The organism is Marinobacter sp. P4B1, assembly GCF_001447135.1.
Classification (GTDB): Bacteria; Pseudomonadota; Gammaproteobacteria; order Pseudomonadales; family Oleiphilaceae; genus Marinobacter; species Marinobacter vinifirmus.
The window spans coordinates 170177-227847 of sequence record NZ_LLXM01000005.1 but is presented as its reverse complement, the minus strand read 5'-3'; the positions used below and the strand labels follow the sequence as shown (position 1 = coordinate 227847).

The window sequence follows — 57671 nt, the reverse complement described above, 5'->3', positions numbered from 1 at the left end:
GGCTGGGCTATTTCGATGGCGAATTCCTGACCCGCCGGCTGGAAGTGGATCCCGCCAAAAACGCCGCTGACATCACCCTGGAGTACCAATCCGGCGAACGCTACCGGCTGGGCAAGGTCACCTTTCTGGAAGGCCACGAGTTCGAACAGAACCTGCTGGAGCAGTTTGTTACTTTCGAGTCCGGTATTCCGTTCCATGCCGATGAAGTGGCAAAACTCAGTAACGACTTGTCCAACAGTGGCTATTTCTCCGGGGTGGATGTAGATGCCGCGCCGTCAAAGGCAGAGGACCGGGTAATCCCTGTCGATATCGCCCTGACGCCCCGGCCGCCGCGCTCCGTGGCCGCCGGTGTTGGCTTTTCGACAGACGTCGGCCCCCGGTTCCGGGGTAACTGGCGGGAACACTACATTAATCCCATGGGGCACCGCCGGGGCGCCGACACCGAACTGTCCGAGTTACGCCAGAGCGTGAGCGGCTGGTACGAGCTGCCGCTGGACCCGCCCATGACGGATGCCATCCGCCTGACCTCCGGTTATCAGCGCGAGCATATTGAAGATGTGGAGTCTGAACGGCTCACCTTTGGCCAGCAGTGGAGCCACCAGCTGGACAACGGCTGGATGCAGATATTGTCCATGCGCTGGGAAGGGGAGCGCTTCAATATTGGTGAGGAAGAGCAGGGTAACTCCAGCCTGTTATTGCCGGGTGTCAGTTATTCCAAGCTGCACGCCAACTCGCCGCTCGACCCGTCCCGGGGGTATCGCCTTCAGTTCGACGTGACCGGGGCCCATCGGGCGGTGATTTCGGATGCCGATATCCTGCATGTGAACTTCCTGGCCAAGGGGCTCTATACCCTGGCCGGCAAGCACCGCTTTCTCGCCCGCTTCAATTTCGGTGGCGTGGCCACCAACAGCTTCCGGGATGTTCCGCCTTCGTTGCGCTTCTTCGCCGGTGGCGACCAGAGCGTTCGCGGCTACGGCTATGAAACCCTGGCACCCAAAGACTCGGATGATGTCGTTATCGGTGGCCGTTACATGGTGGTGGGAAGCGCCGAATACCAGTATGAGTTTGTCCGCAACTGGCGTGTGGCGGCCTTTATTGATGAGGGTAACGCCGTGGATGATGTCTTTGATCCCCTGGCCACCGGCGTGGGTATGGGCATTCGCTGGGTGAGCCCGGTGGGCCCTTTGCGCCTGGATGTGGCCAAGGGTATGGATGACCAGTTCGGCGGCGGCTGGCGGATTCACTTCTCCATGGGGCCGGAACTGTGACCGAAACGAATCAGACACCTCCGCAGCCGGAGCATGGCGTAGCGCCAGCCAGACCGCCCCGACACAAACGCTGGTGGTTCTGGCCGCTGGTGATTGTGTTGCTGGTGTTGCTGTTGCCCTTGGTGCTGGTGGCTATTGTTTTGCTGGCGCTGCTGACCGATACCGGCACAGCCTGGACCATCGACCAGATTCCCGGGCTGCAAACCGAGGCGGACCAGGGTTCCCTGCTGGGCCAGTGGCAGGCGGAACGGCTGGAATGGCGCGGCTATGGCGTGGAAGTACTGTTGCTGGCGCCGGAAGTGGACTGGTCTCCCAGCTGCCTGTTCGAAAAGACCCTGTGCCTGGATACCCTGAAAGCCGAACAGATCGATGTCACGGTTCAGCCCTCTGATACCGCGGAAGACACAGAACGGGGTGACATCAGCCTGCCCGCTATCAACCTGCCGGTGGCGTTGGTGGTGGGTGATGTACAACTGGGGCCGTTTAAGCTGAACGGCAGCCCCATCTGGGACAAGGTGGAGCTGCGCAGTGAAGCATCCGGCGCCAGCCTTACCGTAAACCACGCCCTGTACCAGCTGGGCGAGATCCGGGTGACTGCCAGTGGCCGCGCTGAAATGCGCCGGGATTGGCCGGTGGATCTCGATGTTACGGCACAGTTGCCACCCCCGAGCGGAGACAGCTGGACGATCGCGGCCAACCTGGCCGGCAGCGTGCGGGATCTTCGGGTATCCGGAACCAGCAGCGGCTACCTGAATGCACAATTGAACGGCACCGTGCAGCCGCTGGCAGCGCAGTTGCCGGCGGCGCTCACCATTGAGTCAGAGAGCTTCCTGGCCTACGACACCCTGCCGGAAACCCTGACCCTGGAAAACTGGGTGGTGTCGCTGGACGGTTCCCTTGCCAACGGCTTCCGTACCCGTACCAGTGCCAACCTTCCCGGTACAACCGGCACCATCGAAACCGTCATCAGGGGCCTGGTCACAACCGGTGGTGTCGACAACCTGGTCCTGACCATGACCGGGCCGGCGGCCAGTGCGCCCTCTGGCGAACAGCCCGACGCTCCGGGCACCCTGGAAGTTCAGGGCAGCGCGAGCTGGTCTGGTGGCCTGCAGGCAGAGGCCGACCTGGTCCTTGACCGTTTCCCCTGGTTCGGACTGATTCCCGGGCTGGAGCCGCCACCGGTTGCCGTGAACCGGCTGGAAGGGAATGTTGAGTACAACGATGGCAACTACAACGCCGATTTACAGGCGGCGGTGAGCGGTCCGCAAGGCGATGCGGAGCTTACCGCAGCCCTGACCGGGGACCTGGAAGCGGTTCGCATCACACAGCTGGATATGACCACCGGGGCAGGTTCCCTGACCGGCGATGCCGAACTGGCCTTCGCGGATCAGCTGGCCTGGCAGGCCCGGCTGCTGCTGGATCAGTTCAACCCTGGCTACTGGGTGCCGGTGCTGGAAGCCAGCCTCAACGGTGAGGTCAATTCCGAGGGCCGGCTGGTGCCGGACAGCCTGCCGGTAATGACCGCCGACTGGGACCTGAAAGGTCGCTGGCAGCAGGAGCCGGCCACCGCCCGGGGTAAACTTAGCAGCGACGGCACCGACTGGCGCGTGCAGGATCTGCTGGTGGCGATAGCGGAGAACCGGATAGAAGGCGAGGGGCGCTACGGTGAGAGCCTGGGCGCGGGCCTGACTGTGAACCTGCCGCAGCCGGACCGTCTGCTGCCCGGCCTGGCCGGTCGCTTCTCGGCCAGGGTGGACCTGGCGGGCTCGGCGCAGGATCCCACGGGCAAAGTGACGCTTGATGCCAGTGAATTCGAATGGCAGGACCTGCTGCGCATTGAAAACATGGAGCTGGATGCCAGCCTTGCCAGTGGCGGTGTGCTGGATGCCAGCCTGAACGCAGAAGCGTTGCGTGTAGCTGGGCAGGAACTGGCTGCGGTGACTGCAGACCTTGATGGTACCCGGGCGGATCACCAGCTGGCGTTGACTGTGCAGCACCCGGAAGCCTCGGTGGCGCTGACGTTCGCCGGCGCCCTGGGTGAAGCCTGGAACAGCTGGCAGGGCGCCTTGGCCCGGGGCGAAATCGATGTGCCCGGCCCGGAGCAAACCTGGCGGCTGGAAGCGCCGGCAAGCCTGGATTACACGGCTGACGGCGAAGTGTTGTTTGGCGCCCACTGCTGGCGCTGGCAGGCCAGCTCGGTGTGTGCTGAAGACCAGCAGCTGCTGCCGGATACCCGGATCGCCTATCAGATTCGCCAGTTCCCCATGCAGGCGCTGGCGCCGTTGTTCCCGGAAACCTTCCGCTGGCAGGCGTCCCTGAACGCAGACATTGACCTGGCACTCACCGAACAGGGCCCGGATGGCCTGATCAGTCTTGATGCTGGCGGCGGGGCCTTCGAATTCCTGATCCTGGATGAATGGGAAACCCTGCAGCATGAATCCCTGACCCTGGAAGCCCGGCTGAAGCCTGAATCCGCAGAACTGGCCATGGCGCTCCGGGGCCCCGAACTGGGCAGCTTTGACCTGGAACTGGCGGTGGACCCGAATACCGAAAGCCGGCCCATCGATGGCCGCTTCAACCTGAAAGATCTGAACCTGGCTTTCCTGTCGGCCTTTGCCGGCATTGAAGAGGTGGCCGGCGAGGTCAATGGTCAGGGGAGTTTGTCTGGGCCGCTGTTCCGGCCCCAGGTGCAAGGAGAACTGGCGCTCACCGACGGCCGGGTGTTCGACCCGGGCCTGCCGCTGCCCATGGAAGATATCGTGCTGGTTCTGGAATTTCTGGGCAGCCGGGCCGACATCAGCGGCCGTTGGAAGAGTAACGATCGCAGCAGTGGCGAGCTGGGCGGTTACCTGGACTGGCAGGATGAACCTGAAGTCCAGCTGAATATCAGCGGCGAGCGGCTGCCGGTTTCGGTCGAGCCCTATGCCCGGGTAGAAGTGGGCCCGGATCTGACCATTGCTTTCCGCGCCGGTGAGCTGGCGGTGTCAGGCCGGGTGGATGTGCCCCGGGGTGATATCGAAATCAAGGGCCTGCCGCCATCGGCGGTTTCGGTATCCGAGGACGAAGTCATTGTCGGTGTCGAACAGGAAGAGCCCGCCATTCGCACCATGCTGATGGATATCACCGTCGTGGTGGGCGAAGACGAAGTATCCTTCAATGCCTTTGATGTGACCGGCAACCTGGAGGGCACCCTTCGCATTGGCAACAACATGGATACCCGCGGCACCCTGCAGTTGGTGGACGGTCGCTACGAAGCCTTCGGGCAAGACCTGGACCTGCGCCGGGCTCGGATAATCTTTGTGGGGTCACTGGCCGAGCCATACCTGGATGTGGAAGCCGTGCGCACCGTCGATACCGTTGTGGCGGGTATTCGCCTGAGCGGGCCGGTGAACGCGCCGACCACAGAAGTGTTCTCGGAGCCGTCCATGCCCCAGAGTGATGCACTGTCTTACATTATTCTTGGCCGGGCACCCCAGAGTCAGGGCGATGAAGGCCAGATGAGCCGGGCGGCGATTTCGCTGGGGCTGAACCAGGCCAGCGGTATAACCCAGAGTATCGGAGACGAGTTGGGTATTCGTAACCTGACCCTGGAAGCGGAAGGCTCTGGCGACCAGTCTGCCGTAGTGGCCAGTGGTTACATTACCGACGAGCTCAGCCTGCGCTACGGGGTGGGTATTTTCGAGCCAATCACGACCGTGGCGCTGCGCTATGACCTGGGCAAGTATTTCTATCTGGAAGCGGCCAGCGGGCTGGCGGCCTCCCTCGATATCTTCTATACCCGCAATTTCTGACCCGGTTCAGTCCAGTTCGAAGGTGGCGCTCACGCTGGACTGAATCTCACGGGGGCCCACGCTCGAGACGGTATCCCGGGCGGACTTGGCTTCTGCCATCATCATCGGAACGGGCCGGTGCCCACCATTGATGTTGATAGACACCACCTCGCCGCAGGTTTTGTCCAGCTGCTCCGCCACGAACTGGCAGCGGTTTCGGGCGTCCTCGATGGCCCGGGCCAGCGCCTGCTGCTCAAGCCCCTGCTCGTCGGAATGGAAAAACTGGTGGCTGCCAAGGTTGTACTGGAGGCCCAGTTTATTGGCCTGCTCCAGCAGCGGGTTCAGCAGTTCCAGGTCATTGATCGAGAAGCTCACGGTCTGGCTGGCGACGGAGACCCGTTCCGGCTCCTTGCCTTTCTCCTGAACCGGCAGGGTGCGTGTATACAGGTTTACATCCGCGTCGGAGTAGTCCTGCAACTGGTCTCGCCAGTTTTTGATGGCGCTACGCCACTTGTCCATGGTGTCGGCTACCTGGGCGGAAGCCTTTTGCGGTTGCCTGTGTTCCGCAGAAACGGAGAACTGCAGGCGGGCGCTGTCCGGGTTGTAACGCACCACGCCTTCACCGGTCAGGCTGGCTTCGCCGGCATTGGCAGTCAGGGGCACGGCCGCAGTCGCTAACAGGGCGGCGGTCAGTGCCAGGGGGTGTTTCAACGATACCATCATCAAACTCCTTATTGATCAAAGGCCGAATATCGGCTTTCCAGTCTTTCCAGTTTTCTGCCCCGGGCGGCGTGCACAAAGTGGCTGAAAATGTGCCGGTGCCCGGTGTGGTAAAGCAGGTATTCCGGATGCCATTGCACGCCCATCAGCCACTGGGCTCCGGTGTTTTCAATGGCCTGTACGAACCGGTCGTTATCCAGCGCCGTTACCCGCAGGTTCCGGCCCAGCCGTTTGATGGCCTGGCTGTGAATTCGGTTGGCGCCAATCACCGTGGCAGGCATCAACCGGCCCAGCCGGCTGTCTTTCACCAGTTGTACGGTTTGCAGGGGCAGCAACAGAGGCCGGTGGCGGGTATGTTCCCGCAGCGGAGTTACGTTCTGGCACAGGGTGCCGCCGTGGAACACATTGATAAACTGTGCGCCCCGGCAAATGCCCAGCACCGGAATATTGATGGCTTCGGCCTGAACCAGCAGCCGGTGATCGGTGGAATCCCGCTTGCGATCGTACCGGGCCGTTACCTGGGGCTGTTGCCCGTAAAGCTCCGGGTGTACGTGGGTGCCGCCGGACAGCACCAGCCCGTCCAGCAGGGACACATCGGTATGACTGCCGGGGCGAATGTAATGGGTGTTGGCACCGTGCAGGCGCAGGGCCAGGTTGATCAGCCGGTGCGCCAGGCTTCTTCGCACCGGGCCACTGATGCCGATAGTCAGCCCCGGTTTCTCCGGCAGCTCTTCTGCCATCGGCATGTCGTTGCCCTGATAATCAGACATAACCGTGTTGTTTCAGCCAGTTGTCCGTGGTCTCACGCCAGGAGTGGGTGAGGTTGTGGAAGCTGAACTTCTGGGCCTCCCGGAACCGGCTGCGTAGATCGGCCAGGTCTTCCGGATGTGCGGCCAGCTGCTCCAGTACCACCCAGTCATTCCACACCGTGGAGAAATGCCAGCGCGGGTTGTCGATGTCGCAGTCCGGCAGACGATAATGCAGGGTAGGGCGGCTCTTGATCCTGGGGTCCTTCACGTAGCCTGCCAGCAGTTCCTTGTCGAGATGGGCGAACAGCGGCAGCAGGTCCAGGGCCTTGTTGCGGGTGGGGTTGTAGTGCAGGTAATCCCGCATCAGGGTTTCCAAATCCGGGCGATAGTCATCCGCCATCAGCTTCTCGGTATACCGGCTGCTCCAGGGTTCGATATAGGTGGTGAACTTACGGCTGATATCCAGCTGGTGCCGGGCTTTAAGCCAGTCGTAAAGGGCAGCAAAGGCTTGCAGGTAGGCTATCAGGGTAGCGGGTTCCAGGTCCGGCAATTCCGGGTTCAGCTGAAGGCCAAAGGCAAAGTAGATGGCTTCACGGCTACCTTCGGCGCCCAGTTCCCGTAGCTCATCCATCAGGGTTTCGATCAGCTCCAGTTTCGAGAACGCCAGTGGCGGGCCGACAATCTCAAGCGGAACGACCTTCTCGGCAGCAAAGTCGATCACATCCATGGCATGGCTGCCAAGCTCCCGGATGGATTGCGGCAGGCGTTCGTCGTCCAGGTCCAGCTCCTTGATGGGATCGGAGTCCAGTTCGATGGTAAAGCGGCCATGTTCGGTGTCCAGTGCGGTCACGTAGCGTGAGGTCAGCTCCGGCGATCCGCCGAGCAAGCGGGCCGCATGCTGCACCAGTTGTTCGTAACCGAGCCCCGAAAGCTCGATTTCGACCCCTGCGCGGCGTTCTTCACCTTCGTGGTTTTTCAGTCTTTCCGGCATCTTGCAACGATTGGCTGCGTTCATGGAGTGTTTGCATCCCCTTGCTTCGTTTCAGGTCACCTTAACACAGGCTTGCGCCGTGTCCCGTTACCCAAAGGAAAGAAACTGCACAGGGACTTTACACTGGATAAAACACTGTATATAGTCAAATCACTGTATAAAAAACCAGGACGAACAACCCCGGAGAAAAAGCATGAAGCTGACCGCCCGACAGTCCCAGGTGCTGGATATTATCCGGCGATATCTGGATGAAACCGGTTATCCGCCCACTCGCGCAGAAATCGCTGCCGAGCTGGGTTTCCGCTCGGCCAATGCGGCGGAAGAGCATCTCAGGGCGCTGGCTCGCAAAGGTGCGATCGAGATGGTGCCGGGCGCCAGCCGCGGTATTCGCCTGCCGGAGGCTGAGCCGGATCTGGGGTTGCCGGTCATTGGTCAGGTAGCAGCGGGTAGCCCGATCCTGGCGCAGGAGCATGTGGAAGACCACTGCACCCTCAAGCCCGACTTCTTCTCGCCCTCTGCAGATTACCTGCTGCGGGTTCGGGGTATGAGTATGAAGGATATCGGCATCCTGGATGGCGACCTGCTGGCGGTGCATCGCACCCAGGATGTTCACAATGGCCAGGTAGTCGTGGCCAGGGTGGGCGAGGAAGTTACCGTTAAACGCTACCGCCGTGAAGGCTCAAGGGTCTGGCTGATTGCGGAGAACGAAGAGTTTGCTCCTATCGAAGTGGATCTGAGTGAGCAGGAATTGTTTATCGAAGGTCTTGGTGTGGGTGTAATCCGGCGCTCCGATCTTCACTGAACAGGCAGGTGAGTTATGGAACAGTTGAGCTTCAATCAGAACATGGCGTTTCATCCGGCCGCAGTGGCACCGGCGCAAGCGATCTCTGCGGGCCAGCGCCCGGCAAGCATGCGCCGGCCTGCAGGTGGTTCGGCAGCGGGTCATTCGGGCCTGGGCGGCAATGTGACGGAGATTATCCTGCCGGAAGGACAGGTAGAGAACTTTCAGCTGTTATTGCCCATGCTCACCCAGCTGAACCAGGAAAAGCGCTGGCTGGCGTGGATTGATCCGCCCCAGGCGCTGGTGGCCAAGTGGCAGAAGATGCACGGCATTGTGGCGAACGAGATCCTGGTGCTGCGTTCAACCGCGGAATACCCGGCCCAGCAGCTGGCAGAGCGCGCCCTGGGCGCAGGTACCTGTCATGCGGTAGTGCTCTGGACCAACAAGCTGGGGCGCGCCGCCTTCGATTCACTGCAAAAGGCTTCTGCGAAAGGCAACAGTCACGGGGTGATTTTGCGCCAGCGCTGAGGGCTGGCGCAGTATCGGTCAATGCAGGGTATAGCTGGGCTGGGGGTCGATCGCGTCGCCGTCTTCTTCATCCCAGTCCATGTCATGGCCCATGTCGTAGTCGATATTGCCGGCGGCTTCAATGCCTGCAGCAATCATGGCCTTGGCCACGTTCATATCCCGGTTCTCCATCATTTCCCGGGCTTCTTCGGAAAAAGAAATGCGCACCAGTGGGGCGGCATCATCGTCTATCCGGCGCAACGCGTAGTCGCCGTCAGAGAGTTGTACAATTTCAAAAAACGATGGTGACATTCGTTAAACCTTTGTCGTCATTCGGGTTGTTTCGGTGCAGTCGTGGTCAGGGCTGTTACCACTCGCCGTGCCGCTCTTCGAGTTCCCTTGCAAAAATGGCCATGGCTGCCCTGGTCTGTTCCAGTGCCTGCAGGGAGCGGTCCGGGCCTTCTTCTGCGGCTACCGCAATAATGTTGTCGGCAGAGACCGTCTTTTTCTGCGCCGGTGGTTGGCCCAGGGCCTTGTCCAGCTGAACCAGGTGGTTCCACCAGCTGTCCCGCTGCTGCGCGAGGCTGTCGAGAGTTTCGACTTCCGCCACGTCGTAGTCGAACAGTGCCTTTAACTCGGCCAGGCTGTGCGGCGTTTCCGTCTTTTTCTGGTGCAGCCTTGCGACCATCGTCAGCAGTACGTCGCGGGCTCGCAGCAGGACTTCTGCCACTGCCTGGGACCGGGCTTCTCCGATCACGGCTGCCGGCAGTCCGGTGCTGGCAGCATTGCTGGTTGTTGGCTGGTCAAATTCCCGGATCAGTACCTGGGCCAGGTACAGTTTTTGTGAAACCAGTGAATACCACGTTGAAGCCATGCAATACCTGCCCACATGCAGTGCCGGATGATCAGTTGCCCGCCTGAAGACCACACCCTTCTATATCCATCAGGCCAAGCGGCTAATAGTATCATTTTTGTCCACCCATTTCCTCCCCTTTGATGGTTGCTGTTGATACAGGTGCCTGTTCACAAGAAACTACAAACCTTCACTTGAAACGGGCGTTTGAAACTGGCAAAAAGGCCCCAATTCGGGCGAAGGTCGATCGCCCGACCATTCAGAATGGAGGTTGAGGGATGCGAAACCAGTTGGTTGCGGCGGTTACCGCAGCAGTAATGGGGTTGTCCGGATCCGTTGTGGCAAAGGTTTCACCTGCCGAAGCAGAGCGGTTGAACAATGAGCTCACACCGGTCGGTGCCGAACGCGCCGGTAATGCCGAAGGCACTATTCCGGCCTGGAACGGTGGCCTGGCAACACCACCGGCAAACTGGCGAGAGGGAACCAAGGAGATTGATCCGTTCCCGGAAGACAAGCCGCTTTATACCGTTACTCGCGATAACATGGACCAGTACCGTGATGTGCTGTCGGATGGCCATATCCGGATGCTGGAACAGTACGGGCCGGAATTCTTTATGCCGGTTTACCAGACGCGCCGGACTGCAGCCTTCCCCGGGCATGTCTACGAAAAGTCTTTCGAGAATGCCTTGAGCGCAGAGCTGCTGGATAACGGCAACGGCGTGCGCAATACCATCATGACCAGTCCGTTTCCCATTCCCCAGAGCGGGCTTGAGGCGATCTGGAACCACATTCTCCGTTATCGGGGTGAAGAGGTCTCGTTCCGCAGTGCTTCCGCCACGCCCCAGCGGGATGGCGCCTACAACGAAGTGGTTAACCAGTACGATTACTACTTTGCCTACAGCCGGATTGGCGCCGAACTGGCAGATATCGACAACAAGATCTTCTACCTGAAAACCGAGACCATCGCGCCCAGCACCCTGGCCGGCACCATCACACTGGTGCACGAAACTTTGGACCAGGTCCGTTCACCGAGGCTGGCATGGCGGTATGATTCCGGTTCACGGCGTTTGCGCCGGTCACCGAACCTGGCCTACGAGACAGATCTGCCCAACTCCTCGTCGCTGCGTTCCGTTGACCAGAAAGACATGTACAACGGTGCCCCCAACCAGTACGACTGGGAGCTGAAAGGCAAGCGGGAACTGCTTGTGCCGTACAATGCGTACAAGCTACATGACGACAACATTCGCCCCTCGGATGTGATTCGCCCGAACCACATCAACCAGGAGCTGACCCGCTACGAGTTGCACCGGGTCTGGGTAGTGGAAGCCAAGCGCCGCGTTGGTATTGGCCATATCTACGATCGCAGGGTGTTCTACATTGATGAAGATAGCTGGCAAATCATGGCCTCTGAAGAGTACAACGAAGAGGGTGAGCTGTGGCGCGTGTCGGAAGCCCACAACATCAGCTACTACAGTGTGCCGGTGCTCTGGACCACCATGGAAATGACCTACGACCTCAAAGCGCAGCGTTATTACATTGATGGCCTGGATAACGGTTACCCGGCCTACGATTTCGATCCGGGCTTCCGGGGTAATGAATTTACCGCCTCGGCGGCACGGCGGGCAGCACGACGCTGATACCTGACAGAGATACCGGTTAATGCCCAACAACAATAAAGTACTGGTAGTGAGTGAAGATCCCGGCCTGCGCCGGGATCTTGTTACTATCCTGGAATTTCTGGGTGAAGGCCCGGTGGCTGCTGACGACCTGTCAGTGGCAGCGCAATTTCGAGACGGGGAGGATCAGCCGGAGGGTTTCTCCGTGGCCGTGGTGGCAGGTGATGGCCAGGCCGTGCAGGATAGCCTTCAGGAGCTTGCCCGCATCTCCCCGGCTTTGCCGGTGTTGCTGGCCGGCGGGCCCGAGGCCGCCGACCTGCCCAGGGATCTCGCCAGTCGCATTATCGCCCGCCTTGAATGGCCCCTGAATTACGCCAAGTTTGTCGATTCCCTGCACCGGGCCCAGGTGTACCGTTCCCAGTTTGACCAGGGCAATGGCCGCGGGCACCAGCGGGGTGTCCAGCTGTTTCGCAGCCTGGTGGGCACCAGCCGTCGCATACAGCAGGTGCGGGATCTGATGGAGCAGGTCGCCGACCGGGACGTCAGCGTGCTGATCACCGGAGAGTCCGGAACCGGCAAGGAGGTGGTTGCCCGCAACCTGCACTACCATTCCGACCGTCGCGACCAGCCCTTCGTGCCGGTAAACTGCAGCGCCATACCGGCGGAGCTGCTTGAAGGCGAGCTGTTTGGCTATGAACAGGGAGCCTTTCCCGGTGCCATCACCGAGCGGGCCGGACGCTGTGAACTGGCCAACGGCGGAACCTTGTTCCTGGATGATGTCAGCGAGCTGCCCCTGAACACCCAGGTGAAGGTGCTTAGGCTGGTGCAGGATGGCAACTTCGAACGCATCGGCAGTAATCGCTCCCGGCCCACCAACGTGCGGATTATTGCGGCGGCAGACAAGAATCTCGAACAGCCGATCGAAGCCGGCCGCTTCCGTGAAGACCTGTACTACCGGTTGAATGTTTTTCCCATCGATATGCCCGCCCTGCGTGATCGGGTCGAAGATATTCCCCTGCTGATCAACGAACTGATCTCCCGTATGGAAAAGGAAAAACGCGGCTCCCTGCGGCTGAACTCGGCTGCCATCATGAGCCTGTGCCGCCATGACTGGCCGGGCAACGTGCGGGAGCTGGCCAACCTGGTGGAGCGGCTGGCCATTATGTACCCCTACGGCGTGATTGGTGTTCAGGAGCTGCCCCGGAAGTTCCGCTACCTGGATGACCACGACGAACACCGGGCGCCGGAAGATCAGGGCTTGCCGTCTGCCATTCCCGGCCTGGTGGGGCTGGACGGGCCGGTACTGCTGCCGGTTAACGGCATTGACCTCAAGGACTACCTGGCCAATCTCGAGAAGCAACTGATCGAGCAGGCCCTCAATGAAACCGGGGGCGTGGTGGCACGGGCTGCAGAGAAACTGCGTATCCGCCGTACCACACTGGTAGAGAAGGTGCGCAAGTACGGCCTGCGGGAAGAAACCCCGTCCTCCTGACGCCAAAGCGCTCCGTGTTTACCTGCGGGGCTTTGATTTCGGCGGCCTTTCTGAGAAAGTATCGGGATATGCGCACGACAGGGAGTTGACCGATGAACGACAAACCGCATCTTGATGAAGAGGCGCTGGCTGAACTGAAGGATGTCATGGAAGAAGAGTTTGATGTCCTGATCCAGACCTATCTGGCCGACTCCAGGAGCCGCATCGAAAGCCTTGAGCAGGCGCTGTCAGAGAATAATCCGGACGTTTTTGCCAAGACCGCCCACAGTTTCAAGGGCAGCAGCATCAATATTGGTGCGCCCCGGCTTGGGCAGGTGTGCTTTGAAGCGGAGAAGCTGGGTAAGGCCGGAGCACTGGAACAGGCTCCGGCCGTACTGGAGCAGATTTACACGGAGTTCCGGGAGGTGCAGCAGCGCCTCGAGAACTTCGGTTAATCGTTTTTGCTTTCGTAGATCTTGCGGCCCCAGGCTTCTTTCTCGCCTGGCAGGACCAGGTTCAGGATAATCGCCACCACGGCACACAGGGCGATCCCTTCCAGCTGCCCAAGCACCATGTTGCCAATGCCGAATACCAGGGTAACACCCACAATCACCAGGTTACGGGACTGAGACAGGTCCACCTGGTGGCGGATCAGGGTGTTCAGGCCCACCACGGCGATCGACCCGAACAGCAGGCACAGAATGCCGCCCATGACCGGCACAGGAATCGTCTGCAGCGCGGCGCCGAACTTGCCCACAAAGGCCAGGACAATGGCGACAACGGCCGCCCACCACATCACTTTCGGATTGAAGTTGCGGGTCAGCATGACTGCGCCGGTGACTTCCGAGTAGGTGGTGTTAGGCGGCCCGCCCAGCATAGACGCAGCACTGGTGGCCAGGCCGTCGCCCAGCAGGGTGCGGTGCAGGCCGGGCTTTTCCAGGTAGTTCTTGCGGGTGACGTTGCCGATCGCCAGTACATCGCCAATGTGCTCAATGGCCGGGGCAATGGCCACCGGAATCATGAACAGGATGGCGCCCCAGCTGAACGCGGGTGCGACGAAATTCGGCACCGAGAACCAGGCCGCCTGCTCGATGGCGGTGGTGTCGACAATGCCGGCAAACCAGGACAGCACATAGCCCACAATTACGCCGAACATGATCGGCACCAGCCGGAAGATGCCCTTGGCCCAGACTGACATCACAATGGTCACGGTCAGGGAAATCATCGCAATCCAGATGGCCGTGTTGTAGGGCACCAGCTCTGCGGCACCGTCACCGGTGCGGCCAGAGGCCATATGCACGGCCAGCGGGGCCAGGCCCAGGCCGATGGTCATGATCACCGGGGCGATCACCACCGGCGGCAGCAGGCGGGTGACAAACCCGGTGCCGCGCAGGCGAACCGCGCCGGACAGGATGATGTACAGGATACCTGCCGCCATCAGGCCGCCGAGGGTTTCTTCCAGCCCGAACCGGCCCTTGGCGGCAATGATCGGGGCGATAAACGCAAAGGAAGATGCCAGGAAGATCGGGATCTGGCCTCCGGTCACCACGTGGAAGATCAGGGTGCCGATACCCGCCGTGAACAGGGCCACGTTCGGATCCAGCCCGGTAATCAGCGGCATCAGCACCAGGGCGCCGAAGGCCACCAGCAGCATCTGGGAGCCGGCCAGAGCCTGCTTCCAGACCGGGTCGTTGCTATGGTCCTGCATACTCAGACGTCCTTCTGCTTGGTGCCGAAGATCTTGTCGCCGGCATCGCCCAGGCCCGGCAGGATGTAGCCTTTCTCGTTCAGGCGTTCGTCAACCGAAGCGGTGTAGATGGAAACGTCCGGGTGTTTCTCCAGGACTTTTTCCACGCCTTCCGGGGCGGCTACCAGCACCAGGGCACGGATTTCGGTGCTGCCAGCCTTCTTGAGCAGGTCGATGGTGGAAATCATCGAGCCACCGGTAGCCAGCATCGGATCGATGATCAGGGCCATGCGCTGGTCCAGCTCGCCCACCAGTTTTTCCAGGTAGGTTTCCGCTTCCAGGGTGGTTTCGTTACGGATCTGGCCAACCACGCTTACCCTTGCGACCGGAATCAGGCTCAGCACGCCGTCCAGCATGCCCAGGCCTGCCCGCAGAATCGGCACGATGGTAATTTTCTTGCCGTGAATCTGCTCAACGGTGACCGGGCCTGCCCAGCCATCAATGGTCTTCTCCTGCAGGCTGAAATCCTTGGTTGCCTCGTAGGTCAACAGGGCGCCAACTTCCTGGGCCAGTTCACGAAAATTCTTGGTGCTGATGTCTGCCCGGCGCATCAGGCCAAGTTTGTGCTGGATCAGGGGATGCTTTACTTCGTGGATTGGCATTTGTGGTCACCTGTGTGTTCGGATAATCTGGCGTGGATTTGCTTGAAATAAATGGCGCAAGGATACCGTATCTTTAGCTCCGAGTCAGGCACTCAGAGGGCCATGAACAGGCCGCGCAGCAAGTTTTTCAGAGAACCATAACAATCATGAATAAACCCCGTCCGGTTCAGGTAATTGCCGTGTCCAGCGGCAAGGGTGGAGTAGGGAAAAGCAACATAGCCGTTAACCTTGGCATCGCACTGGCCGAACGGGGCCGACGTGTGCTGGTGCTCGACGCCGGCCTGGGGTTGGGTAACCTGGATGTGCTGCTGGGGCTTACGGTCCACCATAACCTTCAGCACGTGCTGGACGGCCAGTGCTCCCTGGAAGACATTCTGGTAGACGGCCCCGGTGGTATCCGGGTGGCACCGTCTGCGTCCGGCAGCCTGGCCATGACCCGCCTGACTGCGGCCCAGCACGCCGGGCTCATCCACGCCTTCAGTGATCTGGGCGACCAGACCGACGTATTGATCATCGATACCTCAGCCGGCGTATCCGACTCGGTATTGGCGTTTTTGCGGGCTGCCCAGGAGATTCTGCTGGTATTGTGCGACGAGCCGACTTCTATTGCCGATGCCTACGCCCTGATCCGCATGATGCACCGCGATTACGGCACCAGCCGTTTCCGGGTGCTGGCCAACCAGGTGCGCAACGATAGGGAAGGCACCCAACTGTTTGAAAAACTGACCAGAGTCACCGGTCGTTTCCTGGATGCGGGGCTACACTACAGTGGAGCCATTCCCAGTGACGACGCCGTGCGCAAGGCCGTGCAACGGCAAAAGGCGTTTATGGAAGCCTACCCCAAGGCAAGGGCGTCCCTCGCCATGCGGGCACTGGCAGAAAAAGTGGAAAGCTGGCCTTTACCCTCTGCTCCCGGGGGGCATCTTGAATTCTTTGTGGAGCGTCTGGTTGGAGCCGTTGAATGAAACAACTGTATTCCCGTGCCCATGAGGCCCTGCTGGCGGTATCCCGCCAGGATTTTGTTTCCGGTGCGGATCTCGCGCCATCCATTACCGGCCATTCCATTCCCCGGGAAGAAACCGTCCGCCATCTGCTGGGGCTGATGCCGGAAATCGACAGCCACCAGGTGGTTATGCACGTGGGTGGGGGTTCCGGCTATCTGACGGCCGTGCTGGCGCGGCTGGCCCGCCGGGTGATCTACGTCGACAAGAACCCGGTGCTGGCGGAAAAGGCCCGGGAACGGTTCTTCCAGTGCAGCCTGCATAATGTGGACGTTATGCAGGTGTCTGCCGATGCCGGTATCGAGGTCGATGAACTCTGCGACATGGTGCTGTGCACAACGTTTATCAAAGATCCGGCACTCCTGTTGCCCTGCGTGAAGCGGGATGGCCATATCCTTTGCCTGGAGGGGCGCGCCGGCCCGGTGCCCAGCCTGGCGATGTTCCGAAACACGGGTGGCCAGCTGGAGCGGGTTCGCACCCTTGGCTGGGTCGACTTCAACCGGAACTCAGAGCAGATCCTGATCGACCTGGGGCTGGTGAGCGATGCAGTGCTGTCCCAGGCCCGAATCGAAGCCGCTGCCGGCAACGACCGGGTCCTGGATGTGGTGCGCCGCAAACTGAACCTGGAAGAGATCGGCCTGTACCGGTCTGTGGCCCAGCAGCGGGGCATGAAATTCACCGACGGTGACGAGGTGCTCAACAGCCTGAACGTGGAATTGTTCCGGCGCTTCTCCCGCACCTTCCTGGATTTGTCGCGGCTGATTCCGGTGTCGGAAGAGGACAGCACGCTGACTGTTGTCACTGATGATCCGGACGCCCGTACCGACCAGCTCGAACGGTTGACCCCAAAGCACCGCATTGTCTGCATGCTGGTTACCCCCACGGATTTCCGGCGTATCTGGTCGGCCCTGGACCTGACGGTCAAAGGCAGCCGCTTTGTGGCAGAGCAGGGTGCGAATGCCGGGGAAAAACCGTCGGAATCCGGGGCCAGCAAGGATTTGTTGGGCAAGGATAACTCCAGGAGCATCAGCCCGTACCTGGTGTCGGTCTACGAGGCCATCCTGCTGGATGCCGTCAGCGAGAAGGCCAGTGACATCCACATCGAGCAGTACGAGAACCGGGTGCGCATCCGCCTGCGGGTAGATGGCGACCTGCACGACTTGCCCCAGTATCAGCTCTCGGCCCGGGAAATCCGGGGCGTTATCAACGTTATCAAGCTGCGGGCGGAGCTGAACATCGCCGAGCACCGGCTGCCCCAGGGCGGCCGTTCCCGGCTGCAACTGGGTAATACGTCCTACGACCTGCGGATCCAGACCCAGCCCTCGCTGCACGGCGAGAACGCCGTTATCCGCCTGCTGCCACAAACCGGTCGGGCCATGACCATTGCCGAGCTGGGTATGTCGCCGGCGATCGGCGCCCGCTATGAGCGCTTGCTGGATAACCCCGCGGGCCTGGTGCTGGTGGTGGGGCCGACCGGCTCCGGTAAGTCCACCACGCTTTATGCCGGTTTGCAGACGCTGGCGGACGATGGCCGGCGCAAGGTGATTACGGTGGAAGATCCTATCGAGTACTCCATCGACAACATCCAGCAAACCCGGGTGCGTACCGAAATCGGTTTCAGTTTTGCGGACGCCATGCGGGCTTTCGTCCGGGAAGACCCGGATGTGATCCTGGTGGGTGAAATCCGGGACCAGGAAACCGCCCTGGAAGCCATCCGGGCCTCCCAGACCGGCCACGTGGTGCTTTCAACCCTGCACTGTAACGATGCGGTGGATTCCCTGCAGCGTCTGTACGACCTGGGCATTCATCCCAACTCCATTGCCGGCGAATTGCTGGCAGTGATTGCCCAGCGACTGGCCAAGCGTATCTGCAAGCATTGTCGCAAACCGGCCGAGGCGGATCCGGCGATTCTGGCCGAGGTCTTCCCGAACGGGGCACCTGCAGATTTCCGCTGTTTCGAAGGGGAGGGCTGCGACAAGTGCAACGGACGGGGCACCCATGGCCGGGTGGCCATCGTTGAGTACATGGAAGTGGATTCGGACATCCGGAACGCCATTTCCAGCCAGCCGCCGATCGGTGAGTTGCGTTGGCGGGCGCTGGATGCCGGACTGATTACCATGCGCGATAGTGCACTGGACCATGTGATTGAAGGCTTGATCCCGCTGTCTGAATTGCCGCGTATCCTGCCCAGGGAGCGCATGGCACCGGAAGTCCGTGGTGGTCGAAGGAGTAACGGATGAACAACACCAAAACAACGGTAAAAGCGGCCCAGCGGGAGCCAGCGGAAGTCACCTACCGGGAAGAGCTCGACAAGCTGGTCGCTATGGATCAGGGGCCGGTGCCGCCGGGCTGGAAGATGTCGCCCCGGGCGGTGGAGAAGTTCCTGGTGGGCGACGAAAAACTCGGTATCGAGCGCAAGTTCGTGGCAGACCGGGCCATGGTCACCCGTATTATCATTTCCCTGTGTACCAACCGGGGCTGTCTGTTGGTAGGTGAGCCAGGTACCGCTAAGTCCTGGTTGTCAGAGCTGCTGTGTGCTGCCATCTCGGGCAATTCGACCCTCACGTTACAAGGCGGCGCCATCAGCCAGGTCAGCCAGTTGTTGTACAGCTGGAACGACGCACTGTTGCACAGCGAAGGCCCTACGCGCCGGGCCCTGGTGCCCACGCCCCTGTTGCGGGGCATGATGGAAGGCCGGCTGGTGCGGTTCGAGGAAATCGCCCGCTGCCCCCAGGCCCTGCAGGATGCCATGCTGTCTGTGCTGTCAGACCGGGTAGTGGTTATTCCCGAGCTGGGCGAAGACGGGGTGATTCTCGCCCAGGAAGGTTTCAACCTGGTGGCCACCTCCAACAGCGTGGATGAAGGGGTGCACCAGATGAGTGCCGCCCTCAAGCGCCGGATGGACTTCGAGGAAATTCGCCCGATCCGCCTGCTGGCCGATGAAATGGACGTGGTGCTGCGGGAAGTGCACAAGGCCAACCAGCGCGCCGGCATAGACGTAGCGCTGGATGAAAAGGTGGTGGAAGTCCTGGTAACCCTGTTCCATGAGCTCCGTAACGGCCAGACCCTGGACGGCCGGAGCACCGACCGGCTGGCCGGTGCGGCGCTGTCGACGGCCGAGGCGGTTTCCGTGGCCCATGCGGCGAGCCTCAATGCCTGGTATTACGGTGGTGGTACCATGACCATCGAACACCTGATGCATCACATCATCGGTTCGGCCCTGAAAGACCAGCCGGATGACCGCCGGCGCCTGAAGCATTACTTCGAAACTGCGGTCGCCTCGCGCAAGGGTGATCACTGGCAGCAGGTTTGGGCACTGCGCACCCTGATTCAATAAGTTAGGGTGCCGGAGTGCGTCGGTATTTGACGTCACGCATGGGTAATCCGGTGTCGCATTCGTTATAATGCGCACTCATTCACCGGATGCCCGCGCGGCGTCCTTCGCTCTGCAGACGGGGCCCCGATGTCCGAGCCGTTATTACAGGCTGTAAATCTCGAATGTGAGCGCGACGAGCGCCTGTTGTTCCAGAATCTCAGTTTCTCGGTAATGCCGGGTACCGTTACCCGTATTGAAGGCCCCAACGGCACCGGCAAAACCACCCTGCTCAGAATCCTTGCCGGTTTGAACGACGCCTGGTCAGGTGAATTGCTCTGGTGTGGCGAACCCCGGGCCTGGCACCGTGAATCCTTCCTGCGCAACATGCTGTACCTTGGGCACCGCCCCGGCATCAAACCCCTGCTCACTCCCATGGAAAACCTTCGGGCCCTGATGGCTGGCCGCCGCACCGTCAGCGACGACATATTGTCGCAGGCACTGGCGGGAACAGGACTGGCGGGCTTCGAGAATGTACCCTGTCGCAACCTGTCCGCCGGCCAGCAGCGCCGGGTGGCACTGGCGCGCCTGTTGATTGCAGACGAACCCTTGTGGCTGCTGGATGAAGTGTTCACGGCGATTGATGCGGATGGCGTCAAAGCCATTGAAGAATTATTGCAGCAGCGGGCTGCAGAAGGCGGTGCGGTGCTGGTGACGACCCACCACGACCTGCAGTTGCCCGGAATGAAGCGCATTACACTGGGGGGAGGGCAGAGTGATGAATGCTGAATCCCGGCCGGCGTTGAAACCGGTAGAGAGTGCCATCGGCCCGGTGCAGGCCATGGCGGCAGTCTTCATGCGGGATGTCCGGGTCGCCTTCCGGCAGCGCCAGGATCTGCTCAACCCGCTGCTGTTCTTTATTATGGTGGTAACCCTCTTTCCGTTAGGGGTTAGCCCTGAAGTGGCATTTCTCAAGCAGTCCGGTGCCGGTATTCTCTGGGTAGCGGCCCTGTTGTCGGTGCTGCTGTCGCTGGACCACCTGTTCCGGCACGACTTTGATGATGGCACCCTGGAGCAATTGATATTACAGCCACAGCCCCTGTTTCTGCTGATCCTGGCCAAGACACTGGCCCACTGGATACTCACCGGCCTGCCGCTGGTATTGCTTACGCCAGTGTTGGGAATAATGGTGCACCTGGACGGGAACTCTGTGGCAATTCTGTGTCTAACGCTGCTGATCGGTACCCCGGTACTGAGCCTGATTGGTGCCATCGGCGCGGCGTTGACACTGGGGTTACGATCTGCCGGTGTGCTCTTGTCACTGCTGATCATTCCACTGTACATTCCCGTGCTTATTTTCGGTACCGGGACCGTGGCGGCAGCAGCCGAGGGCGCGCCCGTGGCCGGTTATCTCGCATTGATGGGGGCATTCCTGGTACTGGCGCTGACCCTGGCGCCATTTGCAGCCGCCGCCGCGCTGCGAATCAGCATGTCTAACAGTTAAAAAAAGACGGTGACCAACTGATGTGGCAATGGTTTCACAAATTGGGTTCCCCCAAGTGGTTTTACGGCATCGCTAACCGCTTCATGCCCTGGCTGCTGGCGGGCGGGCTGATCGTGCTGCTGGCCGGCCTGGTGTGGGGTCTGGCGTTTGCGCCGAAGGATTACCTGCAGGGCAACAGCTACCGGATCATCTTTATCCATGTGCCGGCAGCGTTCCTGGCCCAGTCAATCTACATAATGATGGCGGTGGCTGCCGTGGTCACCCTGGTCTGGCGCATGAAACTGGCGGACGTGTTTGTCAAAGCCATCGCGCCGGTGGGGCTGGTGCTCACCTTCCTGTCGCTGTTTACCGGAGCCGTATGGGGTAAGCCCACCTGGGGCACCTGGTGGGTGTGGGACGCTCGCCTGACCTCCATGCTCATTCTCCTGTTCCTGTACGGTGGCGCCATCGCACTGGACCGTGCCATCAACGACGAGAAATCTGCCGCCCGGGCCGTGGCGGTGCTGGTACTGGTGGGGGTAGTAAATATCCCTATCATCAAATATTCGGTGGACTGGTGGAATACACTGCATCAGCCGGCCACCTTCAAGTTGACTGAAAAGCCCTCCATGCCGATGGAAATGTGGGTGCCGTTGCTGCTTTCAGTGCTTGGCCTGTACCTGTTGTTTGGCTGGCTGGCCTGTCTGCGAATGAAAACCGAGATCCTGTTGCGGGAGCAGCGTACGCGCTGGGTCAGAGAACTTGTTCTGGCGGGAAGGAAATAACCAATGGCATTCGATTCGTTCTCCGCATTTATTGCCATGGAAGGGCACGGCCCCTATGTGTGGGCGTGCTACGCCGTATTTGTTGTGTTGCTGGGCGGGCTGATGATCTGGTCTGCACGCCGCAACCGTGCCGTATACGATTCCTGCAGGCGCAGGCTAGAACAGCAGCAGGGAAGCAAAGACAGCGCCCGCCCGAAAGCGGCGGCCACTTTCACCCGAGTTGAAGTTTCCCAGGACTGAACAGCAGGTAACCCATGCATCCGATCCGCAAAAAAAGACTGACCATTCTTGCCTTCCTGGTTGCCGGCATTGCGCTGGCGGTGGGCCTGACGACCTATGCACTGCGCCAGAACATCAACCTGTTCTACGACCCGACAGAAATCTCTGCCGGCAATGCCCCGGTTGATGTACGCATCCGTGCCGGCGGCATGGTGGAAGAAGGCAGCGTGATACGTGATACCGAAAGCCTGAAGGTGAACTTCCGGGTGACGGATTATGCCGCGTCTGTGCCGGTGCAGTACGTAGGCATCCTGCCGGACCTGTTCGCAGAAGGGCAGGGCGTGGTGGCCATGGGTCGACTGAACGAAGAAGGCCTGTTTGTGGCAGACCAGGTTCTGGCCAAGCACGATGAAAACTATATGCCGCCGGAAGTAGCCGATGCCCTGGAGAAATCATCCAAGGGCCTGAACAAGGCGAACGCAGAGAAAGCTGCAGAAAGCGCGGCTTACTGAGCCCCGAATCATGACTGACCTTGGAGATTTCTGATGTATCCGGAACTCGGACAGCTTGCACTGATACTCGCGCTGTTGCTCTCGGTGCTTCTTGCCGTCGTCCCGTTGGCCGGTGCGCTCACCGGGCGTGACAGTCTGCAGGCGTTTGCCCGGCCCCTGGCGTCGGGCATGTTTGTGTTTACCGGCCTGGCCTTTGCCATCCTGACCCACGCCTTCCTGGTAGACGATTTCTCCGTGGCCTACGTGGCCAACAACAGCAACAGCATGCTGCCCTGGTATTACAAGTTCAGTGCGGTGTGGGGTGGCCACGAAGGCTCACTGCTGTTGTGGATCCTGATGCTCACCGGCTGGACCCTGGCCGTGGCCATCTTCAGCCGCAAGCTTCCGTCGACCATGGTGTCCCAGGTGCTGGCGGTTATGGGCATGGTCTGTGTCGGCTTCTTCCTGTTTATCATCGTTACCTCCAACCCGTTTGACCGCTTGCTGCCGAACGTACCGGCGGACGGCCAGGACCTGAACCCGCTGCTGCAGGACATCGGCCTGATCATGCACCCACCCATGTTGTACATGGGCTATGTGGGCTTCTCGGTGGCCTTTGCCTTTGCTATTGCCGCCCTGATCAACGGTCGCCTGGATGCGGCCTGGGCCCGCTGGTCCCGGCCCTGGACAACCGTTGCCTGGTCGTTCCTGACCATCGGTATTGCCCTGGGCAGCTGGTGGGCCTACTACGAACTTGGCTGGGGCGGCTGGTGGTTCTGGGACCCGGTTGAAAACGCCTCCCTGCTGCCGTGGCTGTCCGGTACAGCCCTGATGCACTCGCTGGCGGTGACGGAAAAGCGTGGCGTGTTCAAGAGCTGGACGGTACTGCTGGCCATCGTCACCTTCGCACTGAGCCTGCTGGGCACCTTCCTGGTGCGTTCCGGTGTTCTCACCTCGGTACATGCCTTCGCTTCTGACCCGGAGCGGGGCAGCTTCCTGCTGATGCTGCTGGGTATTACGGTAGTGGGCAGCCTGCTGCTCTACGCGTTCAGGGCACCCGTGGTGCACGTGCGTTCCCGTTACGGTTCCCTGTCCCGTGAGATCTTCCTGCTGCTGAACAACGTGTTGCTGGTATCCGCCACGCTGCTGGTGGCCATCGGTACCCTGTATCCGCTGGTTCTGGACTACCTGGATGCCGGCAAGCTGTCCATCGGCGAGCCGTTCTTTAACACCACCTTCAGCCCGCTGGCCGTGGCCACCGGTCTGTTGCTGGGTGCCGGTATCTTCTCCCGCTGGAAGAAAACCGACGGCGGTATGCTGGCCCGTAAACTGTTGTGGCCGCTGGCGATCAGCCTGGTGGCGACGGCTGCGGTGATGGTTAACTATGGCAGCTTTGCGCCCTGGGCCTTTGCCGGTGTGTTCACTGCCATCTGGATTGCCGTGGCGACCCTGTGGGACCTCTGGGACAAGTCTGCTTCCCGCCAGGGCCGATTGCATGGCCTCAAACGCCAGTCCCGCAGTTATTGGGGCATGGTGCTGGGGCACCTTGGTGTGGCTATGGTGATGGCCGGTGCCACTGTGGTGTCCAATTACGGTGTCGAGCGGGATGTCCGCATGACTCCGGGTGACTCCGCCATGGTGGGCGATTACGAAATCGTGTTCACCGACATCGGTGAGCGGCAGGGCGCCAATTTCACCGCCCAGTACGGCAGCTTTAACGTGTTCCTGGATGGCAAGCTGGTTACCGACCTGCACCCGGAAAAGCGTAACTACCCGGTGGGTATGAGCGTGATGACCGAGGCGGATATTGATGCCGGCCTGTTCCGGGATGTATTTGTGGCCATTGGCGAGCGGATTTCCGACGACGCCTGGGCCATCCGCCTGCAGTACAAGCCGCTGGTACGCTGGTTGTGGCTGGGTTCCCTGGTGATGGCCATCGGCGGCTTCCTGGCCATTGCCGACAAGCGTTACCGCATTCGTGTAAAAGCTGAGGAAAAACAGAAAGCCCAGGCTGGCAACACGGCTCCCGGCAAGCCGGCGGAGGCATCGTCATGAGGCGTCTGCTGCTGTTTGTTCCGTTGTTGATTGCGGTCGGTATCGGGGTGTTTCTCTTTGCCGGTATCGGCAAGGATCCCACCAGGCTGGAGTCTGCCCTGATCGGCAAGCCGGTTCCCCAGTTCCAGCTCCAGGACCTGCATGATCCAGAGCACACCCTGGATGCGTCGGTGCTCAAGGGCGAGGTGTCGCTGCTGAACGTCTGGGCAGAGTGGTGCCCGTCCTGCTGGGATGAACACGAATACCTGATGCACTTGTCAAAAGAGCAGGGTGTGCGGATCGTCGGGCTTAACTATAAGGACCAGCGTGAAACTGCGTTCAGCTTCCTGGGCCGGCTGGGCAATCCCTACGACACCATCATCTTCGACCCTCAGGGCACGCTCGGCTTTGACCTCGGCGTGTATGGCGCACCGGAAACCTACGTGATCGACGCCGATGGCGTGGTGCTTTACCGCCACGTGGGTGTGGTGAACGAGCGGGTCTGGCAGGAAGTCCTGCTGCCCGTGTTCAATCAGGCAAAGGGAAATAGCTGATGCGTTTTTATCCGCTACTGTTGGCCATACTGTTTGTGGTTTCACCGCTCCGGGCCGAGGTGATGGAGGTCTACGACTTCGATACCCGGGCTGAAGAGCAGCGTTACCAGAACCTGATTGCCGAGCTGCGCTGCCCCAAGTGCCAGAACCAGAATATCGCCGACTCCAACGCCCCCATCTCCAAGGATATGCGGGACGAGGTGTACCTGATGATGCAGCAAGGCGCTTCCAACGATGAAATCGTCGGCGCCTTGGTGGACCGTTTTGGCGAGTTTGTGCAGTACAAACCGCCGGTCGACAAGCGCACGATTTTCCTCTGGGCGTTCCCGGCCATTGCCGTGATTGGCGGCTTGCTGATTGTGGCTGGCGTGGTAATGCGCTCGCGCAAACAGGGCCAGCAGGAACCGGCGCTCAGCCCCGAAGAAAAAGCCAGGGTCGAACAGATGCTGGCCGATAAGGATCAGCCATCCGAGCGCTGATCCGCGTAACACATCCCCAACTGCGACGAAGACTCCATGACTGAAACATTCTGGATTGCCGCGACGGTATTCATTCTCATCGCCCTGGCATTTGTGTTGTACCCGGTGTTCTTTCACCGCCCCAAGGCGCGGATGGATGCAGACCTCAGAAACCAGAACCTGCTGGCCTACAAGTCCCGCCTGAAAGAGCTGGATGATGAGCACGAAGCCGGCATCCTGGACGCCGAAAGCTACCAGCAACTGAAAGAAGAGCTGGCCGGCGCCATGCTTGATGACGTTCCAGAAAACGAACAGCCCCGCCAGCGGCTGGCAGGCCGGCGCAGCGCCATGGCTGTTGCCTTGCTGGCCGTGCTCCTGCTGCCCGCCGGTGCCTACCTGGGCTACCAGGAATGGGGTGCCATGGACCGGGTAGAGCAGTTCATCACCATGCAGGAAATGGGTGCTTCCGGTAACGATGACCAGACCGCGCGCATGTCCGCACTGGCAGACCAGCTGCGGGACCGCCTCGAGCAGGATCCGGATAACGCCGACGGCTGGGCCATGCTGGGCCAGACCTACATGCGTACCGAACGCTACGAGGATGCGGCCGAAGCCTTCCAGCGCCTGGCCGGGATTACTGAGGAAGAGCCCAGCGCCAGCTCCGTAGCCTGGGGCCTGTCAGCCCAGGCGCTGTACTTCCAGAGCGAAGGGCAGATGACATCGGGTGTGATGGCGGCCATCGAGTCAGCCCGCGCCCTGAACCCGAACGAAGTGAACTCGCTGGGGCTGCTGGGCATTAATGCCTTCAGCCAGCAGAACTACCGTGAAGCTATCGAGTACTGGGAAACCATTGTTGAGGTAACGCCGGACCATCCGCAGATTGCCTCTATTCGCGGTGGCATTGCCGAAGCCTACAATCGCCTGGGTGAAACACCCCCGGCTGCGCAGGCTCCGGAGCCTGCGGCACCGTCTGCCGGTGTGGCCCTGAGAATTTCCCTGGATGATGCGTTCAAGGACAGCGTGCCAGGTGATACCACCCTGTTTGTCTTTGCCCGTGCAAAGGGCACATCAGGTGGGGCGCCGGTGGCTGTCGCCCGCATGACTGCAGGTGTTCTGCCGGTAGATATCCGCCTGGATGACAGCTACGCCATGTCGCCGGAGGCTACCATTTCCTCTGCAGAAAAGGTGGTGATTGTCGCCCGCCTGAGCCGCAGCGGAAGCATCAACCCGCAAGCTGGTGACTGGCAGGGCCAGGTGGAAGCGGAAGTGCTGCCACCGGAGGCCGGTGGCGAGCCGGTTGAACTGGTTATCAGCCAGGAACTTATCGACTGATCGAATGCAGCGGAGGCAGCCCGTAGCGGCTGTCTTCGCTTTGCGCCTTCCGCTTTCTCAACCTCTCCAATGCTTTCCCCAATCCCTGTCGTGCCTCATTCGAAACCGCCTGCTGGTGTTGCGAGAACAGCTGTGCCTGCAGTTGCTTCAGGTGGCCGGCCAGTTCCGGGTCATCACTGAACCTGACTACATCGCTGACCGTCGCAAAGCGCTGTTCCGGGAAACGTAACCTGGCCCAGTGCAGCAGCTGGCCGGTGGTGTCTGCTGAACCGTTTTTAACCGAACGGATCAACTGCTCATAGGCATGTTTTTCGGTGTCGTCTTCCAATGGCTCGGATGAGAGGGCGCCCCCGGACGGTTTTCGGGACAACCACCACAGCACCAGGGTAGCCAGCCAGAGCAATCCCAGTACCAGCGAAAGCCAAAGCCAGAAAGAGCCCGGGTTGTCTGCCGGGGGCTGGTCATCTGCGGTGACCGGAGTAGTGGCGGGCGGAGTCTCCGGGGCGCTGTTATCCGGTACCGGCGCAGCGGCGACCGCGCTGTTGCCGGTGATGGTGTAGCGACGCTCGGGCAAGATCGCCTGCTCCAGTTGGTCGGTCTCTGTGTTCCACCAGGGGATGCGGATGGCGGGCAACACCACATCGCCAGCCTGGACCGGCACCAGTGCGGCTTCCTGCTGCAGGGTGGAGCGAAGGCCGTCGACGGTGGTTTCGGTATTTCTCAGGGGGCTTTCCGGGTAGCTGCGTATGGCCGCCGGGGTTTCCTGCGGCAGTGGCGGCAGGGCTTCTGCCGGTAAGCCATCGGCATGTAGGGTGATTTTCCGGGTCAGGTTGGCTCCGGCGTTCAGTTCCCCTGCTGGCGGCAGGCCGTCTTCAGCCAGTGCCAGGCTGCGGGCCGGCAGCCAGGGCTGGTCTGCCGGGTAGGCATCAGGCACCGGTTTTACCGGTACCTCATAGAGCTGTTGTTGATCCCGCAGGAACTTCAGCTGGCCGTTGGCGTCCCGGGTCTGCCCCTCAAAGCGGATCGGGGCCAGGCTCAGCGGCCCCGGCTGCTGGGGAAAGATGGCATAGCGCCGCTCAACCACCCGGTAACGGACGCCATCCCGGTAACGGGTGAATTCGCGCTGCTTGCCCAGGGATTCGATGATGGCATCGGGGTGCTCCGGCTCCGACAATTCGCCCCGTATCAGGTTGCCCGAGAAAAACAGCTGTATGGTCAGCACCAGCTGTTCCTGCACATACACCTCGGCTTTGTCGGCCGATAGTTCGATAAAACTGTCGCGGGCGCCGGCTTCCTGGTCTGGCGCTGTGCCGGTCACCACGTCAATCTCTACCGGCTCGGAGGTGGCATCCTTGAAGGTCAGCTCCGGGATAGTCAGCTTGCCGGTTCGGGTGGGGGCCAGCTGGTAGGTCCAGGTGATTTCCCCGGTCATATCGCCGTTGACGGTCTGCACACTGTAACGCTGGTTCCGGGCCAGGATTTCGAAATCCGGCTCTACCTTTTCAATGTCGGGGGAAGGCAGGTCAGACAGGTCAAAGTTGAACAGGTTGCTCAGGTTCAGGTCGATTTCCATGGAGCCGCGCACGGTCAGGGTTAATACTTCGCCTTCGTAAAGCTGCGTGCGGTCCGGCTCGACCGACAGCTCACTGGCCTGGGCCGGGTGCAGGGCGGCAAGCTGTATCAGTAACAGAAAAACGGGTAGAAGAATGCGTTTTACCATGATGTATCGCCCTCGTCGGGTTGCGTCTGGCGCTGCTGGTACTGCTGCAGGAACTTGCGCTGCAACAGCCCGCCGGGGTTGTCAGGAATACGCCGGAGCCACTGCTCCTGGCCCTGGTTCAGCGGTTGTTCGGAAATTTCGGCCGGAGCTTCTACAGCCTGCCCGTTGTCGGTCGGCTCCTGGTCTGACGGCTGGCCTTGCCCGGATTGCTGCATGTCTTCGCCAGCCTGTGGCTCGGCGTCTTGGCCGCTCTGTCCGGAATCCTGTGTATCACCGGATTGTTCGGATTCCTGCTGGCTGTCTTGCTGGCCTTGCTGCTGGCTTTCCTGCTTACCCTGACTGCCTTGATCGCCCGGGCTGTCCTGATTGTCCTGGCCGGACTGTGAATCTTCGCCCTGCTGCTGGTTGTTCTCCGACTGCTGGTCACCGGAATCGCCTTGTTGCTGGTCTTGCTCTTGCTGCTGTTGCTGGTCGAGCAGCTGCTGAACCAGGTCACGGTTAAAGCGGGCGTCTTCGAAGTCGGGGTTCTGCGCCAGGGCCTGCTGGTAGGCGTCCAGGGCTTGTTCAAGCTCGCCGGCCCGGGCCAGGGCATTTCCCCGGTTGTAGTGGCCGGTGGCCGTCGGTATTTCGGTAAAGGCCCGGGCAGCCTCTTCGTGGCGGCCGCTGCGGTACAGGGCCGAGCCTTTCCAGTCCGGCTGCTGCAGAACCTCTGCCGCGCGCTCCGCGTCCTGCTCGATCAGTTCCCGCCCGCGCTGGTCGTCCCGCTGCCACAGGCCACCCCAGTCCAGTGCCATGGCCGGGCGGGGTGTCAGGGTCAGAGGTACAAGGCTCAGGGCCAGTACCGCAAAGGCACCCCGGCGCCAGCCCAGCAATAGCAGGGGCAGGGCCAGCCAGAGCAGCCAGTAGCCGTCGTCTTGCCAGCGATTGATGGTCAGTCCGTCATCGGTTTCCGACCAATCCTCTTCCGCTCCCGGTTCCAGCGCAAGGGCACGGATATCCGCGTCGCCAAGGGTCAGTTCGTGGCTGTCACCGCCGTTGTCCCGGGCCAGTCTCTCCATGGCATCGGGGTCGGCCCTGGCGATAACAATCTCGCCGTTACTGCGCAGGAAGCCCCGCTTGGCCAGGGGAATCGGTCCACCTTCCGGCGTGCCCACAACCAGTGTGCTCAGGGCGTAGCCGGTGCCGGCCAGGTGATTACTGATGGCGCTGTGATAACTTCGGGGTACATCATCGGATATCAGCAATATCCGCCCGCGGCCCGGCGCACCCTGCTGCAGCAGATCCACCGCCTGGCTGATGGCAAGGTCTGCCCGGTTACCCTGTGCCGGCATTATGGCCGGGTCCAGAACCCCGAGCATGGCTTCGATGGTGCGGAAGTCTTCGGTCAATGGCGTAACGGTGTGGGCATCACCGGAGTACACCAGCAGGGCGGTCAGGCCGCCGCGCCGTTGCGCCAGGAGGTCCCGAACCTTGCGCTTGGCCAGGGTCAGCCGGTCCGGTTCGGCATCGGTGGCCAGCATGGACAGCGACAGGTCCAGCACAATCACCAGGCTGTCTTCCGGCTGTTTGAGCGGGGTAGGGGCCTGGCGCCAACTCGGGCCAGCCAGGCCGATGGCCAGGGTCAGCAGGGCGATGTTCAGTGGCAGCAGCGGCGAACGGCTGGCACCGCCCGGGGCGCCTTGCCCAGGTTTGTTTAACAGCGGTTTCAGCAGGGGCTGGGGAATATAACGGCTCCAGCCGGCATCGGCCTGGCGCAGCTTGTGCCTTGCCAGGTATAACGCCGGCAGTGCCAGCAACAGTAATAACCAAAGGGGCCTCAGGAAGTGAAAGTCAGCCATGGTGCACCTCCCCGGATTCATTGCGGCGGGCCCGGCTGGCCAGTAACCGCAGTGCTGACAACAGCAGCCACAGGGTAACCGCTGTGCCCGCCGGCCACACGTAGAGTTCGGTAACCGGGCGATAGAACTGGCCTTCCTGCTCAATGGGCTCCAGCTGGTCGATGCTGTCGTAGATCATTTCCAGCTCCGGCAGGCTGCGGGCCCGGAAATGCCGGCCGCCGGTCTGTTCCGCCATGCGGGTGAGCAGGGCTTCGTCCAGGTCCCGGGACGGGTTCACCCGCCGCGAGCCCAGCAGCCCCCGCTGGATCATGGAATCGGCACCGATACCGATGGTGTACAGCCGAACACCTGCGGCGGCGGCAATCTCGGTAGCTTTGTCCGGGCTCACTTCACCGGCGGTGTTGGCGCCGTCGGTCAGCAGGATGGCTACCCGCTGCTCCTGGGGGCGATCCCGCAGGCGTTTCACCGCAAGGCCCACGGCATCGCCAATTGCCGTTGCCCGGCCGGCCATGCCCAGGCCGGCTTCCAGCAGCAGGGTTCTTACGGTTTCCCGGTCAAAGGTCAGGGGTGCCTGCACGTAGGGCTGGGTGCCGAACAGGACCAGCCCCAGGCGGTCACCCTCCCGGCGGTCGATAAACTGGTCCAGCACCCGCTTGACCGCTTGCAGGCGGTTGATGCTGCGGCCCTGAATAACCATGTCGCGCTCATCCATACTGGGCGATATGTCTACCAGCATCATCAGGTCACGGCCGCTAACGGGCATCTGCACTTGCTCGCCCACATGCTGGGGTCGGGCGATGGCGAGCACCAGGCACAGCCAGGCCAGAAGCAGCAGCAACTGGCGCCAGCGCGGTGTCCGGCGCCCCTGGGTACTGACGCCGGGCATGCCCGACAACCAGTGGCCAACCGGGATGACCGGTGCATCTACCGGTTCACCCTTGCCATAACGTTTGCCGGCCAGGAACAGCAGCGGCAACAGGGCCAGTAACAGCAGCCAGGGATAGGCCAGGGAAATCATAGCTGGGCCTCCAGCCAGAACCGGGCAAAGTCGAGTGCCTGGCCCGGGTCCAGGTTGGTGTTCGGGCGCCAGGGTGCTTGCACCAGCGCTTCCGCTACCGGCCTTGAGGCAATGCGTTCGGAAGGCGAGGTTTCCAGCAGGAATTCGGCCCAGCCCTGGCCGGTGAGGGTTTCCGGATGCCGGTCCGGATAGGCCTGCCGGGCTACCCGCTTGAGCAGCTGGTTAAGTTCACTGAACCATTCGTTGCACTGGCGCGGGTTGGCCGCCAGTTGCACCAGTTCCTCGCGGGCCTGGCGTTTCCACAGGTTCTGCTGCCGGCGCCGGCGCAGCAACCAGCACGTGACTGCGGCCAGTACCAGAACGACCACCGCCAGAATCCACCAGCCCGGCGCCGGCGGCCACCAGCCACCGGTTTCCGGCAGGTGAATATCGCGCAGTTGGGCTAACGGATCTTGCGGGTTCATCCGATACGCCCTCCCGGGCCCAAAAGCTGGCGCAGGGCGGCTGCCGGCTCTTCGCTGGTCATGATGGTGGCGGCCTGCACACCGGAGGTGCGAAAACAGTCTTCCAGCAGCCGTTCATGGGTGACAACCTTTTCCTGCCAGGCCTGTTTAAACGCGGGATTGGAAGCATTAAACCAGATCGGCCCTTCCGGCCCTGCCACCGCAAACTGGCCGCTGTCCGGCAGCTGTTTCTCCAGCGGATCCATAATGCGCAGGGCACTCACGGTGTTATGTCGGCCCAGGGCGCCGAGCAGGCTGGTGGTGTTATCGCTGATGTTCATGAAATCGCTGATGATGAAAATCCGGCTGCCGGTATGGGCCACCCGCCGGGCTTCGGCCAGCGCTGTGTCCAGCCCGTGGTCGGGGGCCGAAGGCCTGGGCGGCACGTCCGGCTTGTGTTGGTGGCTGGCCAGGGTATCCAGCAGGCGCAGTACGGATTTCTTGCGCCGGGCCGGGCGCAGCACCTCCAGCGCCTGGTCATTAAATACCAGGCCACCCACCTGGTCGCCGGCCCACAGGGCCAGCCAGGCCAGCAGCGCGGTAACCTGGGCGCAGCGCACCTGTTTGTAGGCACCGGTGCTGGCGAAGAACAGGGTCGGGCCCAGGTCGGCAATCAGCAGCACCGGCCGCTCGCGCTCTTCTTCGTAGAGTTTGGTGTGGGGTGACTGGCGCCGCGCCGTTACCCGCCAGTCAATGCTGCGGATATCGTCTCCGGGTTGGTATTGCCGTACTTCGGCAAAGGTCATGCCGCGACCACGCTGGCGAGACTGGCGCAAGCCGGCCTGGCGCGAACGCACCGGGCGGGCAGACGGCAGCTTCAGGGCCCTGGCGTCGGCTTGCAGCCGAACCAGTTCCGGCAGGGTGATATGGGTTGCTGCGTTGCTCTGCGCCATGGTGTTCAGGCGGTTACCGGTACGCGGTCGATCAGCCTTTGCAGAACCGTGTCTGCGGTCATGCCTTCGGCCTCGGCCTCGAAGGTCAGCAGGATGCGGTGGCGCAGCACGTCAAAGGCCATGGTGCGGATGTCGTCCGGGGTTACGTAGTCCCGGCCATCGAGCCAGGCCAGGGCCCGGGCGCAGCGGTCCAGGGCAATGGTGCCCCGGGGGCTGGCACCGAACGCCGTCCAGCGGGCCAGTTCCGGGTCCAGGCTGGCAGCATCCCGGGTGGCCAGGATCAGGGCCAGCAAATACTGCTCCACCGGCTCCGCCATGTAGATGTCGGATACCGCCTGCCGGGCCTCCATAACCTGTTGCTCTGTAAGACGAATGTCTACCTGTGGTATTCCCTGACGGTAGTCGCTACGGGCAAGGTGCAGAATCTGACGCTCAGCATCGGCATCCGGGTAATCGATCACCACATGCATCAGGAATCGGTCGAGCTGGGCTTCGGGCAGGGGGTAAGTGCCTTCCTGCTCGATGGGGTTCTGGGTGGCCATCACCATGAACAGCTTTGGCAGCGGGAAGGTTTGCATGCCGACACTGATCTGGCGTTCGCCCATGGCTTCAAGTAGGGCAGACTGCACCTTCGCCGGGGCCCGGTTGATTTCATCGGCCAGCACAAGGTTGTGGAAGATGGGGCCGCGCTGGAATTCGAACAGGCCGGTTTCGGCCCGGTAGATCTCGCTGCCGGTAACATCGGACGGCAGAAGGTCCGGGGTGAACTGGATGCGGTGGAAATCCCCTTCCAGGTGATCGGCCAGGGCTTTTACCGCGGTGGTCTTGGCCAGGCCGGGTGCCCCTTCTACCAGAAGGTGGCCATCAGCCAGCAGGGCGATCAGTAGTCTGTCTACCAGCTTGTCCTGACCGATGATGCGTTTTGCCAACTGTGTTCTGAGATTACCGAACGTTTGCTGTAACGACATGGAATTCACTGCTCTCGGTTTTGAAGGTCCGGCGGCGCGGGTGTTTGCGCCCGTAGGTAGTTGCCGCAGTTTTGAGGTCTGGCCGGCAAAAATCAAGAGCTTGACTATGCTTATGTGACGATACCGTGATTACGTTTCTTTCACACAAAACCAGAGGTTGGATATGAATGCGCTGACAATTGCCAGCAAGGATCAGTTTTTCGAGCAACTGGCTGAAGCATTCGCAGACAAGCTTGCGAAAACCGAAGCCAGGAAGGTTGTAGAGTTCGCCAAGCAGCATTACGCCCACAGTCCCCTGGAAGAGCTTGTCAGCCGGCGCTTCTCGGACACCTATGGCGCGGTACTGGCGGCCTGGCAGTTCCTGCAGAAGCGCAGCGCAGAGGAAACCCCGGTTACCGTATTCAATCCGGACCTGGAAAGTGACGGCTGGCAGTCTACCCACTCGGTTATTTTTATCCTGCATCCGAACATTCCGTTTCTGATTGATTCCCTGCGCATGGCCATCAACCGCCGGGAAATCGGTACCCACTCCATCCAGCATTCGATTCTGCAGGTGGAGCGAGACGGTAACGGCAAGCTGAAGAAACTGCATTCGGCCAAGAAGTCGTCTGCGGCCTCCTACGAAGCATTGATCGTTCTGGAAATCGATCGCCACAGCGATCCGGCAGACCTGCGGGGCCTGGAAGAAACCCTGCAATCGGTGCTGCACGAAGTGCGCATTGCCGTGGGCGACTTCCCGATTGTGAAAGACAAGGTTAGTGAAATCCTGGGCGAACTGGATGCCACCACCGCCGGTATTAGCGAAGAAGACAAGGAAGAAGCCCGGGCGTTTCTGGGCTGGCTCACCGAAGACCATTTTACCTTCCTGGGCTATGACGAATACGACTTCGTTAAAGAAAAGCAGGGCATGGCCGTGCGCCGGGTGGAAAACTCCGAGCTGGGCATCTTCCGGGTAAACAACGAACGCCCGGACAAGGTTCGCCTGAACGAACTGCCCCAGCGCACCCGCCATGAGATGACCCGCACCGACGACATCTTCATCTTCGCGAAGTCGGCCCAGCGTTCGCGGGTGCACCGCCCGGCCTACCCGGACTACATCGCGGTGAAGAAGTTCAACAGCAAGGGTGAAGTGGTGGGTGAGCGCCGCTTCCTGGGCCTTTACACCGCACGGGTATACAACGAGCGCCCGGACGAAATTCCATTGCTGCGCCGCAAATTCCAGACCGTCATGAAACGCTCCGGTTTCATGCGCACGGACTACGCCGGCAAGGAACTGGAACAGATTCTCACCCTGTACCCCCGTGACGAACTGTTCCAGATTGAAACCGAAGAACTGCTGCGGGTCGCCAAGAGCATTCTGTACATCCAGGAGCGGCGGCGCATTGAGTTGTTCATGCGGGAAGATGTCTATGGCCAGTTTGTTACCTGCCTGGCGTTCTTCCCCCGGGACATCTACAACACCGAGCTGCGCCTGAAGGTCGAGCAGGTGTTGCTGGAGCGCCTGGAAGCGGAAGACATCGAGTTTGTTACCCACTTCTCCGAATCGCCACTGGCCCGGGTGCAGTTCACCATCCGCGTGCCCCAGGTGGAGAACCGGCAGCTGCCGCTGGCGGAAATCCGCGACCGGGTGATCGAGCTGGCCCAGTCCTGGAGTGAAGGCCTGGCCGAGGCCCTGCACGAAGCCTATGGTGAGGAGCGCGGCAACGAGTTCTACCGGGTATGGGCGGCTGGTTTCCCGGCCAGCTACACCGAGATGTTCTCGCCCCGTCGCGCCGCCATCGACCTGGACCACATTACCAAGGCGGCCAGCGCCGATGACCTGGCCATGAGTTTCTACCGGGCGCTGGAAGAAGACGACAGCACGCTGCACTTCAAGCTGTTCTACCCGGACGAGCCGCTGCCGCTGTCGGATGTGATGCCCATCTTCGACAACCTGGGCTTCCGGGTTATTGGTGAGCATCCGTTTGAAGTGATCGACCGCACCGGCAAAACCGTGTGGATTCACGACTTCACCCTGCAGGCCCATTCCGGTGGCGTGGATATCCACCGTATCCGGCCCATTTTCGAAGAGCTGTTCCGCCGCGTCTGGCACACCGAGGCAGAAAACGACGCCTTCAACCGGTTGCTGTTGTCGTCTTACATGAGCTGGCGCCAGATTGCCCTGCTGCGCACCTACGCCCGCTACATGCGGCAGATCCGGTTCTCTAACAGTCAGACCTTTATTTCCAATACCCTGGTCAACCACGAGAACCTGACCCGGATTCTGCTGGAATACTTTGAAATCCGCTTCAACCCGGATCGCTACAAGAGCCCGGGCAAGAGTGAAGCGGCCCAGAAAAAGCTGGAAATCGAATTTAACGCCGGCCTGGAAGAGGTGGAAAACCTCAGTGAAGACAGGGTGCTGCGGCTGTATCTGGAGCTGATGCAGGCCACCCTGCGTACCAACTACTACCAGCCGGACGCCGAAGGCCAGCCCAAGCCATACATCAGTGTGAAGTTCGACCCCACGCGCATTCCCGACATGCCGCTGCCCATGCCCATGTTCGAGATCTTCGTGTACTCGCCCCGGGTGGAAGGCGTGCACCTGCGTGGTGGCAAGGTGGCCCGTGGTGGCCTGCGCTGGTCTGACCGCTTCGAGGACTACCGCACCGAGATCCTGGGCCTGGTAAAAGCCCAGCAGGTGAAGAACGCGGTGATTGTGCCGGTGGGCGCCAAGGGCGGCTTCGTGGCCAAGCAACTGCCGGATCCGTCTGACCGGGAAGCCTTCCAGGCTGAAGGCATTGCCGCCTACAAAACCTTTATCCGTGGCCTGCTGGACATCACCGACAACCTGGTGGATGCCGGCATACAGCCGCCGGCGCGGGTAATCCGCCACGACGAAGACGACCATTACCTGGTTGTAGCCGCCGACAAGGGCACCGCGACCTTCTCCGACATTGCCAACGGCCTGGCCGCCGAATACGGCTTCTGGATGGGCGATGCCTTCGCTTCCGGTGGCAGCAACGGCTACGACCACAAGAAGATGGGTATCACCGCCCGGGGCGCCTGGGTATCGGTTGAACGCCATTTCCGCGAAATGGGCATTAACCCGGCGGAAGACGAGTTTACCGCTATCGGCATTGGCGACATGGGCGGCGACGTGTTCGGTAACGGCCTGCTGTGTTCCGAGAAAACCCGCCTGGTTGCGGCCTTCAACCACATCCATATCTTTATCGACCCGGAACCGGATGCGGCGAAGAGCTACAAGGAGCGCAAGCGCCTGTTCGAAATGCCCCGTTCAGCCTGGACCGATTACGACACCAAGCTGATCTCCAAGGGCGGGGGTGTGTTCAGCCGGAACGCCAAGTCGATCCCGGTCAGCCCGGAAATGAAAAAACTGCTGGGCATCAATGCCGACCGCATGCCGCCGAACATGCTGATCAGCCACATCCTGAAGTCCGAAGTGGACCTGCTCTGGGTGGGTGGTATCGGCACCTATGTGAAGGGTGCTGAAGAAACCCATGCCGACGTAGGCGACAAGGCTAACGACGGCCTGCGGGTGAACGGTAAAGACCTGCGCTGCAAAGTGGTGGGCGAGGGCGGTAACCTGGGCTTCACCCAGCTGGGCCGTATTGAATACGCCCTGAAAGGCGGCCGGCTGAACACCGACTTCATCGACAACTCCGGTGGGGTGGATTGTTCAGACCACGAAGTGAACATGAAAATCCTGCTCAACCGTGCCGTGGCCATGGGTGATCTCACCGCCAAGCAGCGCAACGTGATGCTGGAAGAGATGACCGACGATGTCTCGGCCCTGGTGCTGAAGAACAACTACCGGCAAACCCAGGCCATCAGCATTGCCAGTGCCGATACCGCGCCAAGGCTGGAAGAATACCGCCGTTTGATGAACACCCTGGAAAGCGAAGGCAAGTTGAACCGGGGGCTGGAATTCCTGCCCGACGACGAGGCCCTGGCCGAGCGCAAGCTGGCCAAGAAAGGCCTGACCCGGCCGGAGCTGTCGGTACTGATTTCCTACGTGAAGGGTGACCTGAAGCAGACCCTGATCGCCAGCACTCTGCCGGATGATCCGCTGCTGGCCGGCGAAATGTACAAGGTATTCCCGAAGGAACTGAACAAGAAGTTCTCGAAGGAGCTGGGCGAGCACCAGTTGCGGCGGGAAATCATCGCTACCCAGATTGCCAACGACATGGTCAACCACATGGGCATTACCTTTGTGGAGCGCCTGAATCAGTCGACCGGTGCCGATGCTGCATCCATTGCCCTGGCCTGGATCATCGCCCGGGATGTGTTCCGGATCGACAACTGGTGGGACCGCATCGAGGCGCTGGACTACCATGTGCCCGCCAAGCTGCAGATGGAGCTGATGCAAGACCTCATGCGCCTGATGCGCCGTGCCGTGCGCTGGCTGCTGCGTAACCGCCGTGCCGAGCTCAATATCCAGAGCCACATGGAGCGGTTTGCCGACAGCGTATGGGCGATTACCTCCAGCCTGCCGGACTACCTGGGCGACCAGGCTCGCAGCAACTGGGAGCAACGCCACGCATACCTGGAAGAATCCGGCTTGCCGAAAGACCTGGCCTCGGTACTGGCCGGCACCGGTTACCTGTACTCGTCGCTGGGCATTATCGAATCCCAGGAGGCCACCGGCCTGCCGCTGAAAACCGTGGCTAACCTGTACTACGACCTGGGCGATCGCCTCGACCTGACCTGGTTTGCCAACTCCATTGCCGCGCTCACGCCCAACTCTCATTGGCAGGCACTGGCAAGGGAAAGCTTCCGGGAAGACCTGGACTGGCAGCAACGCGCCCTGACCACCGGCGTCCTGCGCCTGGCGGGTAAGGCCGGCAAGGTGCCCGAGAGTGTGGCAGCCTGGGAGCAGAAGCACCAGCACATGATCGAGCGCTGGAGTGCCATGCTGGCGGAGCTGAAGAGCGTGCGGGAGCCGGAATACGCCATGTTCTCCGTTGCCCTGCGTGAGCTGCTGGACCTGGCCCAGAGCACCATGCACCAGAATACGGACAGCGACGGCAGTATCTGAGGCTTGCGTTATGCTGTTGATTCCCGTTCAATTCCGCGCGGGAATCAACCGCAAAGGCAGGATTTATGGCGCAGCTACAAACCAACACACACGACGTTCTGCTCCGGAATGCCGAACTGCTGACCGGCAAGGTGGCCCTGCTGGGCGTATCCGAGCCGGCGCTGCTGGCCCATTGCCCGCAACCCGGGCTGGCCATGAGCGAACACGCCGGTGTGTATGAACAGCTGTGCCAGCATGCAAACTGGCAAGCCTGTTTCGGCTATCAGTGCAACGACCAGGACGCCGGGAGTTTCGACACCCTGGTCATCTTCCTGCCCAAGGCCCGGGCGGAACTGGAATTACGCCTGGCCATGGCACGCTACCTGGGCCGCGAAGGCGCCAGCCTGGTTCTGGTGGGCGAAAAGAAAGAAGGCATCGCCGGAGCCGTCAAACAGTTTACCGCCATGGTGGCCGACGCACTGAAAGTCGACAGTGCCCGCCACTGCCAGGTGTGGACCGGCACCAACCACCAACCCCTTTCCCGTTTTGAGCTTACCGACTGGTTGCGCTGGACGCAGGTTTCCTGTGCCGGCGTAAGCCTTGAAGTAGCCGGCCTGCCCGGTGTGTTCAGCGAAGGGGAGCTGGATGCCGGCACCCGGATGTTGCTGGAAACCCTGGAACAAACCCCGCTGAAAGCGGACAAGGTGCTGGACTTTGCCTGTGGCGCCGGCGTGATCGGCAGCTGGCTGCAAGGCTACCGCCGCGAGCAGGGCCTGCCCCAGGGTGTGGTAGACGGTGTGGATGTCCAGGCCCAGGCGGTTGCCTGCGCCCGGGAAACCTACGCCCGGGCCGGCGCGGAAGGCCAGATCTACGCCTCCGATGGCCTGGCCGGCATTCAGGGCCGGTGGCCGGCGGTGGTCACCAATCCGCCGTTTCACAGTGGCGTGAAAACCGATACCTCCATGACCGAACAGTTCCTTCGGGAAGTGGCCGCCCATCTGGCCCCCAGGGGCGAGGTGCGGCTGGTGGCCAACAGCTTCCTGCCCTATGAGTCCATTATCCAGCGCTTTATCGGGCCGGTCGAGAAGCTGGCCCAGGATCGCCGTTTTACCGTTTACAGGGCTTTCAATCGTGCCATCCGCTGAAGTACTGCCGCTGACTGCCGGTAACCTGAAGCTCAGCCGCCCCGGCGCCGAGCCTGGCCTGCGGGCCTGGGATGCGGCGGACGAGTTGCTGCTGGCAGAAGCCGGTAACCGGCTGGCGGACAGCCCCCGCGTGCTCGTGGTAGACGACCAGTTCGGGGCGCTCACGCTTGGGCTGGCCCAGGCCCACGGGCCGGTAACCAGCGTGGCCGACAGTGCAGTCCTGCCGGATGCCCTCGACCATAACACCCGGCTTAATCCCGGCATTGCCAGGCCGGCGCTGCTGCACAGCTGGCTGAACCCGCCGGAGGGGCCGTTTGACCTGGTGGTATTGCGCATTCCCCGCCATGGCGCCTATCTGGGCTGGTTACTGCGCTGGGTAAACTCCGTGCTGGCAGACAACGGCTGTTTGCTGGCTGGCGGCATGATCAAGCATTTGCCGGACCGCAGCGTGGATGTGTTTGCCGAAGCCGTGGTTACCGAAACGGTACTGCCGGCCCGTAAAAAGGCCCGGGTAGTGGTCTGCCGCAAAGGGCAGGCGCAACTGCAGGGCTGGGCTGAAAGCTGGAAAGGTTACCCGCAGGAGGGTCTGCCGGCGCCGGTAGAGGCATTACCGGCTGTCTTTGCCCGGGACAAGCTGGACATCGGCACCCGGGAGCTGCTGCCGCTGGTGGGCCCTGCCGTTGCCGGGCTGAAGCCTGGCGCGCGGGTGCTGGACCTGGCCTGCGGCAATGGCGTGCTGGGCTTGACGGCACTGGCTTGTGGCTCTGATATCACGGTGGATTTCAGCGATGTGTCCAGCCAGGCCATTGCCAGCGTGCAGCATAATCTGGGCGCCTGTGGTTACCGGGCCGGACAGTGCCAGCACAGTGACGGAATCCGGGAAGGAGCCGCGCAGTACGACCTGATTTTGCTGAACCCGCCGTTCCATGAAGGCGGTGTGGTGGGGGATTACATTGCCCTGCGACTGTTCCGGGACGCCGCGAAGCACCTGGTACCGGGCGGGCGAATGCTGATGGTGGGCAACCGCCACCTGGGGTACCACAAGTCCCTCAAGCGCTTCTTTGGCAAGGTAGAGCAGCGGGCGGCAAGCCCGCGCTTTGTGGTGTTCGAAGCGGCGCCCTGAGCGACGCTGTTAACCGCGGTTAATCGGCTGCAGTTAAAGGGTAGGGGCAGGGCGGTCGTAACCCAGCCGGGCCAGGGTATCGACGATGGTCTGGGTCTGGCTGTCGATCTCGATGTTCACTGACTGGCCCTGTTCGGCCGTACCGAAGGTCGTGGCCCGCAGGGTTTCCGGAATCAGGTGAACGTTAAAGCGGTTACCGGTGACCTCGCCAATGGTCAGGCTGGCGCCGTTGATGGCGATATAGCCTTTCGGGAACACATACTTCATCCAGCTCTCCGGCACCTCGAACCACAGGGTGACGTTGTTCTCTGTGCGGATAATCTCGGCCAGAACCGCAGTGGTATGCACGTGGCCGCTGAGCAGGTGGCCGCCAATCTCGTCACCAATGCGGGCTGCCCGTTCAAAGTTTACCGAATCCCCTTCGGCCAGGTTGCCCAGCGTGGTCAGCCTCAGGGTTTCCTGCATGGCATCAAAGTACAGCAGGTCGCCGTCTTGGCGGGTCACCGTCAGGCAGGTGCCGTTTATCGCCACCGAGGCGCCGATGGTTACACCCTGCACCTTGGCTTCCGGAAAGCGCACCACCAGTGTGTTCAGCCCCGGTGCCTTGATGACTTCCGCAATGGTGGCCACCCCCTGAACGATACCTGTAAACATCACGAATCTCCTGAACGGTTGCAGTCATGCCAAGGTATGCTTGACACGGCGGGGTGTCAAACGTATGTTTCAAACAGACGTTTGTTAGAGGCATGGATAACAAAATGGCGCAGTCAGATACCGTAGACCGCATACTTGATGCTGCTGAAGAGCTTTTTGCCGAGCGTGGTTTCTCGGAAACGTCCCTTCGCATGATTACCAGTAAGGCTAAAGTAAATCTGGCCGCTGTCAATTACCACTTTGGTTCAAAGAACGCGCTGATTCACGCGGTTTTCGCGCGTTTTCTGACGCCTTTCTCCGCAACTCTCGAGACTGCGTTCGACGAACTGGAAGCAAAGTGTGACGGCAAACCGGCTACCCTGAACCAGACCCTCTGGGCGCTCACGGAAAGTGCTGTGCGCATGCCCCAGCGTAACGAAAAAGGTATTTCCATTTTCATGCGCCTGCTCGGGCTGGCCTACACCCAGAGCCAGGGCCACCTGCGCAAGTTCCTGGAGCAGGAATACAGCGAGCCGTTCAGTCGTTTCATGCGTCTTCTGAAAGAGGCCACCCCTGAGTTGTCCTCGGTAGACCGCTACTGGCGCATCCAGTTCATGCTGGGAGCCACCGCCTTTACCATGTCCAGCAGCGATGCCCTGATCGACATCCTGGAAAACAAGCTGGGTGTGCACACCACGGTTCAGGAAATTGCCGCGCGCCTGGTGCCGTTCCTGGCGGCCGGCATGACCGCACCGGACAAAATGCTGGTTTCTGCCCCGGCCCGGCCCGCGCCGGTTGCCTGAGTTCCCCCGCCTCGGTTAGGCTTCCCTCTGGTTTCCGGCCGGAGGGAGCTTCCCTTTTGAATACCCCCTTGCCCCCCGGGGCTTATCTGACCATTGATATCGCCAGCCAGGTGCTAACGGTGTGTGCTGCTGATGGCAGCGCGCTGGACCGTTACCCCATATCTACCGCCCTGAACGGACCGGGTGAGCAGGATAGCAGCGGCTGCACCCCCCGGGGCGAGCACTACATCCGCGCGCGCATCGGCGAAGGCCAGCCGCTGAATACGGTCTTTCGGGGCCGTCGGCCCACCGGTGAGATATACTCACCACAACTGGCCGCTGAACACCCTGATCGGGACTGGATACTGACCCGTATACTCTGGCTTTGTGGCCGGGAGTGGGGGCGCAACCGTGGCCCCGGGGTGGATTCCTTCCGGCGCTTTATCTACATTCACGGCACCCCGGATACCGAACCCATGGGCGAGGCCCTGTCCCACGGCTGTGTGCGGATGAGAAACACCGACATCGCCGAACTGTTTGCGCGGGTAAGGGCCGGCACCCGCGTTGTTATTGGATGAACTGACAGACTCAGAGGAACACAATGATTGGTCAAATGCTGGCTTTGATGAATGGCTGGATCGAAAAATTCGGCTTGCTGTCAGACGGGTGGCGTGCGGGCGTCCTGATATTCCTCCTGGTCCTGGGCACGGCCACCGCTGCCTTTATAGTCAGCCGGTTAATTCTGGCCGTCGAGAACAAGTTCAAGTCGACTAAAAACAAATGGGATGATGCCTTCCTGCATGCTGCCCGCCGGCCCATGGTGGCGTTTGTCTGGCTGCAGGGTGTGTACTGGGCAGCCGAGGTGGCCCATCACTTCAGCGACGCGGAAGTCTTCAAGGCCAACGGCACGGTGCTGCAGATCGGCTTTGTCTGGGTGCTGGTCTGGTTCCTGTTCGGCCTGGTGAAGGAAATCGAAAAGGTCCTGACCTCGCCCATCAAAATGCGCAAGCCGATGGATTACACCACGGTGAACGCCATCAGCAAGCTGTTGCGCGCGGTTATTATCATCACCGCGGTGCTGACCGCCCTGCAGACACTGGGTTTCAGTATTTCCGGGGTTCTGGCCTTTGGTGGTGTGGGTGGTATCGCGGTCGGCTTTGCCGCCAAGGACCTGCTGGCCAACTTCTTTGGCGGCTTCATCATTCACCTGGACCGTCCGTTCAAGGTCGGTGACTGGATCCGCTCGCCGGACCGTAATATTGAAGGCACCGTGGAGCACATTGGCTGGCGCCTGACCACCATTCGCACCTTCGACAAGCGGCCCCTGTATGTGCCCAACGCGGTATTCACCACCATCGCGGTGGAAAACCCGTCCCGCATGACCAACCGCCGTATCTCTGAAACCATCGGCATTCGCTATGCCGATGTACACTCCATGCAGAAGATCGTGGAAGAAATCCGCGAGATGCTGAAAAACCACGAAGAAATCGACAGCAACCAGACCCTGATTGTGAACTTCCTGGCGTTCAATGCCTCATCGCTGGATATCATGCTGTACACCTTCACCAAGACCACCGAATGGGTGCGCTTCCATGAGATCAAGGAAGATGTACTGCTGAAGGTCAGCGACGTTATCGAATCCCATGGTGCCGAGATTGCCTTCCCGACCCGCACCTTGCATTTGCCGGACGGTGTCAGGCTCAGTGGCGAGGCCAGGGAACAAGGTGAAGCGCGCAGTGAGGGTGGCAAAGAAGCCGCGGAATCCCGTGGCGAAAGCGAGCAGGGCGGACAACCAGCAGGAGACAAGGCATGACCGCAAGCACCAACCCGGTCGGGATTATCGGCGGTACAGGCCTGACCAGTCTGAGTGACCTCGAAATTGTTGGCGACGAAACCGTCCGCACCCGTTGGGGCGAGGCCTCAGACAAGCTGGTGCATGGCCGGCTGGGTGACCAGGCCGTGGTGTTCCTGGCCCGCCATGGTAACCCGCACCGCATTCCGCCCCACCAGGTGAACTACCGCGCCAACCTGCAGGCACTCTACGACGCCGGGGTGCGAACCGTGGTGGGAGTGAATGCCGTGGGTGGTATCCACAAGGCCATGGGGCCGGCCCATGTGGTGGTGCCAGACCAGGTGATTGATTACACCTGGGGGCGGGCCAGCACCTTTTTTGAGGGCGAGCTGGAGCATGTTACCCACATTGATTTCACCTACCCGTATGACAAGGAAGGCCGGCAGTTGCTGATTGATGCCGCCCGGGGGCTGAAGCTGGATTTCTCGGATTTCGGAGTCTACGCCGCTACCCAGGGGCCAAGGCTGGAAACCGCGGCCGAGATCAGGCGACTCGAGCGGGATGGCTGTGACCTGGTGGGAATGACCGGTATGCCGGAAGCCGTGCTGGCTGCCGAGTTGGGGATGCGTTACGTGTGCCTGGCCCTGGTGGTGAACTGGGCGGCCGGAAAGTCCGACCACATCATTACCATGGAAGAAATCGACCAGGCCATTGACCAGGGCATGGCAGGCGTGAAGACAGTCCTGGAGCGGTCAATGGCCGGCCTGGGCCAGCTTAGCCCTCGATCTTCCTGAAGAACACCAGCACGCCAATGGTGGGGGAATCGATAAAGTGGATTTCCTGACTGCGCATACGGCGGGTTTCGCGAATCCAGGTAATCAGTTCCAGCGGTGCCGGTTCTGCGGCAACCGGGCGGGTAGCCAGCTCAGCAACCTGGTCACCAGCGCTGTATTCGTTTGAGCCCGCTTCATCGGCCTGGGCTTCGGCTTCCGGCACTACCATCACCGGCTCCGGCCGTTCACCTTCCTGCCAGTGGTTCAGGTGTACCTTCACGTGCAGGTAACGCTGGCGGTCGATTTCGATAAGGCCTTCCACGGCGCGCTCGCCGGCCCCGCCAAGCCATTTGCCTACGGCGACCCGCATGGGGCGGCCGTTATAGTTGGGCGGAAACGTCTGATACCAGCCGGCGGTGGCCAGAACCCGGTAGTTGCCGCTGTTTTCCAGGCGGGCGGCAGCCTGGTTCAGGTACAGTTCGTTGCGGGCAGCCAGCCGGACATCGGAAGCCCGGTTGCCGTTGGCGTCTTCCACCCACAGAGAGCGGATACCGCTCAGGGGTGGCTCCACCGGCATGCCGGCCATCTGCTCTTCAAGGGCAGAGGGGTCTACCAGCCGTTCGACAATCACCACTTCTGCGCGGTAAAAATCATCCGGTGTCTGGGCCAGGGCCTTGCCGGCTGGCACCAGTACGAATGCCAGGGCCAGTGCAGCAGTCAAAGCCTGCTTGAAACAGAGATCGCGTGCTTGCAAGTGTGTCACTCCAGCTGATTCGGGTTGGCTCAGGCTTTCTTTGCCGGCGCCGGCTTGCTCTGCTCCGGCCCGAGTTCCATGAGCATGGCTGAGATGGCGTCGAGTTTACCACTGGTTGAATCATCATTCAGCCGGAAGCGGAAGCTGTTGGCCCCTTCCAGTCGGTAGGTGTCCGGTGCGGATTGCACTTTTTTAACCAGTACCAGCGGGTCCACCGGCGTGCTTGCGCCGAACTCCAGGCGCACCCATTCCTTGCCGGCGTCCACTTTTACAATGCCCAGGGCGTCTGCTTTCAGGCGCAGGCGGGTCTGGTTCACCAGGTTCTTTGCCGGTTCCGGTAATAATCCGAACCGGTCAATCATCTCAACCTGAAGTTCTTTTAATTCTTCTTCGTTCTGCACACTGGCGATGCGCTTGTACAGCATCAGCCGGTTGTGCACATCCGGCAGGTAGTCGTCGGGAATCAGCGCCGGAATGCGTAGGTTCATCTCGGTGCCATGGCTCAGGGGCAGCTCCGCATTGGGTGTGCGGCCCTCGCGGATGGCTTTTACCGCTTCGTCCAGCAGCTGCATGTACAGAGTGAAGCCGATGCTTTCAATCTGCCCGCTCTGTTCCTCGCCCAGCAACTCGCCCGCGCCCCGGATCTCCAGGTCGTGGGTGGCCAGCATGAAGCCGGCGCCCAGGTCCTGGGCTTCGGAAATGGCATCCAGCCGTTTTTTCGCGTCGGTGGAAATGCTCTTGGGCGGTGGCGTCAGCAGGTAGGCGTAGGCCTGGTGGTGGGAGCGGCCAACCCGGCCCCGCAGCTGGTGCAGCTGGGCCAGGCCGAATTTATCCGCCCGCTCGATGATAATGGTGTTGGCACTGGGAATGTCGATGCCGGTTTCCACAATGGTGGTACACACCAGCACGTTGAAGCGCTTGTGGTAGAAGTCCGACATGATCTGTTCCAGCTGGCGCTCGCGCATCTGGCCGTGGGCCACACCTACCCGGGCTTCGGGAATCAGCCGGCGCAGGTCTTCGGCGGTTTTCTCGATGGTCGAGACATCGTTGTGCAGGAAGTACACCTGACCACCGCGCAGGATTTCCCGCAGAATGGCTTCTTTTACCATGGATTCGTCGCGCTGGCGCACAAAGGTTTTCACCGACAGCCGGCGGGCCGGCGGGGTGGCAATAATCGACAGGTCCCGCAGATGGCCCATGGCCATGTTCAGGGTCCGGGGGATGGGCGTGGCGGTGAGGGTAAGCATGTCCACCTCGGCCCGCAGGGACTTCAGCTTTTCTTTCTGCTGAACGCCGAACCGGTGTTCCTCGTCGATAATCACCAGCCCCAGGTTCTTGAACTTGATATCGCCCTGCAGCAGCTTGTGGGTGCCGATGACAATGTCGGCCCTGCCTTCTTCAATGGCGGCAATGGCCTTGGTGGTCTGGGCGCCGCTGCGGAAACGGCTGAGCAGCTCCACGGTCACCGGGGTGTCAGAAAACCGGTCCCGGAAAGACTCATAATGTTGCTGCGCCAGCAGGGTAGTGGGTACCAGCACCGCCACCTGCTTGCCGGACCAGGTGGCCAGGAAAGCGGCACGCATGGCGACCTCGGTTTTCCCGAAGCCGACATCGCCACACACCAGGCGATCCATGGGGCGCTCGCCGGTCATGTCTTCGAACACGGATTGAATCGCTACCTGCTGGTCTGGTGTTTCCTCGAACGGAAAGCCGGCGGCAAAGGCCCGGTAGGCTTCTTTCGGGTCTTCGAACTGGAAGCCCTTGCGGGCTTCGCGGCGGGCGTAAACATCAAGCAGCTCGGCGGCGGTATCGCGGATTTTCTCCAGGGCCTTCTGCTTGGCATTGCTCCAGCGGTCGGTGCCCAGCTTGTGCAGGGGGGCGTGTTCTTCGTCGGTGCCGGCGTAGCGGGAAATCAGGTGCAGGCTGGATACCGGCACGTACAGTTTCGAGCCGCCGGCGTATTCGAGCATCAGGAATTCATCGGCCTGGCCGCCGGCGGTAATGGTTTCCAGGCCTTTGTAGCGGCCAACCCCGTGGTCGATATGCACAACCGGCGAGCCGATGCGCAGTTCGGACAGGTCCCGGTAACCGTGGTCGTCTACCTCGGTGGGCTTCTCGCGCCGCCGGCGCTGCAATGCCCGCTCGCCAAACAGGGCAGTTTCGGTAATCAGCGCCAGGTTTTGCTCCGGCAGCACCATGCCCTGTTCCATGGGGGCAATGGTAATGGCCAGGGTGGCGTCGGATTTCTCCAGAAACTCCTGCCAGCCAGTGACGGTGGCCAGTTTCAGTTTGTGGTCACCCAGGTTTTCGATCAGTGCTTCCCGCCGGCCGGAGGATTCGGCACAGATCAGTACCCGGCCGGGAAACTCCTTGATGAACCGTTTCAGTCGTCCGGCGGGGTCCGCCGCCCGTCCGTCCATGGCAACATCCGGCAGGGCTTCGGCGTGGCAGTTGGCGCTGCCGGCACCCTCAACCGGATCCGGGGCGCAGGTTACCCGGGGGTAGGGTTTAAGCTGGCCGAACACCTCGTCTTGCTGCAGGAACAGCTCCGAGGGCAGCAGGATAGGCCGCAAACGGTCATGGCGGCGGTCTTCGTGCCGGGCCCGGGTTTCGGCATCAAACGCCGCAACGGCATCGTTCAGGCCGTCGGCCGTGAACACCAGGGTAGAAGCCGGCAGGTAATCGAACAGGGTGGCGGTTTCGTCAAAAAACAGCGGCAGGTAGTACTCGATGCCCGGCGGGGTAATGCCGTTGCTGACATCCTGGTACACCGGAGCCTCTTTATCGGCATTCGGGAAATGCTCGAACCAGCGGTTGCGGAAGCCGGAGCGGGCATCCTTATGCCATGGGAATTCATGGGCCGGCAGCAGTTCGATCTGCTCGATGCGGTCGATAGAACGCTGGGTTTCCGGATCGAAGGTGCGCAGGGTTTCGATTTCATCATCGAACAGGTCAATCCGGTAGGGCAGGTTGGAGCCCATGGGATAGATGTCCAGGATCGCTCCACGTACCGCGTATTCACCATGCTCGTACACGTTTTCGGCGTGGTGATAGCCGGCGGCTTCCAGTTGCATGCGCCAGCTGTCGATATCCAGGTTCTGGCCGACTTTCAGCAGCAGGGTGTTGCCCTGCAGGTAGCTGGGGGGTGCCAGCCGGTGCATCAGGGTGCGGGCCGGGACCACCAATATGCCGTGCCGGGTAGATGGCAGGCGGTGCAGGGTGCGGATTCGTCGGGAGGTGATGTCCTGGTGTGGCGAGAATAAATCGTAGGGCAGGGTTTCCCAGTCTGGCAGTGACAGCAGTTCCAGCCCGTCTTCGGTGATGGCGGCGCCGTCTTCTTCCGGTGGCAGGTTCAGGAAGAACCGGATGGCCTGTTCCAGCCGGATGGCGTCATCGGTGCTGCGGGTGATCACCAGGGTCAGACCTTTATGGTCCCTCGCGCTTTCGCAGATGGCCAGGGCGTCGCTGCAACCGGCCAGCTGCCCCCACTTTCGGTGGTCTGACGGTTTTTCCGGCGCCACGGGCGCAATAAGGGCGGTGGCAGTAAAGGAGCGGGCGGAACCTTGGGGCATGGGCTGGCAAATCTCCTGGGTTGGCGCATCGGAAGCGAAAGCGGCCGCTATTCTAGCGTTCGGGGGTGACAGTGTCATGGCCGGGCGACGAAGGTCGGGCAGAAACCTATTTGCCGTAGGCGCCGTTAAGTTGGATAATACGCGCCTCAAATTATTCCCTGTGCTAAACGAGGTCCCAACCGTGAGTCACGAGCAGATCAACCAGCACCTGTCCAACTGGACAGAGAGAGAGTCCACCGCGGAAGCCATGATTCCGCTGATCGGCCGCCTGTACCGCAAGAACAACGTTGTTACGTCTGTTTACGGCCGCGCGATCATCAACCAGTCTGTGATCGATATCATCCGTGCCCACCGCTTTGTTCGCCAGGTTGAGCACAGCGAGCTGTCTGTTCACGACACCCTGCCTATCCTGCAGGAAATGGACAAGCTGGAACTGGGCCGTGCCCACGTGGATATCGGCAAGCTGGCCGTTAAATTCAAGGAAGAAGGTGGCGACCTCGCCGAATTCCTGAAGCGCGAAATCGGCCCGGTGGTTGGCCAGTACGCCAGCCAGTCTGAAGAAGACTCCAAGAACGAAACCAAAGACGTTGTCCTGTACGGCTTTGGCCGTATCGGCCGTCTGCTGGCCCGCATCCTGATCGAGAAGGCCGGTGGCGGTAACAACCTGCGCCTGCGTGCCATCGTGGTTCGTCAGGGCGGCGCCGAAAACGACCTGGAAAAGCGTGCCAGCCTGCTGCGCCGTGATTCCGTGCATGGTCCGTTCGACGGCACCATCACCGTAGACGAAGAAAACTCTGCGCTGATCGCCAACGGTAACTTCATCAAGGTGATCTACTCCGATGGCCCGGACAAGGTGGATTACACCGACTACGACATCCACAACGCCATCGTGATCGACAACACCGGTAAGTGGCGCGACGAAGAAGGCCTGGGCCTGCACCTGAAATCCAAGGGTGTCAGCCGCGTCATCCTGACGGCGCCGGGTAAGGGCGACATCAAGAACATCGTTTACGGCATCAACAACGACTGGATCACCGACGAAGACAAGATCCTGTCTGCCGCCTCCTGTACCACCAACGCCATTACCCCGGTACTGAAGGCCATCAACGACGAGTACGGCATTGAAGACGGCCACGTTGAAACCGTTCACTCCTACACCAACGACCAGAACCTGATCGATAACTACCACAAGGGTAGCCGTCGTGGTCGTAGTGCGGCCCTGAACATGGTTATCACCGAAACCGGTGCTGCCAAGGCCGTTGCCAAGGCCCTGCCGGAGCTGAAGGGCAAGCTGAGCGGTAACGCTATCCGCGTGCCGACTCCGAACGTGTCTATGGCGATCCTGAACCTGAACCTGAAGTCAGACGTTGAAGCGGATAAGGTAAACGACTACCTGCGCGACATGGCCCTGCACTCCGAGTTGCAGAAGCAGATCGACTTCGTGAACTCTCCGGAAGTGGTGTCTACCGACTTCGTAGGCTCCCGCCACGCCGGTGTTGTGGATGCCCAGGCCACCATTGCCAACGGCAAGCGCCTGATCCTGTACGTATGGTACGACAACGAGTTCGGTTACAGCGCCCAGGTTATCCGCTGCGTTAACCAGATGGCCGGCGTAACCTACCCGATCTTCCCGAAGCGCACCCGCGACTAAAGTCGTAGGCCGCTTCCTCGAGAAGTGATCGGACCGGCCCCGGTAGCGTAAGTTACCGGGGCTTTCCTGCTTTAAGGGACCGCTAAAACCATTTTGGTTACCGGTGGAAATAGGTTTCCTTAATCTCTATAATTGGCGCGATTTTGGGTATGTCTGGCACCCCGTTTCTCAACCTTTCCTGGGCCGCAGGGGGCCGGGCGTTAATAATCCACAGAAACAGTTTCTGATGATTGGACGAGGCTAATGATCAAGATCAAAAAAGGCCTGGATCTTCCCATCAGCGGCGCTCCCGAACAGACCATTACAGATGGCAAGCCGATTCGCCACGTGGCATTGATCGGTTTTGACTATCACGGCATGAAGCCGACCATGGCTGTGAAAGAGGGAGACCGTGTCAAGCGCGGTACGCTGCTGTTCACGGACAAGAAGACCGAGGGCGTTCGTTATACTTCACCAGCCGCAGGCGTGGTGAAAGAAATCAATCGCGGTGAGCGTCGTGTATTCCAGTCTGTTGTTATCGAAATCGATGGCAACGATGCGGAAACCTATGCCCGTTACAACGATTCGGACCTTGCCGGCCTGGAACGCCAGCAGGTGGTCGACAACCTGGTAGAGTCCGGCCTGTGGACAGCTTTCCGCACGCGGCCCTACAGCAAGGTTCCGGAAATCGATTCCGCACCGAATTCCATTTTCGTGTCTGTGATGGACACCAACCCCCTGGCGGCAGACCCCACCGTTATCATCGGCGAGAACAGCAAGGCTTTTGAAAAAGGCCTGACCATTATCTCCCGCCTGACCAACGGCAAGGTATTTGTAACCGGCAAGCCCGGCGCCAATGTTTCTGTGCCCAAGGCCGATAACATCGAAGTACACCAGTTTGACGGTGTGCACCCGGCCGGCAACGTAGGTACCCATATCCATCACCTGGATCCGGTATCTGCCAGCAAGACTGTCTGGTCCATCAACTACCAGGACGTCATCGACATCGCCAAGCTGTTCGAAACCGGTGAAGTGCCGGTAGACCGCATTGTGGCGATTGCTGGCCCGAAAGCCTCCAAGCCCCGCCTGGTTCGTACCCGTCTGGGTGCCAGCCTGCAGGAGTTGCTGGACGGCGAAGTGGCGACTGACTGTCAGGTTCGTGCTATTTCCGGTTCTGTGTTTGGTGGCCGTCGCGGCGAAGGCCCCTGCGCCTACCTAGGCCGCTTTGCCAACCAGGTAAGCGTGCTGGAAGAGCAGAGCAAGCGTGAGTTCATGGGTTGGCTGTCTCCGGGCCCCAACAAGTTCTCGGTGCTGAATATCTACCTGTCCAAGCTCAACCCGGGCAAGCTGTTCAACTTCACCACCACCACCAACGGCAGTGAGCGCGCCATGGTGCCAGTCGGCGCCTACGAGCAGATCATGCCGCTGGATATCCTGCCAACTCAGTTGCTGCGTTCGCTGATTGTGGGTGATACCGAAATGGCACAGAAACTGGGTGCCCTGGAGCTGGATGAAGAAGATCTGGCGCTGTGCACCTTCGTGTGCCCCGGCAAATATGAATACGGTCCGATTCTCCGCGAGAACCTGACCCGAATCGAGATCGAGGGCTAATACGATGGCAATCCGACAGTTTCTCGATGGAATCGAGCATCACTTTGAAAAAGGCGGAAAGTACGAGCGCTGGTACGCCCTGTACGAAGCCGTCGATACAATTTTCTATTCGCCTTCGAGCGTAACCAAGACCACATCCCATGTGCGTGACGGCGTAGACCTCAAGCGCATCATGATCACCGTGTGGTTGTGTACTTTCCCGGCCATGTTCTTCGGTATGTGGAACATCGGTTTCCAGGCCAACAGCTTCCTGGCAGAAAATGCCGGCGCCCAGATTGCCGACGGCGGCCTACGCGAAGCCTTCATTACCGCCCTGGCGGTAACCGGAGCCGGAGCCGGCCTTTGGGATAACTTCGTATATGGCCTGGCGTACTTTGTGCCCATCTACGCGGTTACCTTTATTGTGGGTGGCTTCTGGGAAGTCCTGTTCGCCACCGTGCGCAAGCACGAAGTGAACGAAGGCTTCTTTGTGACCTCCGTACTGTTCGCACTGATCTGCCCGCCCACCATCCCGCTGTGGCAGGTGGCCCTGGGTATCACCTTCGGTGTGGTGATCGGTAAGGAAGTGTTCGGCGGTACCGGCAAGAACTTCCTGAACCCGGCACTGACCGGCCGTGCCTTCCTGTACTTCGCGTACCCGGCACAGATTTCCGGTGACACCGTATGGACTGCCGTAGACGGCTTCAGTGGTGCAACCGCACTGAGCTGGGCGGCGTCTGGCGGCCTCGAAGCCCTGGAGCAGAACATTGGCTGGATGAACGCCTTCGTGGGAACCATCCAGGGTTCCATGGGTGAAACCTCCACCATCGCAGTTCTGATCGGCGGCCTGATCCTGCTGGCCATGAAGATTGCCTCCTACCGCATCGTCGGTGGTGTGATGATCGGCATGATCGGTATGTCCCTGCTGCTGAACATCATCGGTTCTGAAACCAACCCGATGTTTGGCGTACCGGCACACTGGCACCTGGTGATGGGTGGCTTTGCCTTCGGCATGATGTTCATGGCAACGGATCCTGTGTCTGCCGCCATGACCAACACCGGTCGCTGGTGCTTCGGCATCCTGGTGGGCGTGATGACCGTGCTGATCCGTGTGATCAACCCGGCGTTCCCGGAAGGCATCATGCTGGCGATCCTGTTCGCTAACCTGTTTGCGCCGCTGATGGACCACTACGTGGTTCAGGCCAACATCAAACGGAGGCTTGCTCGTGGCTAAAGCTAAAGATACCGTCTCCAGAACCCTGATGGTTGCGCTCGTACTGAGTATTGTTTTCTCGGTAGTGGTCTCCACCGCAGCTGTATTGCTGCGCCCGGCGCAGATCCAGAACCAGAACCTGGACATCAAAACCAACATTCTGTCGGCTGCCGGCATGCTTGAGCAAGGCGCCAGCGCCGAGCAGATCGAGCAGACCTTCGAGCGTTTCGACGTTCGCCTGGTGGACCTCGATACCGGTGATTTCGTGGAGCCTTCTGCCGTTGGCGTTGAAGACCCCATGAAGTACGACATGTACAAGGCCGCTTCCGATCCCGCGATGTCTACCAACATCCCGGCGTCTGAAGACAAAGCCGGCATCAAGCGTCGCCCGAACATCGCCAAGATCTACACCCTGAGCGAGAACGGTGACCTGGTGCGTGTGGTACTGCCGGTTCACGGTTACGGCCTGTGGTCTACCCTGTATGGCTTCGTCTCGCTTGAAGGCGATCTGAACACCATCGAAGGCCTTGGTTTCTACGCTCATGCCGAAACACCGGGCCTGGGTGGCGAAGTGGACAACCCGCGCTGGAAACAGCAGTGGGTGGGTAAAGAGCTTTATGCCGATAACCCCTCCGAGCCACAGATTCGCCTGGTGAAAGGTGGCGTAAGCTCCGACACCAAAGACCGGGAACACAAGATTGACGCGCTCTCTGGTGCCACACTGACCAGCCGCGGCGTAGAGCAGCTTGTGAACTACTGGATGGGTGAGCGCGGCTTCGCCCCGTTCCTGAAAAAACTTCGTGAAGGGGAGGTCTGATCATGGCCGGTGCATCAGCCAAACAGGTTCTCTTCGAACCAATTTTCAGCAATAACCCTATCGCCCTGCAGATCCTCGGTATCTGTTCGGCGCTGGCGGTAACCACCAGCATGAGCGTCAGTATCGTTATGTGCCTGGCGGTTATCGCAGTAACTTCGTTTTCGAGCCTGGCGGTCTCCCTGGTGCGTGCCCAGATTCCGGGCAGCATCCGGATCATCGTTCAGATGACCATCATCGCCTCCCTGGTAATCGTGGTAGACCAGATCCTCAAGGCCTACGCCTACGAGATCTCCAAGCAGCTGTCGGTATTCGTTGGCCTGATCATCACCAACTGTATCGTTATGGGCCGCGCGGAAGGCTTCGCCATGACCAACCCGCCTCTGCTCAGCTTCCTGGACGGTATCGGTAACGGTCTGGGCTACTCCATTATCCTGCTGTTCGTAGCGTTCTTCCGTGAACTGCTGGGTGCCGGCTCGCTGTTTGGCATTACCCTGCTGCCGACCGTGAATGACGGTGGCTGGTATGTAACCAACGGCTTGCTGCTGCTGCCGCCGAGCGCATTCTTCATCATTGGCCTGGCCATCTGGGGTTTGCGTACCTGGAAACCGGAGCAGGTTGAAGAGCCGGACTACAAAATGTCCCGCCATACCGTTAAGGAGGCCTTCTGATGGAACATTATCTGAGCCTCTTGATGAAGGCGATCTTCGTTGAAAACATGGCGCTGGCCTTCTTTCTGGGGATGTGTACGTTCCTGGCGATCTCCAAGAAGATCGAAGCGGCCACCGGCCTGGGTATTGCGGTTGTTGTGGTTCTGACCGTCACCGTACCGGTGAATAACCTGCTGTATAACGGCATCCTGCGGGAAGGCGCCCTGGAATGGGCCGGCCTGCCGAACGTAGACCTGAGCTTCCTGGGTCTGCTGACATACATCGGAGTTATTGCCGCGATCGTACAGATCATGGAAATGGTGCTGGATAAATACATCCCGGCCCTTTATTCCGCCCTGGGTGTGTTTCTGCCGCTGATCACGGTTAACTGCGCCATCATGGGTGCGTCACTGTTCATGGTTGAGCGTGACTACACCTTTGGCGAGAGTGTGGTGTACGGCTTTGGCGCCGGTGTTGGCTGGGCCCTGGCCATCATCGCCCTGGCAGGTATCCGTGAAAAGCTCAAGTACAGCGATGTCCCGAACGGACTGCGTGGCCTTGGCATCACCTTCATTACTGTGGGTCTGATGTCTCTGGGTTTCATGTCGTTCTCCGGCATCTCCCTGTAATTCACCCGGTGATTCGGTTTAACGAAAAGGCGAGACCATGAATACAGAAATTATTCTCGGCGTGGTCATGTTCACCGTTATCGTTCTGGCGCTTGTGGCGATTATCCTCGCGGCCCGCTCCAGGCTGGTAAGCACCGGTGATGTGACTATTGAGATCAACGACGACCCCGAGCACACGGTAAAAACCAGTGCCGGTGGCAAGCTGCTGGGTACCCTGGCCAACAGCGGTATCTACCTGTCTTCCGCCTGTGGTGGCGGTGGTACCTGTGCCCAGTGTAAATGTAAGGTTCTGGACGGCGGTGGCGCCATGCTGCCTACCGAAAAGACCCACTTCACCAACCGTGAAGAGAAAGAAGGCTGGCGCTTGTCCTGCCAGGTTCCTGTAAAGCAGGACATGAAGATCGAAGTACCGGAAGAGTTCTTCGGCGTGAAGAAGTGGGAATGCGAGGTTATCTCCAACCACAACGTGGCCACCTTCATCAAGGAACTGGTACTGAAGCTGCCGGAAGGCGAGGAAGTAGACTTCCGCGCTGGCGGTTATGTACAGCTGGAGTGCCCTCCGTACGAAATCAACTTCAAGGATTTCGATATCGAGGAAGAGTTCCACGAAGACTGGGACAAGCACGACATCTGGCGCTACAAGGGCGTGAACAAGGAAGACACTATCCGGGCCTATTCCATGGCGAACTACCCGGAAGAGAAGGGTCTTCTCAAGTTCAACATCCGTATTGCCACACCGCCTCCTGGCACTGATCATCCGCCGGGCATCATGTCTACCTTCGTGTTCAACCTGAAGCCGGGTGATAAGGTAACCGTAATGGGACCGTTTGGTGAGTTCTTCGCCAAGGATACCGATGCGGAGATGGTGTTCATCGGTGGTGGTGCGGGTATGGCGCCGATGCGCTCCCACATCTTCGACCAGCTGAAGCGCCTGAACTCCAAGCGCAAGATCAGCTTCTGGTACGGTGCCCGTAGTGTGCGCGAAATGTTCTACGTAGAAGATTTCGACATGCTGGCCCGCGAGAACGAGAACTTCGAGTGGCACGTGGCGTTGTCTGACGCGCTGCCGAGCGATAACTGGGAAGGCCCCACCGGCTTTATCCATAACGTGTTGTACGAAAACTATCTGAAGGACCACCCGGCTCCGGAAGACTGTGAGTTCTACATGTGCGGGCCCCCAATCATGAACGCGTCTGTCATCAAGATGTTGAAAGACCTTGGTGTAGAAGACGAAAACATCATGCTGGATGATTTCGGGGGTTAATTCACTCAAATGACATCCGGCAAGATGAAGCCCGCCAGGGTGGTTATAATCAGCGCTTTCTGGGCGCTGGTTATGGCTGCCCTGGCGGGTTGCTCGTTTCAGGACGAGGAAAAAATCTGGGAGATCTCCGGCGGCATTTTTGGCACCACCTATCATATCAACGTGGTATTGCCCGAAGACGAAGCCCGCCTGCAAACTCTGGCGCAGGGCATAGAGCAAACCCTGAACGAAGTGGACGGTGCCATGTCTACCTGGAAGAAGGACTCCGAGCTGTCGCGACTCAACAGCAAGAAAGACCAAAGCCAGTGGACAGAGCTGTCGCCGGCACTGTTTGAGGTGATACAGCGCGCCCAGGAAATATCGGCCATGACCGACGGCGCCTTCGATGTCACCATCGGCCCCGTTGTGAACCTGTGGGGCTTTGGCCCGCAGGCCCGAAGGGAGCAGTCACCCTCAGAGGCGGAACTCGCCGAGGTGATGGCCGTGACCGGCTGGGAATACCTGGAGCTCGACGAACAGGTCCGGGCAATCCGCAGCACGGAGCCCCAGTACATTGACCTTTCCGGCATTGCCAAGGGCTATGGGGTAGATGCCGTTGCCCGATA

Annotated in this window: 50 protein-coding genes (2 of these 50 running past the window's edge); 34 read left to right on the top strand and 16 right to left on the bottom strand. The window is 60.5% G+C overall.

Features of this window, described 5'->3' with window-relative positions; genetic code table 11:
* Both AQ621_RS02795 and AQ621_RS02790 read left to right on the top strand, forming a co-directional pair.
* Window positions 1-1268 carry the 3' portion of an autotransporter assembly complex protein TamA gene (locus tag AQ621_RS02795; protein WP_058340443.1) on the top strand. It extends 427 nt beyond the left edge of the window, so the window shows 1268 of its 1695 coding nt (coding positions 428-1695); the start codon falls outside the window, past its left edge; the stop codon is at window positions 1266-1268.
* Complete coding sequence (locus AQ621_RS02790; protein ID WP_227508205.1) at window positions 1265-5059, top strand: translocation/assembly module TamB domain-containing protein; 3795 nt, start codon at window positions 1265-1267, stop codon at window positions 5057-5059. Before AQ621_RS02795 ends, AQ621_RS02790 begins: the two co-directional genes overlap by 4 nt.
* A 6-nt stretch (window positions 5060-5065) precedes the next feature.
* Here the strand turns inward: AQ621_RS02790 and AQ621_RS02785 are convergent, their stop codons facing one another.
* From AQ621_RS02785 to AQ621_RS02775, 3 genes are read right to left on the bottom strand one after another with little or no spacing between them, the layout of a single operon-like run.
* Window positions 5066-5761: an SIMPL domain-containing protein gene (locus tag AQ621_RS02785; protein ID WP_227508204.1), complete on the bottom strand. Its 696-nt coding sequence runs from the start codon at window positions 5759-5761 to the stop codon at window positions 5066-5068.
* Window positions 5762-5769: 8 nt separating this feature from the next.
* Entirely contained in the window at window positions 5770-6528 is a 759-nt protein-coding gene (locus AQ621_RS02780) for a gamma-glutamyl-gamma-aminobutyrate hydrolase family protein (protein ID WP_022988739.1), read from the bottom strand.
* Window positions 6521-7522, bottom strand: a complete 1002-nt coding sequence (locus tag AQ621_RS02775) for an amidoligase family protein (protein WP_058340170.1) — start codon at window positions 7520-7522, stop codon at window positions 6521-6523. Before AQ621_RS02775 ends, AQ621_RS02780 begins: the two co-directional genes overlap by 8 nt.
* Before the next feature lie 169 nt (window positions 7523-7691).
* Here AQ621_RS02775 and lexA point away from each other — a divergent pair, with 169 nt between their 5' ends.
* The gene (lexA, locus tag AQ621_RS02770) at window positions 7692-8300 is read left to right on the top strand and encodes a transcriptional repressor LexA (protein WP_036219354.1); all 609 of its coding nucleotides are present in this window, start codon (window positions 7692-7694) and stop codon (window positions 8298-8300) included.
* 15 nt (window positions 8301-8315) lie between these two features.
* Window positions 8316-8807, top strand: a complete 492-nt coding sequence (locus AQ621_RS02765) for a cell division inhibitor SulA (protein ID WP_058340169.1) — start codon at window positions 8316-8318, stop codon at window positions 8805-8807.
* An 18-nt stretch (window positions 8808-8825) separates the two neighbouring features.
* Here AQ621_RS02765 and AQ621_RS02760 read toward each other — a convergent pair whose 3' ends face one another.
* A complete protein-coding gene (locus AQ621_RS02760; RefSeq protein ID WP_022988742.1) occupies window positions 8826-9098 on the bottom strand; it encodes a hypothetical protein in 273 nt (90 codons plus the stop codon).
* 55 nt (window positions 9099-9153) lie between these two features.
* Complete coding sequence (locus tag AQ621_RS02755; protein WP_058340168.1) at window positions 9154-9660, bottom strand: DUF6586 family protein; 507 nt, start codon at window positions 9658-9660, stop codon at window positions 9154-9156.
* Window positions 9661-9917: 257 nt separating this feature from the next.
* Here AQ621_RS02755 and AQ621_RS02750 point away from each other — a divergent pair, with 257 nt between their 5' ends.
* From AQ621_RS02750 to AQ621_RS02740, 3 genes are all read left to right on the top strand, one after another.
* Window positions 9918-11276, top strand: coding sequence for a DUF1329 domain-containing protein (locus tag AQ621_RS02750; RefSeq protein ID WP_058340167.1), 1359 nt, complete (start codon window positions 9918-9920; stop codon window positions 11274-11276).
* Window positions 11277-11298: 22 nt separating this feature from the next.
* Entirely contained in the window at window positions 11299-12747 is a 1449-nt protein-coding gene (locus AQ621_RS02745) for a sigma-54 dependent transcriptional regulator (protein ID WP_058340166.1), read from the top strand.
* A 92-nt stretch (window positions 12748-12839) separates the two neighbouring features.
* Window positions 12840-13181: an Hpt domain-containing protein gene (locus AQ621_RS02740; RefSeq protein ID WP_058340165.1), complete on the top strand. Its 342-nt coding sequence runs from the start codon at window positions 12840-12842 to the stop codon at window positions 13179-13181.
* On the opposite strand, the gene AQ621_RS02735 is transcribed toward AQ621_RS02740, so the two are convergent.
* On the bottom strand, window positions 13178-14434 hold the full coding sequence (locus AQ621_RS02735; RefSeq protein WP_058340164.1) for a uracil-xanthine permease family protein: 1257 nt from the start codon (window positions 14432-14434) through the stop codon (window positions 13178-13180). The genes AQ621_RS02740 and AQ621_RS02735 overlap by 4 nt on opposite strands.
* Before the next feature lie 2 nt (window positions 14435-14436).
* Window positions 14437-15075 (bottom strand): uracil phosphoribosyltransferase, encoded by a 639-nt coding sequence (gene upp / locus AQ621_RS02730; RefSeq protein ID WP_058340163.1) that lies wholly within the window; start codon window positions 15073-15075, stop codon window positions 14437-14439.
* Window positions 15076-15221: 146 nt separating this feature from the next.
* On the opposite strand from upp, the gene AQ621_RS02725 reads away from it, so the two are divergent.
* From AQ621_RS02725 to ccmI, 12 genes are all read left to right on the top strand, one after another.
* Window positions 15222-16040, top strand: coding sequence for a MinD/ParA family protein (locus AQ621_RS02725; RefSeq protein WP_058340162.1), 819 nt, complete (start codon window positions 15222-15224; stop codon window positions 16038-16040).
* Window positions 16037-18316 carry an ATPase, T2SS/T4P/T4SS family gene (locus AQ621_RS02720; protein ID WP_058340161.1) on the top strand — a complete coding sequence of 760 codons (2280 nt, stop codon included), beginning with the start codon at window positions 16037-16039 and terminating at the stop codon, window positions 18314-18316. The genes AQ621_RS02725 and AQ621_RS02720 overlap by 4 nt, the downstream gene beginning before the upstream one ends.
* Window positions 18313-19413, top strand: a complete 1101-nt coding sequence (locus tag AQ621_RS02715) for an ATP-binding protein (protein ID WP_058340160.1) — start codon at window positions 18313-18315, stop codon at window positions 19411-19413. Before AQ621_RS02720 ends, AQ621_RS02715 begins: the two co-directional genes overlap by 4 nt.
* Before the next feature lie 126 nt (window positions 19414-19539).
* Window positions 19540-20178, top strand: coding sequence for a cytochrome c biogenesis heme-transporting ATPase CcmA (gene ccmA, locus AQ621_RS02710; protein ID WP_058340159.1), 639 nt, complete (start codon window positions 19540-19542; stop codon window positions 20176-20178).
* Window positions 20168-20893 carry a heme exporter protein CcmB gene (gene ccmB, locus AQ621_RS02705; protein WP_058340158.1) on the top strand — a complete coding sequence of 242 codons (726 nt, stop codon included), beginning with the start codon at window positions 20168-20170 and terminating at the stop codon, window positions 20891-20893. Before ccmA ends, ccmB begins: the two co-directional genes overlap by 11 nt.
* 20 nt (window positions 20894-20913) lie before the next feature.
* Complete coding sequence (gene ccmC, locus AQ621_RS02700; RefSeq protein ID WP_058340157.1) at window positions 20914-21657, top strand: heme ABC transporter permease CcmC; 744 nt, start codon at window positions 20914-20916, stop codon at window positions 21655-21657.
* Between the two features lie 3 nt (window positions 21658-21660).
* Entirely contained in the window at window positions 21661-21897 is a 237-nt protein-coding gene (gene ccmD, locus AQ621_RS02695) for a heme exporter protein CcmD (RefSeq protein ID WP_022988753.1), read from the top strand.
* Between the two features lie 14 nt (window positions 21898-21911).
* On the top strand, window positions 21912-22388 hold the full coding sequence (gene ccmE / locus AQ621_RS02690) for a cytochrome c maturation protein CcmE (protein WP_022988754.1): 477 nt from the start codon (window positions 21912-21914) through the stop codon (window positions 22386-22388).
* 33 nt (window positions 22389-22421) lie between these two features.
* On the top strand, window positions 22422-24422 hold the full coding sequence (locus AQ621_RS02685; protein ID WP_058340156.1) for a heme lyase CcmF/NrfE family subunit: 2001 nt from the start codon (window positions 22422-22424) through the stop codon (window positions 24420-24422).
* The gene (locus tag AQ621_RS02680) at window positions 24419-24955 is read left to right on the top strand and encodes a DsbE family thiol:disulfide interchange protein (RefSeq protein WP_058340155.1); all 537 of its coding nucleotides are present in this window, start codon (window positions 24419-24421) and stop codon (window positions 24953-24955) included. Before AQ621_RS02685 ends, AQ621_RS02680 begins: the two co-directional genes overlap by 4 nt.
* A complete protein-coding gene (locus tag AQ621_RS02675; protein ID WP_058340154.1) occupies window positions 24955-25434 on the top strand; it encodes a cytochrome c-type biogenesis protein in 480 nt (159 codons plus the stop codon). The genes AQ621_RS02680 and AQ621_RS02675 overlap by 1 nt, the downstream gene beginning before the upstream one ends.
* A gap of 36 nt (window positions 25435-25470) precedes the next feature.
* Complete coding sequence (gene ccmI / locus AQ621_RS02670; protein ID WP_058340153.1) at window positions 25471-26745, top strand: c-type cytochrome biogenesis protein CcmI; 1275 nt, start codon at window positions 25471-25473, stop codon at window positions 26743-26745.
* Here ccmI and AQ621_RS02665 read toward each other — a convergent pair.
* From AQ621_RS02665 to AQ621_RS02640, 6 genes are read right to left on the bottom strand one after another with little or no spacing between them, the layout of a single operon-like run.
* Complete coding sequence (locus AQ621_RS02665) at window positions 26735-28465, bottom strand: BatD family protein (RefSeq protein ID WP_058340152.1); 1731 nt, start codon at window positions 28463-28465, stop codon at window positions 26735-26737. The genes ccmI and AQ621_RS02665 overlap by 11 nt on opposite strands.
* Complete coding sequence (locus AQ621_RS02660) at window positions 28459-30303, bottom strand: VWA domain-containing protein (protein WP_058340151.1); 1845 nt, start codon at window positions 30301-30303, stop codon at window positions 28459-28461. Before AQ621_RS02660 ends, AQ621_RS02665 begins: the two co-directional genes overlap by 7 nt.
* Window positions 30296-31321, bottom strand: a complete 1026-nt coding sequence (locus AQ621_RS02655; protein ID WP_058340150.1) for a VWA domain-containing protein — start codon at window positions 31319-31321, stop codon at window positions 30296-30298. The genes AQ621_RS02660 and AQ621_RS02655 overlap by 8 nt, the downstream gene beginning before the upstream one ends.
* Window positions 31318-31785, bottom strand: coding sequence for a DUF4381 domain-containing protein (locus AQ621_RS02650; protein WP_058340149.1), 468 nt, complete (start codon window positions 31783-31785; stop codon window positions 31318-31320). The genes AQ621_RS02655 and AQ621_RS02650 overlap by 4 nt, the downstream gene beginning before the upstream one ends.
* Window positions 31782-32717, bottom strand: a complete 936-nt coding sequence (locus AQ621_RS02645; RefSeq protein WP_058340148.1) for a DUF58 domain-containing protein — start codon at window positions 32715-32717, stop codon at window positions 31782-31784. Before AQ621_RS02645 ends, AQ621_RS02650 begins: the two co-directional genes overlap by 4 nt.
* 5 nt (window positions 32718-32722) lie before the next feature.
* Entirely contained in the window at window positions 32723-33685 is a 963-nt protein-coding gene (locus AQ621_RS02640; RefSeq protein WP_036219357.1) for an AAA family ATPase, read from the bottom strand.
* Window positions 33686-33848: 163 nt separating this feature from the next.
* Between AQ621_RS02640 and AQ621_RS02635 the strand changes: the two genes are divergently transcribed.
* From AQ621_RS02635 to AQ621_RS02625, 3 genes are all read left to right on the top strand, one after another.
* Window positions 33849-38723, top strand: coding sequence for an NAD-glutamate dehydrogenase (locus AQ621_RS02635; RefSeq protein ID WP_058340147.1), 4875 nt, complete (start codon window positions 33849-33851; stop codon window positions 38721-38723).
* A gap of 65 nt (window positions 38724-38788) precedes the next feature.
* Window positions 38789-39847 carry a class I SAM-dependent methyltransferase gene (locus AQ621_RS02630; protein ID WP_058340146.1) on the top strand — a complete coding sequence of 353 codons (1059 nt, stop codon included), beginning with the start codon at window positions 38789-38791 and terminating at the stop codon, window positions 39845-39847.
* Window positions 39834-40970 carry a class I SAM-dependent methyltransferase gene (locus tag AQ621_RS02625; protein ID WP_227508203.1) on the top strand — a complete coding sequence of 379 codons (1137 nt, stop codon included), beginning with the start codon at window positions 39834-39836 and terminating at the stop codon, window positions 40968-40970. Before AQ621_RS02630 ends, AQ621_RS02625 begins: the two co-directional genes overlap by 14 nt.
* Window positions 40971-41003: 33 nt before the next feature.
* On the opposite strand, the gene AQ621_RS02620 is transcribed toward AQ621_RS02625, so the two are convergent.
* On the bottom strand, window positions 41004-41624 hold the full coding sequence (locus tag AQ621_RS02620) for a riboflavin synthase (RefSeq protein WP_058340145.1): 621 nt from the start codon (window positions 41622-41624) through the stop codon (window positions 41004-41006).
* Window positions 41625-41728: 104 nt separating this feature from the next.
* Here AQ621_RS02620 and AQ621_RS02615 point away from each other — a divergent pair, with 104 nt between their 5' ends.
* The 4 genes from AQ621_RS02615 (at window position 41729) to AQ621_RS02600 (ending at window position 44971) form a co-directional block, all read left to right on the top strand.
* Window positions 41729-42406 carry a TetR/AcrR family transcriptional regulator gene (locus AQ621_RS02615; RefSeq protein WP_058340439.1) on the top strand — a complete coding sequence of 226 codons (678 nt, stop codon included), beginning with the start codon at window positions 41729-41731 and terminating at the stop codon, window positions 42404-42406.
* Window positions 42407-42474: 68 nt separating this feature from the next.
* Entirely contained in the window at window positions 42475-42963 is a 489-nt protein-coding gene (locus AQ621_RS02610; protein WP_022988770.1) for a L,D-transpeptidase, read from the top strand.
* A 23-nt stretch (window positions 42964-42986) separates the two neighbouring features.
* The gene (locus AQ621_RS02605) at window positions 42987-44198 is read left to right on the top strand and encodes a mechanosensitive ion channel family protein (protein ID WP_058340144.1); all 1212 of its coding nucleotides are present in this window, start codon (window positions 42987-42989) and stop codon (window positions 44196-44198) included.
* Entirely contained in the window at window positions 44195-44971 is a 777-nt protein-coding gene (locus AQ621_RS02600; RefSeq protein ID WP_058340143.1) for an S-methyl-5'-thioinosine phosphorylase, read from the top strand. Before AQ621_RS02605 ends, AQ621_RS02600 begins: the two co-directional genes overlap by 4 nt.
* Here AQ621_RS02600 and AQ621_RS02595 read toward each other — a convergent pair.
* On the bottom strand, window positions 44952-45713 hold the full coding sequence (locus AQ621_RS02595; RefSeq protein ID WP_264753796.1) for a peptidoglycan binding protein CsiV: 762 nt from the start codon (window positions 45711-45713) through the stop codon (window positions 44952-44954). The genes AQ621_RS02600 and AQ621_RS02595 overlap by 20 nt on opposite strands.
* Before the next feature lie 20 nt (window positions 45714-45733).
* Window positions 45734-49276, bottom strand: a complete 3543-nt coding sequence (mfd, locus tag AQ621_RS02590; RefSeq protein ID WP_058340141.1) for a transcription-repair coupling factor — start codon at window positions 49274-49276, stop codon at window positions 45734-45736.
* Between the two features lie 181 nt (window positions 49277-49457).
* On the opposite strand from mfd, the gene AQ621_RS02585 reads away from it, so the two are divergent.
* The 8 genes from AQ621_RS02585 to AQ621_RS02550 form a co-directional block, all read left to right on the top strand.
* Complete coding sequence (locus AQ621_RS02585; RefSeq protein ID WP_058340140.1) at window positions 49458-50927, top strand: glyceraldehyde-3-phosphate dehydrogenase; 1470 nt, start codon at window positions 49458-49460, stop codon at window positions 50925-50927.
* Window positions 50928-51170: 243 nt separating this feature from the next.
* Complete coding sequence (locus AQ621_RS02580) at window positions 51171-52517, top strand: Na(+)-translocating NADH-quinone reductase subunit A (RefSeq protein ID WP_058340139.1); 1347 nt, start codon at window positions 51171-51173, stop codon at window positions 52515-52517.
* A 4-nt stretch (window positions 52518-52521) separates the two neighbouring features.
* Window positions 52522-53730 (top strand): NADH:ubiquinone reductase (Na(+)-transporting) subunit B, encoded by a 1209-nt coding sequence (locus tag AQ621_RS02575; protein WP_058340138.1) that lies wholly within the window; start codon window positions 52522-52524, stop codon window positions 53728-53730.
* Window positions 53723-54526, top strand: a complete 804-nt coding sequence (locus AQ621_RS02570) for a Na(+)-translocating NADH-quinone reductase subunit C (protein ID WP_022988778.1) — start codon at window positions 53723-53725, stop codon at window positions 54524-54526. Before AQ621_RS02575 ends, AQ621_RS02570 begins: the two co-directional genes overlap by 8 nt.
* Window positions 54527-54528: 2 nt before the next feature.
* Window positions 54529-55194, top strand: coding sequence for an NADH:ubiquinone reductase (Na(+)-transporting) subunit D (locus tag AQ621_RS02565; protein ID WP_022988779.1), 666 nt, complete (start codon window positions 54529-54531; stop codon window positions 55192-55194).
* A complete protein-coding gene (gene nqrE / locus AQ621_RS02560; RefSeq protein WP_022988780.1) occupies window positions 55194-55802 on the top strand; it encodes an NADH:ubiquinone reductase (Na(+)-transporting) subunit E in 609 nt (202 codons plus the stop codon). The genes AQ621_RS02565 and nqrE overlap by 1 nt, the downstream gene beginning before the upstream one ends.
* Window positions 55803-55839: 37 nt before the next feature.
* Window positions 55840-57066 carry an NADH:ubiquinone reductase (Na(+)-transporting) subunit F gene (nqrF, locus tag AQ621_RS02555; protein WP_022988781.1) on the top strand — a complete coding sequence of 409 codons (1227 nt, stop codon included), beginning with the start codon at window positions 55840-55842 and terminating at the stop codon, window positions 57064-57066.
* Between the two features lie 9 nt (window positions 57067-57075).
* Window positions 57076-57671, top strand: the 5' portion of a protein-coding gene (locus AQ621_RS02550) for an FAD:protein FMN transferase (protein ID WP_058340137.1). The gene runs 463 nt beyond the window's last position; the window shows 596 of its 1059 coding nt (coding positions 1-596); it begins with the start codon at window positions 57076-57078; its stop codon lies beyond the right edge, outside the window.

Coding starts and splice junctions, on each gene's coding strand:
- AQ621_RS02785 (WP_227508204.1), bottom strand. CDS start 5,761: ATGATGGTATCGTTGAAACACCCCCTGGCACTGACCGCCGCCCTGTTA.
- AQ621_RS02780 (WP_022988739.1), bottom strand. CDS start 6,528: ATGTCTGATTATCAGGGCAACGACATGCCGATGGCAGAAGAGCTGCCG.
- AQ621_RS02775 (WP_058340170.1), bottom strand. CDS start 7,522: ATGAACGCAGCCAATCGTTGCAAGATGCCGGAAAGACTGAAAAACCAC.
- lexA (WP_036219354.1), top strand. CDS start 7,692: ATGAAGCTGACCGCCCGACAGTCCCAGGTGCTGGATATTATCCGGCGA.
- AQ621_RS02765 (WP_058340169.1), top strand. CDS start 8,316: ATGGAACAGTTGAGCTTCAATCAGAACATGGCGTTTCATCCGGCCGCA.
- AQ621_RS02760 (WP_022988742.1), bottom strand. CDS start 9,098: ATGTCACCATCGTTTTTTGAAATTGTACAACTCTCTGACGGCGACTAC.
- AQ621_RS02755 (WP_058340168.1), bottom strand. CDS start 9,660: ATGGCTTCAACGTGGTATTCACTGGTTTCACAAAAACTGTACCTGGCC.
- AQ621_RS02750 (WP_058340167.1), top strand. CDS start 9,918: ATGCGAAACCAGTTGGTTGCGGCGGTTACCGCAGCAGTAATGGGGTTG.
- AQ621_RS02745 (WP_058340166.1), top strand. CDS start 11,299: ATGCCCAACAACAATAAAGTACTGGTAGTGAGTGAAGATCCCGGCCTG.
- AQ621_RS02740 (WP_058340165.1), top strand. CDS start 12,840: ATGAACGACAAACCGCATCTTGATGAAGAGGCGCTGGCTGAACTGAAG.
- AQ621_RS02735 (WP_058340164.1), bottom strand. CDS start 14,434: ATGCAGGACCATAGCAACGACCCGGTCTGGAAGCAGGCTCTGGCCGGC.
- upp (WP_058340163.1), bottom strand. CDS start 15,075: ATGCCAATCCACGAAGTAAAGCATCCCCTGATCCAGCACAAACTTGGC.
- AQ621_RS02725 (WP_058340162.1), top strand. CDS start 15,222: ATGAATAAACCCCGTCCGGTTCAGGTAATTGCCGTGTCCAGCGGCAAG.
- AQ621_RS02720 (WP_058340161.1), top strand. CDS start 16,037: ATGAAACAACTGTATTCCCGTGCCCATGAGGCCCTGCTGGCGGTATCC.
- AQ621_RS02715 (WP_058340160.1), top strand. CDS start 18,313: ATGAACAACACCAAAACAACGGTAAAAGCGGCCCAGCGGGAGCCAGCG.
- ccmA (WP_058340159.1), top strand. CDS start 19,540: ATGTCCGAGCCGTTATTACAGGCTGTAAATCTCGAATGTGAGCGCGAC.
- ccmB (WP_058340158.1), top strand. CDS start 20,168: ATGAATGCTGAATCCCGGCCGGCGTTGAAACCGGTAGAGAGTGCCATC.
- ccmC (WP_058340157.1), top strand. CDS start 20,914: ATGTGGCAATGGTTTCACAAATTGGGTTCCCCCAAGTGGTTTTACGGC.
- ccmD (WP_022988753.1), top strand. CDS start 21,661: ATGGCATTCGATTCGTTCTCCGCATTTATTGCCATGGAAGGGCACGGC.
- ccmE (WP_022988754.1), top strand. CDS start 21,912: ATGCATCCGATCCGCAAAAAAAGACTGACCATTCTTGCCTTCCTGGTT.
- AQ621_RS02685 (WP_058340156.1), top strand. CDS start 22,422: ATGTATCCGGAACTCGGACAGCTTGCACTGATACTCGCGCTGTTGCTC.
- AQ621_RS02680 (WP_058340155.1), top strand. CDS start 24,419: ATGAGGCGTCTGCTGCTGTTTGTTCCGTTGTTGATTGCGGTCGGTATC.
- AQ621_RS02675 (WP_058340154.1), top strand. CDS start 24,955: ATGCGTTTTTATCCGCTACTGTTGGCCATACTGTTTGTGGTTTCACCG.
- ccmI (WP_058340153.1), top strand. CDS start 25,471: ATGACTGAAACATTCTGGATTGCCGCGACGGTATTCATTCTCATCGCC.
- AQ621_RS02665 (WP_058340152.1), bottom strand. CDS start 28,465: ATGGTAAAACGCATTCTTCTACCCGTTTTTCTGTTACTGATACAGCTT.
- AQ621_RS02660 (WP_058340151.1), bottom strand. CDS start 30,303: ATGGCTGACTTTCACTTCCTGAGGCCCCTTTGGTTATTACTGTTGCTG.
- AQ621_RS02655 (WP_058340150.1), bottom strand. CDS start 31,321: ATGATTTCCCTGGCCTATCCCTGGCTGCTGTTACTGGCCCTGTTGCCG.
- AQ621_RS02650 (WP_058340149.1), bottom strand. CDS start 31,785: ATGAACCCGCAAGATCCGTTAGCCCAACTGCGCGATATTCACCTGCCG.
- AQ621_RS02645 (WP_058340148.1), bottom strand. CDS start 32,717: ATGGCGCAGAGCAACGCAGCAACCCATATCACCCTGCCGGAACTGGTT.
- AQ621_RS02640 (WP_036219357.1), bottom strand. CDS start 33,685: ATGTCGTTACAGCAAACGTTCGGTAATCTCAGAACACAGTTGGCAAAA.
- AQ621_RS02635 (WP_058340147.1), top strand. CDS start 33,849: ATGAATGCGCTGACAATTGCCAGCAAGGATCAGTTTTTCGAGCAACTG.
- AQ621_RS02630 (WP_058340146.1), top strand. CDS start 38,789: ATGGCGCAGCTACAAACCAACACACACGACGTTCTGCTCCGGAATGCC.
- AQ621_RS02620 (WP_058340145.1), bottom strand. CDS start 41,624: ATGTTTACAGGTATCGTTCAGGGGGTGGCCACCATTGCGGAAGTCATC.
- AQ621_RS02615 (WP_058340439.1), top strand. CDS start 41,729: ATGGCGCAGTCAGATACCGTAGACCGCATACTTGATGCTGCTGAAGAG.
- AQ621_RS02605 (WP_058340144.1), top strand. CDS start 42,987: ATGATTGGTCAAATGCTGGCTTTGATGAATGGCTGGATCGAAAAATTC.
- AQ621_RS02600 (WP_058340143.1), top strand. CDS start 44,195: ATGACCGCAAGCACCAACCCGGTCGGGATTATCGGCGGTACAGGCCTG.
- mfd (WP_058340141.1), bottom strand. CDS start 49,276: ATGCCCCAAGGTTCCGCCCGCTCCTTTACTGCCACCGCCCTTATTGCG.
- AQ621_RS02580 (WP_058340139.1), top strand. CDS start 51,171: ATGATCAAGATCAAAAAAGGCCTGGATCTTCCCATCAGCGGCGCTCCC.
- AQ621_RS02575 (WP_058340138.1), top strand. CDS start 52,522: ATGGCAATCCGACAGTTTCTCGATGGAATCGAGCATCACTTTGAAAAA.
- AQ621_RS02565 (WP_022988779.1), top strand. CDS start 54,529: ATGGCCGGTGCATCAGCCAAACAGGTTCTCTTCGAACCAATTTTCAGC.
- nqrE (WP_022988780.1), top strand. CDS start 55,194: ATGGAACATTATCTGAGCCTCTTGATGAAGGCGATCTTCGTTGAAAAC.
- nqrF (WP_022988781.1), top strand. CDS start 55,840: ATGAATACAGAAATTATTCTCGGCGTGGTCATGTTCACCGTTATCGTT.